A 57,671-nucleotide genomic window follows, 5' to 3' on the forward strand; every position below is an offset into this window, starting at 1 on the left:
GTCTCGGTGGGGCGCTACCACACACGTACCGACATCCGATATCTCTATGGCACCTGCGGCGGGTGTAACCGTCGCGCCGTGGCGAGCCTGGGCCGTGCTCACCAGGTCACAGCAATCGATCCCGTGTGGGGGCGTGAGAGCTATCTGTGGGACGCGCTGGCGGTCGCCGGCCGGGATCCGTCCAGGCGGTGACTGCTGAAGATCGCGCGTCGGGACGGGCGTCGACCGCGGGCTGAGGCGTCGACGGGTGGACATCGGAGACCTCCGTCGACGCCGCGGGGTGCGCCTGCTGTTAGCCGTTGCGTCAGATCTCGATGTGGGCGCCCATGATGACGGTGCGGTCGCGGGGGAGTCCGAAGTGTTCGGCGGCGTCGGCGGTGATGTAGGAGGTCGCGATGAACAACCGCTTGCGCCAGCGTGCCATGGTCGGTGCGTCCCCGACGCGAAGCTCGATCTTGGACAGGAAGTAGGACGCCTGGTCGAGGTTCAGTCGCTGTCCCTCGATGGTGGCCGGATCGAGTTCCCTGAGCGCGCCGAGCACGTCTGGTTGGTCCATGTAGCCGAACCGGGCGGTGATGTGGCTGATGCCGTCGTCGGCGTAGCCGAGGTCGTCCACGGCGATCCGCTCGTTCGCCGGGACGCGAGGCACCGGCAGGGTCTCGACCGACATGATCAGGACGAGGTCGTGGCGTACGTGGTTGTGCTCGACGTTGGCGCGCAGTGCCAGCGGGGCGGTCTGCTTGCCGCGGTTGAGGAACACCGCCGTGCCGGGAACCTGGGCCGTGGCCGCCGTGGCCGCGTGTAGCTGGTCGACGAAGTCGCGTAGTGATCCCTCGCGGGTGTGCCGCTGCGCGGTGACGATCTGTCGTCCTCGCTGCCAGGTCGTCATGACCGTGAACGCGGTCAATGCGATGAGCAGCGGCAGCCAGGCGCCGTGGACGAGCTTGGTCAGGTTGGCCGCGACGAACAGGAGGTCGACCAGCAGCAGCACGCTCGCGCCGAGGCCGAGCAGCCATCGCGGTGTCTGCCACGTGTACCGGGCTATGTAGAAGAACATCAGGGTGGTGATGGTGATCGTCCCGGTGACCGCCATGCCGAACGCGTAGGCGAGGGCCGCCGAGCTGCGGAACGCGAGGACGAGCGTGAGCACCGAGACCATCAGCAGCCAGTTGATCCACGGGACGTAGATCTGGCCGATCGTGGACTCCGAGGTGTGGGCGACCCGCAGCCGAGGCAGGTAGCCGAGCTCGGCGGCCTGGGACGCGACCGAGTACGCCCCGGTGATCACGGCCTGGGAGGCGATGACCGTCGCCGCGGTGGCCAGCAGGACGAGGGGCAGCCGTGCCCAGCCGGGAGCGAGGAGGAAGAACGGGCTGTTGATGCGATCCGGGTGGTTGAGGATCAGGGCTCCCTGGCCGAGGTAGCTGAGCACGCACGCGGGGAACACGAGCAGCAGCCAGGCCCGGGTGATCGCCCTGCGGCCGAAGTGTCCCATGTCGGCGTACAGCGCCTCGGCGCCGGTGACCGCGAGCACGACCGCCGCCAGGGCGAAGAATCCGGTACCGATGTGGTGGATGAGGAAGCTCGCGGCGTAGGTCGGCGACAGTGCCTTGAGGATGGCGGGGTGTTCGGTGATGCCGGCCACCCCGAGCGTGCCGATGGTCACGAACCAGACGATCATCACCGGTCCGAAGACCCGGCCTACCGCTGCGGTGCCGCTGCGCTGGACGAGGAACAGCACCACGATGATCACGGCGGTGATGGGTACGACGAGGTCGCCGAGTGACGGTTGTACGATCTTGAGGCCCTCGACCGCGGACATCACCGAGATCGCCGGGGTGATCATGCTGTCGCCGAAGAAGAGTGCGGCGCCGAAGATGCCGAGCCCTGCCAGCAGGGCGGTGGTTCGTCGCCCCCGTGGCGTGCCCATCCGCCGCAGCAGGGTGATCAGTGCCATGATGCCGCCCTCGCCGTCGTTGTCGGCGCGCATCGCCAGCAGCACGTAGGTGACCGTGACGATGATCATCACGGACCAGAACACCATCGACACCACCCCGAGCACGGCGTGCGTGCTGACCGGGACGGGGTGCGGGTCCTCCGGGTTGAACACCGTCTGCAGGGTGTAGATCGGGCTGGTCCCGATGTCACCGAACACGACCCCGAGCGCACCGACCACCAGTGCGAGTCGCACGGTGTCCCGCGCATGCGCACCGTGGGCGTCCGGCGGCGCCGATGCGGGCCCCGGGGCCGCCTGCTGCTGCCGATCCGTCACGGCCGTCCTTCCTGGGTGCTGGCGGCTGCGTGTGCTGGTGGCCCGGCACGCGCGCCCAGACGGTACCGGCCATGCGCACGCAGCGGGGAGCGTGCGCTGTCCGCCCCGCGGTGGCCTGCGTCGGCCTCGGTACTTCGGTGACCGGTGGAGGCCGTGGTGGTCCGGGACACCGCTCCTGACGAGCGCCATAGGCTTGCCCCGTGGATGGGGAACACCGCGACACACCCGGATCGCGCCCTCCCGAGCCTGCCTCGGCGTCCACGCTCAGGGATGGAGCTGGCCGGCTGGGAAGCGCCCTGCGCGGGCCGGTGTCGCTGGTGCACCCTCGGCGCCGCACCGCCGGCCTCGAAGGCCTGCCCCTGGAGGCGCGTGCCTCGGTCGTGGCATGCGGGGTGTATCGCCATGGTGAGCGTGACTCGCATCCACGTGGTTTCGACGCGGCGCTGCGCGCCGTGCACGCGGGTCGGGACAGGTTCGTCTGGCTCGGCCTGTATGAGCCGTCCGAGGATGACCTGGCGGCGGTCGCGGCCACGTTCGGCCTGCATCCGCTCGCGGTGGAAGATGCCGCCCGGAGCCACGAACGCCCCAAGCTGGACAGCTACGGCGGCACCCTGTTCGCCGTGTTGAAAACCATCCGCTATGTCGAGCACGAGGAGGTCTCCGCCACCTCGGAGATCGTCGAAACCGGGCAGATCATGGTCTTTCTCGGCCGTGATTTCGTGGTCACCGTCCGTCATGGAGCGTATGGCGAGCTGCAGACGCTGCGCGCCCGTCTGGAAGCCCGCCCGCATCTGCTCGCCCGCGGCCCGGCGATCGTGCTGCACGCCATCGCCGACCACATCGTCGGCGGCTATCTGAAGGTCGCCGATCGGATACAGAGAGACATCGATACCCTCGAGAAAGCGGTGTTCGACGACCGGGTCCGCTTTCCCGATGCCGGTGCCGTGTACCAGCTCAAACGGGAAGTGGTGGAGTTCAAGCACGCCGTGCTGCCGCTGGCCGCACCGTTGCGTGCCCTCGCCGACCCGGACGGCGACGTCGGCCCGATCCCGCCCGAGGTACGTAACCGCTTCCGCGGCACCGAGGAGAACGTGCAGCGCGTCTCCGAACGCGTCGCCGGATTCGACGAACTGCTCGGCTCGTTCCTGCAGGCCACCCTCGCCCAGGTCTCCGTCGCACAGAACCAGGACATGCGCAGGATCAGCGCCTGGGCGGCGATCGCCGCTGTCCCCACCGCCACCGCGGGCATCTATGGCATGAACTTCGACCACATGCCCGAACTGCGCCAGGTCTGGGGTTACCCCGCCGTGTTGGCGTTCATCGTCACAGCCTGCCTCCTGCTCCACCGCGCCTTCAGACGCAACGGCTGGTTGTAGAACCGGACGCCGGACACGAGCCCACGCCGCGGAAGGTGTACCGAATCGGCCGTCGTGAAGGTCTTTGACGGGCGCTGCTGCGGGCGTGGTAGTCGAGCCCGGGTACGCCTCTGACCTGGGTCGATGAGCGGCATCGCGGCGAGCCCGAGCAGCACCCGCACGCGGGGAGAACCTGGCGGGAAGCCGGAAATCCATGCTGCGGCGGTTGTGGCGTTCCGCGGCCCGGGCGTGGTGAGTTCTGGGACCTGAACGGGCCTGAGTTCTACGGGTTCGACGGGGCGCTGCTGGCCCGGGTGGCCGTACGGGCCGGGCCTTCTGGCGCCGAGGTCCGCGCGGACGCGTGAGCGGACTGCGCCGACTCCGCTGCCGGCTGCCTCAGTAGTCCGTCGACCAGCGCGTTCAGCATGACGGCGAAGGTGTGGCCGCGGGCCGGTGGGCGGCCGAGTGCGGCGGCCACGGTCGGGTCGAGCGATGGAACGATGGCGTCGGCGACAACGTCGCCGACAGCCTGCTCGGGCCAGTCGCGGGCGACATGGCCGACCGTCACATGATCGCCGACGAGCTGGACGACGGCATTGGTCGCGTCGGCGACCTGAGCCCCGCGCAGGCCCGCCTGGGCGAACTCGCCTGCCAGTGCCAGCCGGGCCGGCCCCATCAGCGCCAGCAGGATTCCCCGCTGATGGGCCAGCTCCACCAGCCCGCGGTGTTCGTTGATGTTCCCCAGCAGGGAGGTGGCGGCCGACACGATGCGTTCCGCGGGCGACGCGCCGACGACGCCTACCGCGCCGATCGTGTCGCCCATCTGGCCGAGGACGGTGTCGAGAAGCTCGTCCCGGTTGCCGACGTGCCAGTAGATCGCGGTCGGCGCCACGCCCAGCTCGGCCGCGAGCCTGCGCATCGAGAACTGCTGGTAGCCGTCCCGCTCCAGCAGCGATCGGGCAGCGGCGATCACCTGGTTCGGGGTGAGGGGATCTCGCACAGTCCGGATGCTACCTACCTGCCGCCCTCATCAATTTGCCGCAATTTGCCGCACGTACCGGGTAAATTCGCCAGCGCCGCGCAGTATTCGTCGTACCGATCAGGTCCTGACCTCGGGTTTGACCGGGACGTCGAGGCAGATCGACATCGCCCGCCGGTATTGCTCGGCCGTGATCTCGGTGGCGTGACCCGTCGCAGGTACGCCCGCCACGTTTCCGCGCACGTCGACGACAGACCACAGCCCTGGTCAGCCGCGGGGCAGGCCGAGGATCCGCTCGGCGATGACGTTGAGCTGGATCTCCATGGTGCCGCCGCCGATCAGCTGTGTCGGCACGCTGAGGTAGCGGTCGACGCGTTCTCCCGCGGGGCCGTCGGCCAGCGCGGCCTTGGCACCGAACCAGCGCATGGACCGCTGGCCGATCTGGGTGACGAGAAGGCCGGAGGCGGCCTTCGACACGCTGGATTCCGCGCCGGGGCGCAGCCCGGACAGGGTGCGCTGGGTGGTGCGCAGGGCCATCGCCGCCAGCGCGTGGGCGGTGGCGAACATGGCGCCGATCTCGCGGGTTGTGTCGTGTGGTGCGCTGGCGAGCTCACCCGAGGCTGCAAGGTCGAGTAGTTGGGTCGGGATGTGCTGCATCCCGCTGATGCTGACGCGTTCGTTACCCAGGGTCGTGCGGGCCAGGGCCCAGCCCCCGTTCACCTCACCGACCAGATGGCGGTCAGGCACGAAGACGTCGTCGAGGAAGACCTCGTTGAACAGGTAGCCGCCGTTCGCCTCGCGCAGCGGTCGGATGTCGAGGCCGGGTGCGGCCATGTCGACGAGGAAGTAGGAGATGCCCTTGTGCTTGGGGGCCGCAGGGTCGGTTCTGGCCAGGCAGATGCCGTAGTCCGCCTCCCGGGTGCCGGTGTTCCAGACCTTCTGCCCGGTCAGTAGCCAGCCGCCGTCGGTTTTCACGGCCCGGGTCGACAGGGCGGCGAGGTCGGAGCCGGCGCCCGGCTCGCTGAACAGCTGGCACCACTGGAGATCGCCGCGCAGCGTCGGTGGGACGAAGTAGTCCTTCTGTTCCTGGGTGCCGTGGGCGAGGATCGTCGGCAGCGCCCAGTCGCCGATGATCAGCCGTGGCTGGGTGACTCCGGACCGTTCGTACTCCTGCTGGATCACCAGCTGTTCGACCGGGGTCGCGGCGAGGCCATAGGGCTTCGGGTAGTGCGGCACGACGAGGCCTTCGTCCGCGAGGCGCTGCCGGCGGGCTGGCCCGTCGGCGGGCAGCGCCGCGACCTCGGCGAGCACGCCGGCGATGCGGGCCCGGAACGTGTCGTCCGCGTGCGACAGGTCGATGCTGAAGTCGCGGGCGGTGTGCTGGACGAGTTCGCCCGTCAGATGTTCCCAGTCGTCGATCGGGCCGAGCAGGTTCTCCAGGACCATCGCTCGACGCCAGTAGAAGTGGGCGTCGTGCTCCCAGGTGTAGCCGATCCCGCCCAGCAGTGTGATCGTCTCCAGGCCGATCTCGGTGGCTCGCGGCAGGCAGGCGACCGCGGCGCCGGCGGCGGCGATGGCGAGCTGCTCGTCGTCCTGCTCCAGCGCGCGGGCGGCGTCCCAGGCTGACGCCGACATTGTCTCGACGTCGATGAACAGTCGGGCGCATTTGTGCTTGATCGCCTGGAACGAGCCGATGGGCCGGCCGAACTGCTCGCGGATCTTCGCGTAGTCGATGCCGGTCGTGACGCACCACCGTGCGAGTCCGACCGCCTCGGCGGCGAACAGCACCGCCGCGACCGCGCGGATCTGCGCGGCGTGCACGTGGAGGACCTGTTCCGGGCCGACGGTGACGTCGGTCAGCGTCACCGTTCCGACGGCGCGGGTGTGGTCGACCGGCGCGCCTGCGGTCGCCTCGACGCCGCCGCCGGGTTCGGCGGTGAACCAGATCTCGTCGCCGTCCGGGGTGGTCGCGCCGAGAAGCAGGATTGCCGCCCCGGGGGCGCCGAGCACCGGCAGGGTGGTGCCGGCGACCCGGTAGGTGCCGTCGGGGCCGGGCGTGGCTGTGACGCCGTTGGCCGCGAGCGCCGTGGCCCCGGTCGTGCCGGCCGCGAGCACTGGCAGCAGCCGTTTGCGCAGGCTGTCGTCGCCATACCGGGCCAGCACGCTGCTGGTCAGCACGCTGGGCAGCAGCGGGCCGGGCAGCAGTCCGCGTGCGCTCTCCTCGACGACGACCGCCAGTGCCACGGCCCCTGCCCCGGCGCCGCCGAGATCCTCCGGGAGGTGCAGCGAGGTCAGGCCCTGCTCGACGATCGCCTGCCAGTAGTCGGGAGCCGCGCCCGCGACCCACCGTTCCAGGCCTGCCCGCACCCGCTCGGAGGCAGCGTGCCGGGAGACGAAGCCGCGCACGGCGTCCGATAGTGCGGCGTGGTCCTCGTCGAGACCAATGGACACGGTGCATCACTCCTCGCGGCTGACGAGCCAGCGGTCGGCCCATCTGGGGCTTTCAGGGCATTGAGCAAAAACTGTGCGAGCGTGACGGGTCGCCCAGGTCCGGCGCGGTGGGCCCGGCTGCCCGTGCCCGTGCCCGTGCCCGTGCCCGTGCCCGTGCCCGTGCCCGCGATCGCGATCGCGATCGCGATCGCGGGCAGCCAGGTCAGAGTCGTGCGGGTCAGTGGGCGGGGTGCAGAGCGACGAGTCGTTCACTTTCGTCCCAGAGCCGCTGGGCGAGGCCGAGGTCGGCGGCCACGGGGGTCAGCGTGGCCGGCTTGGTCCGTTCGAAGTAGACGCCGGTGGTCGTGGCCAGCTCCGGGGACGTGGCCAGGGTGATCGAGGGGACGGCGCCCCGTGCGGCGGTCAGCGGCTCCGGGAGATTCGCCAGCGCGGCGTTTGACGCCGCGTTGTCGCGTGGCACGGTGACCGCGTGCGCGAGGTCGGCTTCGCGGGGCTGGCCCAGCTGGGTGGCGACGTAGCCCGGGTTGAGGGCGTTGACGGTCACGCCGGAGCCGGCGAGCTGGCGGGCCAGGATCTGCATGAAGTAGAGGTTGGCGAGCTTGGACTCCGCGTAGACCTGGAGCGAGTGGAAGCGCTCGCGGTGCTGTAGGTCGTCGAAGCAGAGGCCGTCCGGTGCCGCGCGGTAGGCACCGGACGAGACGATCACGATCCGGGCCGGTGCGCGCGCGATGATCCGCTCCCGCAGCAGGCTGGTCAGCAGGAACGGGCCGAGGTGGTTGACGCCGAACGCCGCCTCGAACCCCTCCTGTGTCTCCCAGCGGTGCCCGCCCGGCGCGAGCCCCGCATTGTGGACGAGGACGTCGATGCGCGGGTAGCGGTCCAGGACGGTCGCGGCGAACTCGCGGATCGAGACGAACGACGCCAGATCGAGCGGCAGGAGGTCGACGGTCTTCCCGGTCCGGCGCTCGATCTCGGCCACCGCCGTGGCACCGCGCTCCGGATCCCGCGCGGTGGCGACGACACGCAGGCCCCGCTCCGCCAGGCCGAGGGCTGTTTCCAGCCCGATGCCGGTGTTCGCACCCGTGACGATCGCGACCGGCTGGGTGACGCCGTTGTTCATAGTCGAGTTCCTTCTGTTGTGGCACGGTGCTCAGGCGCGGCGCGCAGGCACGGTCAGTCGTCGGACCACTCGGTGGCGACGCTGCCCTGCCAGCGCGGCGACCGCCGTTCCAGGAAGGCCAGGACGCCTTCCTTGGCGTCCGGTGCGCCCATGGTGTGGTGGTGGGCAGCCGTCTCCCGGGCCTCCACTCCCGCGGGGTCCAGGCCCCAGGTGTCCCAGAGCAGCCGCTTGCTGTACGCGACGGACAGCGGGGCGGTGTTGACCGCGATGTCCCGGGCGATCTCCAGGGCTGCGGGCAGGACCTCCTCGTTCGGCAGCACCCGGCTGCAGACGCCCAGCTCTCGGGCCTCCTGGCCGTCGAACGTGCGCCCGGTCAGCAGGATCTCCGCCGCGCCGGACATGCCCGCGATCCGGGGCAGCGTCCAGTGTGAGTAGGCATCCCCGAGCACGCCACGACGCGCCTGGACGATGCCGTACTTCGCGTCGGCCGCGAAGATTCGGATGTCGCACTGCAGGGTCAGGGTGAAGCCGATGCCGATCGCGTGGCCGTTGACCGCCGCGATGACAGGCTTACGTACCCGCCACGCCGGCATGCTCAGCCCCGCCGCGCTGAACGCCGCGCTGCCGGGGCGGGCGAACGTGTCCCCGCCGGACGTCATGTCCGCGCCGGCGCAGAACGCCGGCGGCGTTCCCGTCAGCACGACCGCCCGGACCGCGTCGTCGGTGTCGCACCGCTCGTACGCCGCCACGAGGGCGCGGGCCATCGAGCCGCCGAACGCGTTACGCATCTCGGGCCGGTGCAGGGTGAGCGTTGCGACGCCGTCGGCGAGGTCGAACAGGACCGTCACCGTGGCACCGTCGCGGACGCGGACGCGGACGCGGAGGCGGAGGCGGAGGCCTGGCCGTCGGCCTTCGCGGACGCGGCGTGCAACGACCGCGCCACGTCACCGATCAGGTCGTCACCGACCGGGTAACCGGGGAAGTAGGCACAGACCCGGTCACAGTCGCCATAGCGGCGGACGATCTCCTCGGCCACCTGGTCAGGAGTGCCGCAGACGGCGATGGTCTCGAACATCTCGTCCGTGACCAGCTCGGTCATCCCGGCCCAGTCCCCACGCTTGGAGCGTGCGTTGAGCTCGGGCTGCAGGTCGCCCCAGCCCTCCACCTCCAGCACCGGCCGGTAGGACGGGGTCGACCCGTAGAACCCGACCAGGCCGCGCGCCGCCCGCGCCGCGGCCAGCTCCTGCTCCGAACGCCCGACCGCGACGATCACCTCGGCGGTGATCTCCAGGTCGGCGCGGCTACGCCCGGCAGCGGCGAGACCGGCCTCGATCGCCGGCATCGTGCGTTCCCGCATATGCCGGTCGCTGTTGAACGGCATCACCAGGATCCCGTCGGCGACCTCGGCCGCCATCTGGTTCATCTTCGGCCCGAGCGCGCCCACCAGCACCTTCGGCACACCGTACGGGTTCGGACCCGGATTGAACGCCGGGGTCATCAAAGTGTGGGTGGTGTACTCGCCGCGGACGTCCAGCCGGGTGCCGTCCTGCCAGCTGCCCAGGATCGCCTTCGTCGCCTGGACCCACTCACGCATCTGCGTCACCGGCCGACCCCACCGGGCGCCATACCGCTTCTCCACGTGCGCCCGCACCTGCGAGCCGAGCCCGAGCCGGAACCGGCCCTGCGACAGCAACTGCAGATCATAAGCCGCGTGCGCCAGATGTAGCGGGCTGCGCGGAAACGCGATCGCGACGTTCGTCATCAGATCCAGCGAACACACCGGCGCCGCTGCGACCAACGGAAAGAACAAATCGTGCGAGTTCTCGAAGCTGAACACCCCGTCCACCCCGGCACGCTCCAGCGCCCGGGCACGCTCGGCCGCGTCCACGACCGAATTCGACAACATCACGTCCAGCTTCAGCGCCATCGTCGGCTTCCGCTCCTCGTCTCCCGATCAAAATGCGCACAGCGGTATGGCCTCTGCCGCCTCCGTCGAACGAGGCCGGGCGCGATTCTGGCGGCGGCGCCAGGCTCCGCCCGTCGATTCGGCGGATACCTGGGCGTCCGTCAGGCGGCCTCGTCGGGATCGAGACCGAGCTGGGCAGGCGTCGGTCCGAGCTCGGCGGCTGCCGAGGTCAGGAGCTCGGCGTCGAAACGGTAGAAGTCGATCGCGTTGAGGCCGAGGATGCGCCGCGCCTCCGCCGGCGGCACTCCGGCGACGGCGGCTGCGATGGAACCTCGGCTGTCGGGCCATGTGCCCTCGGTGTGCGGGTAGTCGCTGCCCCACATCATGCGTTCGACGCCGGCCTCGTGCCGGCGGCCGGCATCAGCGGCCCGCATGAAGCTCACTCCGAACCAGATGTTCTCCCGCAGGAACCCGCTCGGCGCCTGCCCCAGGCTTTCGATGAACTTCGGACCCACCAGCTCGCGCATGGCGTCGCCGGTGTCGTACTCCACCTTGCCGGTGAGGACGGAGTGCAGGCCGTCGTGCGTCATTGCGTCGTTGAGTACGCCTTCGAAGCTCTGCTCGGTGACCACGTAGCGCAGAGTCGGATGCCGCTCGAAAAGGCCGGACCAGATCAGCAGCCACAGGTTGCGGTGCGAGTAGAAGGTGAACTCCTGGAGGTACACGAGCCGGGCCATGCCCGGTTTGCCGCCGTAGTCCGGCGACCCGCTGCCGCCGTGGTGGTTGATCGGGATGTCGAGGTCGGCGCACGCCGCCCAGATCGGTTCGTAGCTCTCGTCCCAGATCGGCGGGATCGGCGCGCCCGGCGGGATCGGCGGCAGCAGGATGCCTCCGGTCAGCCCGTTCTCGCGGGCCCAGGTGATCTCTCTGACCGCCTCGTCCGGCTCGTTGAACAGCACCTGCGCGATTCCGGCCCGCCGGCCGGGAACCTCGCGGCAGAAGTCGGCGAGCCAGCGGTTGTGTGCTTTCAACCCGGCCCAGCGGCGCGGGTAGTCCGCCGCGGTCGGGGGACCGGCGACGAGCGCGGTCTGCGGGCAGAACGGCGGATTCGTGTTCGGGAAGATCACCTCGGCGACGATGCCGTCCTCGTCGAGGTGGCCCAGGCGTTTCGCGCTGTTCCAGTTCCGGTCCGCACGCACCTCGTCGAGATCGCTCCAGGGATTCACGAAATCGCGCGACCAGCTGTCGAAATCGTCGTGCCATGTTCGCGGAAGATAGTCGCGATAACCGAGTAACGGCGCACCGGCATGGCAGTCTGCCGACACTATGACCACCGGCTCTTCGGTGGTCGCGGATTCGGCCTCCATGTACCCTCCAGAGCAATAGTGGCTGCTACCGACCAGGGCACTGTAACACCCGTAACATTGGACGTAAAGTCGAAAAGTCGATCGTAGTCGGATCGACGCAGTGGGCGCCGGTCGAGGCGTGGGAGCGGCAGTGGAAGATCACGGGGTGTGGCGGGCTGGCGGACGGCCCGGAGGGTGCCGTTGCCTTCGCGGAAGCGCCCGCTGCTCTGGCGCGGTAAGCAGGCGGCCCGGGGCCCGGGCCGCCGCCCGTCGAGGCGCCGACGGACTGACGGAGGTTGGCCGTGAGTCCGGCGTCGACCTTCACCGCGGCCGGTCGACGACCCGTGAGGTGACCCTGCACGATCTGCCGGGTGGTCGGTCCGCCGAGCGTCAGGTGCCGGATACCAAGCAGAAGGCCAGTTACCGATAGATCTACCGCGGGTGCGACCGGCGGTGCGCGGAACGTAATCTTGAGATGGCCGTCTGGATGGAACGGCCACCCCGCCTCATCAGGTCGTCGCTGAGCGCAGGATCCGCCGTGACGCGAGGGCGAGCTGCAGCCTTAACCGGCCCGCCGGTTCCTTCAGCGGCCATCCAAGGACAACCTCGGCGTGCGCGAGCCGGCCCTGAAGCGTGGAGTGGTGCACGTTCAGCGTTCTCGCCGCGTCACGAAGGCTGCCAGTACTCGCGACCGCGTCGAGCGTGGCGAGCATCCAGGGAGCTGTCGCCGCGGTCCGGTGGAGCGCCTGGATGTCCGGCACCGTCCGCGGGCACGAGTCGACCGCCGGGATCAGAAGAGCGAGGACGCCGAGCTCATCGGCGTGCACGACCCGAGGGCCCGGGTCGGCATCGGTGCCGTCAGCGGTGAGCCGCAGTGCCAGTCGGGCCGCGTCCCACGAGGCCGGTAGGTCGGCGGGCGCGACCGCCGGACCGATCCCGGCGCGCTGCTTCTGGGTCCGCCTGGCGTCATGGGCCAGCACGAGCGCGGTTCCGTCCTCCAGCGCGATGGCCCGGACGCGTGCGGGTAGCCGCAGCCGACGTACCGCCGCGAGCCGGTCGCTTTTGGAGACCCGGGCATCGAGGACCAGTTCGAGCGAGGCGGACTCGTCGAGGTGAGCCTGGCCGGCGGTCCTCTCCAAGGCCGCTCGGACCGCGGCCGCCGCACGTTCGAGCACGACGGCCTGGAGGGTTGGAACCGGCCGGGGCGCTTCCAACCACAGCGCCGCGCCGACCGCGTTGACCGCGGCTGTGGGCCAGGTCGGATCAGGGGCGGATGACGGCGACTGCGGGGTGCCGTCGGGCAGCATGCGCACGGCGTGCCGCCCGGTCGGGTCAGCCAGCCGCACCGGGCAGGCGGCAAGTTCCGCGGCACTTGCCACGATCGCCGGCAGACCAGCCCGGCTCGCCACCAGCAGATCGAAATGGGCGATCACACGAATCGCGACGGCCGCCTCCACGTCCAGGTCCGCCAGCCGCACCGCGAGCTCCCTCATCGGCTCATAATCGCCCCCTGCCGCGCACGCCGGCCAGCGGCCGTAGATCTCGGACGTGCGACCTGCCGCGGGACTCACGCACCTGGCCGAGCCGGTGACGGTGATCCACACGCCATTCGGCGGGCCGCGCCCGTCGGTTGGCGGCTATCGGCGGCCCCGGAGAGCGGCCAGAATCGCGGGGACTCGTCACATGCCGAGGCACTCCGCCACCTCGGCTGCCTGAGGAAGAGACGGAGCACCATGAGCGACCAGCCAGGCGCGCACGTTCCGACGAGTGTCAGTGAGGTCGCACGCCAGTTCCTGGCAGCTCCCGCGTCTGACCGGGCCACCTATCCGGCGCTGACCGACGCCCCGGCGTGGTCGCGACTCATCGACATCACCAATTCAGCCCTCCGGGAGCGTTTTTCCGGCTTCGATTTCCCGGTGGAGGTGCAGGACACGAAGATCGCGGGGGTGCGCACCTTTGTCCTGAATTTGCGGGGTATGTCAACCGAGAAGACTCCGATCTACCTTGACCTCCACGGCGGGGCACTGATCGCGGGCGGTGGAGAGCTGTGCCGTCTGATCAGTTCGGCCACCGCGATGATCAACGGAATGATCACTTGGGGTGTGGACTACCGGATGCCGCCGTCCCATCCCTATCCGGCTGCTCTCGATGACTGTGTCGCGGTCTACCGGGCACTTCTCGAGGAACGGGAGCCGTCGGACATCTTCGTCGGCGGAGGCTCCGCGGGTGGGAACCTCGCGGCGGCACTGCTCGTGCGAGCGAAGGAGGAAGGTCTGCCGATGCCCGCCGCTCTGGTGCTGCTCAGCCCCGAGGCCGATCTCACCGAGTCGGGTGACTCCTTCTTCACCAACAGGCTGTTCGACAACGTCCTCGGAAGCCTCCACGACGTGAACCTGCTCTACGCCGACGGCCATGACCTGTCCGATCCACACCTGTCCCCGCTGTTCGCCGATCTCGTCGGATTCCCGCCGACCTTCCTGCAGTCCGGCACCCGGGATCTGTTCCTGTCCAACACGGTCCGCATGCACCGCCGCCTGCGATCCGCCGGCGTCGAGGCGGAACTACACGTCTTCGAGGCGATGCCCCATGGCGGATTCGGCGGCACCAGCCCGGAGGATCTTGAGATGTGCGCCGAAATGCGTAGGTTTCTCGACCGCCACCGCCGTAAGGGCTGAGACCGGTCCGGTTCAGCGGCTGCGGAGCCGGCCGATTTCTAACAGAGTTTCACCGCCTGGATCAGCCCTCGCAAGTAGGACATGACCGCGTGGTGCCTATCGGTACCAGTATCGTCACATGCGACGCGCTCCCGCCGACTACGGTGATCTCGGCCATTGTGGTCACCTCGTCGGTCGACCATGAATAATATTGCTCGTTTTATATGCAGGTGTGATGATGCAGGCCCGTAGGTGAGGCCGCAACCCGCGGCGGCGAGAATCCCCACGACGTTCACCCGGCGGATCCCTGTCCAGTTGTTCGCCTTCTGGTAGGTCAGATCCGTCTGCCCTCGCGATCTTTCACAGAAGGAGCTCTCGCAATGCGACATCATGGTCGGGCCGCCCTGGTCTTATCCGTGGCCTGCGCAGTCGGCGTCGCCGGCTGCTCGGCCGGCTCGAATGGGAGTAGTGCCGGGACGGTCACCGTGAACCCGGCGCTCAGCAAGCTCGGCCCGGACCACGGGTGGAGCCAGACGAACGTCACCGTTGATCCGAACAGTCTGGCGTGCAGCGCGCCAGCGTCGAACCCGAACCGTGGTGTCACCGCGACGTCGGTCAAGATCGGGATGCTCGCGACGGCGACCAGCCCGGGAGGTGTCGCCTTCGGGGACTTTCCCACCGGCGCGAAGGTCCGCATCGACGCGGCGAACGCCGCGGGCGGTGTCAACGGCCGGACGATCGACCTTCTCGGTACCCGCGATGACGCAGGAGACGCCGGCCGGGACGGCGCCCAGGCCAAGGCCCTTGTCGAGAAGGACCAGCCCTTCGCCGCGTTCGTCCAGACAATCGACGGCAACTACATCGACGCGTTCTGCTCTGCGGAGATGCCGTTCTTCGGCTGGGGCGGCAACTCGGGCTTCTGCGGCAACGCCATCGGCTTCGGGATCACCGGATGCGCGACCCCGAAGACCGGCGACCCACGCGCCTACGACACGGGCGGCGCGCTGACCATGGCCAACGCGCTGCCCGCGGGCACCGCCAGGACGGCGGCGCTGATCGGTCTCGACAACGATTCGGCCCGGCAGGGCATCATCACCGTCGGCCAGGGCATGCAGGCAGGCGGCTTCAAGATCGTCTACGAGGAGTCGCCCATCCCGATCTCCGGGCTGAAGGACGCCACCTCGATCGTCAACGACATCATGCGGGCCGACTCGGGCAAGCCCCCGGCCGTCGTCTTCTTCGTCGCCCAGTTCGGTGACGCGGTGAAGCTCTCCGGTTCTCTGAAAGCAGCCGGCTACAAGGGCATGATCGTCTCACCGCTCTACGACCCCCGGGTCTCGACCGTGCCCGAGCTCGAAGGCACCTACGCCCTGCTGGGGTGGCAGGGCGGCTTCGCCACCGACGTTCCGGCCGTCGCGCAGATGGTCGCGGACTTCAGGAAGTACTCTCCCGGCACCGCCCTGAGCCTCACGGCGACAGCTGGCTACTGGGCTGCGGACATGCTGGTCAAGGCCCTCCAGAAGACCGGCGAGAACCTCACCGTCGACAGCTTCCTGAAGACCCTCAACACCAGCTACACCAACTACGTCCCTGGCACGGTCCCGGAGACCCGCTGGCCCCTCAACCACGTCGCACCCTCGCCCTGCGGGACACTGGCACATCTCACCAATGGAGCCTGGAGCGCGCCCGGACTGCAGTGCGGAGCCATCGCCAAGGCATCCTGAACGGGGGTCCGGCATCGGGGCGTCGTCCTGCCCGTGGCGATCGCGTAGGTGAGCAAGCGGCCTGTATTCGGCCTCCCAGCGTGAGCAGCTCGGCTTCGGTGCGGGCCGGCAATCCGCTGTGGCCGGTGTCAGGAGTAGGCACAGCACGAGAACAACCTTGCCCTCGGCGTCGAACACCGGGGCGTTGACCGCGAAGGCGCGGTGACGGGCGGCCGGGTCGGCAGCCGCGGGCGCAGTTGCCGAGGGATCCGGTCAAGGCCGGGTCAAGGCGGCATGTCTGCCCTCCAGAACATGTCGGCGTGAGGGAGTAGCCGGGCCTGTCGCGTCCGGCCGCGCGCGATCACGCCCGCGGCGGCTTGCATGCAAGGATCATTGAGTGCATAATGTATCCATTATCTGATCGTGGTGGCGAGGTGGCCGGTGCCGGGGCTACCATCTCCCGCCAGACAACCCATCGGTCTCGACACCCTGACCCGAACCGGACGTGCGCGAGCGGCGGAGGATCTTCGACCTTGTCAGGCTCCTGGTCGCCCGCTCGGGAGACCGGCTACGCCGAGCGCCCCTGGCGGCGGGCGGGCGCATGATGTCCCGGACTTCAGCCGACCCAGTCCTCATCGTCTGCATAATGCGACCATTGATTTGGCGATTGCATCCCTGTAAGACTAGGCGCGCCAGCTTCGGCCCATGTCCGCAGGAAGCTTGCTGAGCTGCCGGTGCCGCCCGAGGAGACGCCTGTGCCAGAAACGACCTGACACCTCGGACCGAGATCACTTTGCCTCGCCTCGCACCAGCGGAGGTGCCCACTGCCTCTCCGAGGGTGCTCTGACTACCGATCCCGCGTGACGCCGATGATCGATCGCAAAGCCGATCTCGCGCACATTTGCCGGCGCCGATGTGCCTACCAGCCCCAGAGTCCCGCAGCCGACGAATTCCGCGCGCTGGCGCCGCCGATTCACCGAGCGACGCCTACCGGCAGTGCAAGGACCCCTTCGTGATATCTGGCCGGCATGCGCGGGATTTGCGCCCCGACACAAAGGAGACATCCGATGACTCAGGACGCCAGGTCCGCCAAGATGGTGTTCTTTCGATCCGAGGACGCCACGCCGATCGACGATGACGGCATCATGTCGGCTCCCACAATCGACGAGGCCGTGCATGAGCAGCTCGATCTCACCCCCATCGTGCACGGCCAGCGCGTCAGGGTTCTTTTCAAGGGAGAGGGGCCAGATGGCTTCAGCCTCGTCTACTCGTGGTTCGGCGCAGGCTTCCGGCTACCCCGGCACAGCCACTCCGCGGACTGCCTCTACTACGTCCTCTCCGGCGAGATCCTGATGGGCAGCAGGGTGCTGAAGGCCGGAGACGGGTTCTTCATCAAGGCTGACGCCCCGTACGCGTACACCGCGGGTGACGAGGGTGTTGAGGTACTGGAATTCCGCACGTCAACGAGCTTCGACAACAGAATTCTTGACCAGACCGCTGAACGCTGGAAGCCTGTCATCGCGGCCGCGGTCGCCAACCAGGACCGTTGGCTCGCTGCCACCGCCGGCGCCTGACCGTCGAGCCGCGTCGGGTCGACGCGGCAAACTCCTTTCCGCAGGCTCGGTAGCAGACAGCTTGAGATCGTGGTCCCCAAGTACCTGAATGGATTTCTGAGCCAGTCTGCATCCACCATGGCACGCTTCTGAAGGCCGTAGTGGCGCGGTCCCGGTCAACCGTTGGAAGGAACGCCACGGCCTTGCTCTGCGCCATGCGGCGGCGAAACCCGACTCGCTGGGGGGAGAAGCCACGGTGGTGGCGTTCGTGGCCAGCGCAGTGTTCATCCGCCGCCTCACCGGGGCCGTCTGGCACATTCCGGCGCGGACGGCTCGGCCCCTGGCGACCTGCATGTCCTGGAACTCGTGCGCTGGGGTCAGGCGCCCTCCGGATCGCGGTGCATCCCAGTGCCTGAGTTCGACACCTCGGTATCAACTGCTTCTGGAGGTTTCTGGCGTGTTCACCCTGCGCTTCGACATGCGGGCTCCGGAGACCGGCGCCCCTGCCACCGAGTTATACGCCGCCGCCCTGGAGATGGCCTCCTGGGCGGAGTCCCGTGGCTGCCTGTCGGCACTCCTCTGTGAGCACCACATGGCCAGTGACGGCTACCTGCCTGCTCCCCTGACACTGGCCAGCGCGATGGCCGCCCGCACCAGCACACTGACGATCATGATCGCGATCGTCATCCTCCCGTTGCACGACCCGGTCCAGCTCGCCGAGGAGCTGGCGGTCCTCGACATCATCAGCAAGGGCCGTGTCATGCACGTCATGGCCATCGGGTACCGCCCTGCCGAATACGAGATGTACGGCGTCGACTACCACCGCCGCGGCAGGATCGCCGATGAGAAGATCGAGGTGCTTCTGCGGGCCAAGACCGGCGAGGCCTTCGAGTACCAGGGCCGCCGGATCCAGGTCACTCCCGCGCCGGTGACGCCAGGCGGGCCGATGGTTTCCTGGGGCGGCGGCAGCATCGCCGCGGCCCGGCGGGCCGGCCGCAACGGCATCGGGTTCTTCGCGCAGAAAGGCGACCCCGAGCTTCGGGTCGCCTACGAGGAGGCCGCCCGCGCCGCCGGTCACGAGCCCGGCATGTGCGTTCTGACGCCGGACGACGCCACGACGACGATGTTCGTCGCAGAGGACGTCGACGCCGCCTGGGAGGAGCTCGGCCCATACCTCATGCACGACGTGCGCAGCTACGCCGCGTGGAACGAGGGCAACACCGGCACCGCCAGCCTGTCGTTCGTCGAGACGGCCGAGGAACTCCGCAGGGAGAACCGCAGCCACCGGATCCTGTCGGTGCCCGAGGCCATCGAGCATGTCCGGGCCGGCGCGCCGCTCGGGCTGCACCCGCTCATCGGAGGCCTTCCACCGGAGATCGCGTGGCGGTACCTGAAGGTCGTCGACGAGCAGGTCATGCCCGCCCTCGCCCGGTGAGGCGATTCGACCAGTAGGGCGAAACATCCCAGAACAACCCTCCGATGAAAGGAAAGATGTTGCCGTTACGAGTCGTTCAGTGGACCACGGGCATCGTCGGCCGCAGCGCGGTGCGCACGGTCCTGGCCCACCCGGACCTCGAGCTCGTCGGGTGCTTCTCCTGGAGCGCGGACAAGGCCGGTAAGGACGTCGGTGAGCTGTGCGGTATCGACCCGGTCGGGGTGGTGGCCACCGACAGCGTCGAGGAGATCCTCGGCCTACGGCCGGACGTCGTGCTCTACATGCCGCTGCACTGGCGGGTCGACGAGATGGTCCGGCTGCTGGAGGCCGGTATCAACGTCGTCTCGACCGCGAACTTCATCACCGGCCGTTCCTACGGCGACGAGGCCATGCGTCGCCTCGACGACGCCGCGAAACGCGGCGGGGTGTCGCTGTACGGCACCGGCATCAACCCCGGCTACGCCAACGCCCTCGGCCTGATGGCCACCGCGGTGTGCCGCCGGGTGGACCGGGTGTCCGTCCTGGAGTCCGTCGACTGCACTGCTTACGCCTCGCCGCAGACCTGGCTGGAGACCGGTTTCGCCGTCCCGCCCGACACGCCCGGCCTCGCCGAGCTCGCGAAGAACCGGCAGCTTGTCTTCGTCGACGCTGTCGAGATGATGGCCGAGGCGCTGCGCGTCGAGCTGGACGAGATCGTCTACACACCCGAGTTCGGGGTCGCTACCGAGGACCTCGACCTCGGCTACATGAAGATCTCCAAGGGCCACGTGTGCGGGCTGAAGGGCCTGTGGTCCGGGCGGGCCGGCGGACGGTCGGTCATCGAGCTCGGCCTCGTCTGGCGGCTCGGCCATGCCATGGAGCCGGACTGGCCCACCGAGGAGGGCTACGTGATCGAGGTCGACGGTGAGCCGTCGGTCCGCTCCAGGTTCACGGTCCGCTACGACACCGCCGGCGTCGACTTCGGCATGCCCACCGCCAACCCCGCCGTCAATGCCATCCCCCACGTTGTCGCCGCGGCACCTGGCCTGGTGACCGTCGACGAACTATCGATGATCACCGCCGCCGGCCTCGTCGCGACGGGGACCTGAGCCGCACCGCGTCGCGTGCCCGAACCACCGTCTGGCCCAATCACAACGCGTTCGTCCACACGAGGAGAGGTGGAGGTCCGGTGAGCTCGACACAGGAAGATCACACGCTGATGAGTCTGGCGGAACTGCAGGCCCGAGAGGACATCAGAAGGCTCGTTTCACTCTACGGGCAACTGTTAGATGATCTTCGCTTCGAGGAGTGGGGGCACCTCTTCGCCGAGGATGCGATCTGGCGGATTCCGTCGGTCACCTTCGAGGGCAGGGCGGCCATCGTCGAGGGCGTCGGGGCGATGGAGCCGACCGAGCCCGGGCGGGCCAGGCATCTCAGTCTCGATCCCGTGATCGATTTCGAGTCGGCGACGCGGGCACGAGTGTGGACCGACCAGATCGCGCTTCAATGTCCGGAGGAGAACTGGGTCGTCGCGGCCGCCGGGCGTTACTACGACGTCGTCGAGTTCGACGGGACCGCCTGGCGGTTCGTCAGCCGGGAGGCCGACGTGCGATGGCCACCAGGAAGTGCGGGACTGACGGGCCTCGTTCCGGTTCCCGCTCGCTGAGTCCCCTCCGTGGGTGTGGTGTGCACGCTGTCAGACCCGCGCACTGTGCGGGTCTGACAGCGTGCTCGGCCACGGCCGTCGGCGCGCGGCGCTCGACGGCGCTCGACGGGGGAGGACGTCAGCCCGGTCGGGGGTCGCGGTGCGCGTGGAAGACGCGCAGCGCATGCGCGCCAGCGGGGGTCCGCCGAGACTCGTCGATCATCGCGCGCAGTGGCGGCGGGGTGTCCCGCAGCGGCGGTATCGCGCCGCCGAACTCGTCCGGCCAGACCACTGGCGCGGCTGCCACCGCGAAGGCCAGGTCCGACAGCGTGAAGCGGTCGCCGGACAGGTACGGCCGGCCGTCGGCGAGCCGCTCGCCGACCGCCCCGAGCACCGTCCCGATGGTCGCGGCGGCCGCCCGCTCCCTGGTCGCCGTCAGCCGGAGCAGCCCGCGCAGCAGGCCGGCGAAGAGCGGGTAGCCCACCCGGACGGCGGCGCGTTCGCCCGCCGACGTGCCGTCGCCGAGGGCGTGCACCATCACCGGCCGCAGAGGCAGCAGGTGGTAGTAGGCGAAGACCGTGGTCGCGCTGGCGAGGGTGCGGTGGAAGAGCCTCCAGTCGGCCGCCAGGTCGGCCGGGTCGGCGTCGTCCGGCCGCAGCCGGCGTTCCGGCACGGTTCGCGCCTCCAGGTGGTCGACCATCTCGGCGACCGTGGCGAGCTCGGCGCCGTCGTCCGACAGCAGCGGGAAGCGCACCGTATGGCCGCGCCGCAGTGTGACGAGCGAGGAGAAGACGAGCGTGTGCCGCTCTTCCCGGTGCGGGAGGCCGTAGTAGGCGAGCAGGAACCGGCTGAACTCGCTGTCCAGGCTTGGTGGGAACGTGACCAGCGTCGCCTCGGTCACGACCGGCCCGCCCGCCGGATCCGCAGGCTGGCCGGGTACGGCCCATCCCAGCGCAGGTCGCCGGCGCGGACGAGGTCGCCGCCCTCCAGCAGCGCCATGGCGAGCGCCGGTAGCTGCACCCGGTTGATCTGCAGGCCGAAGCAGGTGTGCAGCCCGTGCCCGAAGTGCAGGTAGTCGCCCCACGCCCGGCCCGGTCGGAAGCGCCCGGCGTCGGGCACCACCGAGCCGTCGAACATCGCCGATCGGGTGGCGACGAGCACCCGTGTGCCCGCCCGGACGACCGTCTCCCGGCCGGTCCCGGCCGCGAGCACCCGGTCGGCCGCGCAGACCCGCAGCAGCGCCCACGTCTGCGGGCGGAAGCGCAGCGCCTCGAAGACGTACGAGGCGACCAGCTGCTGGTCGCCCGCGCGGGCCGCCCGCTGCGCGGCGGCGAGTTCTTCGGGCCGCCGCAGCAGCTCCTCCACCACCATCGCGAACGCCTTCGACACCGTCGGGATCCAGCCGGTGATGAGGCCGATGAGGTTGTGCCGGATGGCGAGGTCGTGCAGGCCGCCGTCCTGCTCCTTCGCCTGCAGCAGCCGGGTGAGGACGTCGTCCGGCACCGGGGCGTCGGTCGCGAGCCGCGCCTTCCTCGCCGCGATCAGCCCGTCGATGTGCGGCCGCATCTCGGCGGCGTCGGCGAGCGCCCGCGCGCGGATGGCGGCGTCGTTCGACGCGTTCAGGAAGATGTGCTCGAACAGGTCGCGTGCCCACCGCAGCTGGGTGGCGGTGTCCGGGCCGGGCGCGCCCAGGTAGCTCGCGACGATCCCGTCGAGTACCGGGTCGGCGAGGTCGCGGACGACGTCGAGCTCACCGGCGCCGGCGGCGGCGACCCGGGTGCGGGCGGCCGCGAGCACCTCGTGGCCGATGGCGGGCACGTCGTCCCGGCGCATCACGGCCCGCAGTGCCGCGTGGTCGTACCGGTAGAGCGCGGTGTCGTCCAACCCGAGGATGAACGGGCCGGTGATCTCGGCCATCTTCGGCGTGTAGTGCGCGACCGTGAAGTGCTCGTGGTCGCCGAGCACCTCACGCACGTCGTCGGACCTGGTGACGACCGTGAACGGTCCGGCGGACAGGATCGGGCGGAACCGCCGCAGCAGGGCGAACACCCAGCCGGAACGGTCCCCGAGCAGGTCGCCGAGCCCGCGGCGGCGAGGGGAGACGGCGCCCATGTCAGCCCGCCGTCCCGGCCGCCACGGCACCGAGCCCCGTGATGCCGGGCACGAAGAGGTACTGGCCGCCGCGGGTCGTCACGAACGTCGGCTGCGGGCCGAGGAAGAACGGCGGCTGGCCCGGCACGGTCATCTTCCCGCTGCCGTCCGCCGGCCCGCGGATCAGGAAGTCCTTGTCATGGCCGAGCCCGAAGACGTTCCCGTCCTCCAGCCACTGCACCTGCACACTCTCGAACTGCCGGGAGATGCTCGCGACGTAGCAGACGAAGATCAGGCCGCGTTCCTGGCCGTCCGGCCCGGTCGCCTCCGGTGGGAGGGGCGGCCCGTACGGCACCCCGCGGCGCAGCATCCGGTGCCGGAAGCTCAGCAGCTCACCGAACCCGATCGAGTCCCGCGGGTTGCAGCGGCGGATGTGGGCGCCGAGCGGGCAGCGTCGGCCGTCCGCGTCCACGTCGTGGTAGAGGAAGTCGTTGGCACCCGGATCGTTGCCGCGGAAGTCGGCCGCCGGGCCTTCGGGGGAGAGCACGATCGGCGTGCCGTTGCGCCAACGCCCGACGATCTTGGCGGCGAGCTTCTCCTCGTCGCCGCCGGGAAAGGCCGCCGCGGACGTGCGCAGCATCTTCCGGAAGAGCGCGACATCCTGCTCCAGCTTGCGCCACACGCCGTAGGTACTGTTGCGCCCGAGCGGGCCGGCGGGGGCGCTCGGGAGATCCTGACCGTCGCCGTCCCGGCCGGACTCGTCGGGATATCCGAGAACGAACTCGCCGAGGGCGAGGCCGCGCCAGCCGTCCTTGTCCCGCACGCCGCCGCCGGGTGCCTTATCGTCGGTGACGCCCTCCACCGCGGGCTGGGCGAAGCCGTCCGCGAAACCGAAGTGCTCGCGCACTCCGGGCAGCAGGCTCGCGTGTTCCTCGCGCACCAGGGAAAGGCCCTCGTACCGGCCGAGATCGGCCCGCAGGTCGGCGAGCCGGCCGGTCAGGTCGCCCTCGCTCAGCGCGTTGACGATGAGGATCACATGCGCCCTGTCGTGGGTGTCCCAGTGCTCGGGCGCGGACGTGCCGACGTCGCCGAGCTGGGCCGCACGCGCCGCCATCCCGGCGCGGAACTCGTCCGAGAACGTCGCGAGCAGCTCGGCGGAAAGGCCGAGGGCGCGCAGCCCGTCATAGGTGAGGGCGACATTCAGTGTGGTCGCGGGCTTGCCCTCGGTCCACGGCCGGGCGCTGGTGACGTCGTCCACAAGACGGCCGAGCCACCGCTGCCCGGCCCGCCTCTCATCCACGTTCACGAAGAGGTAGGTCGTGCGCGAGTAGTCGTTCCCGTAGGCACGCAGGATCCCGCCCTGGATGTCGGCGAGATCGGGCACCGGCGGCGTCCGCCGGATCCGGGGGGTGGCGATCGTCATGGCCGGAACTCCTTCAGGAAGGCCGCGCGGATCGCTGCCGGGCCGGCGAGCTGGGTGTCGACGAGCAGGCGGACGAGGCGGTCGTGCACGTCCAGCGCCGCCGTCACCGCCTGCACCGTCGCGCGCGGGTAGGCGGCGAAGAACAGCCCGGTGCCGATGGCGTTGTGCCGCAGGTAGCGCGCGAGCCCCGCACCGGTGGCCGGCCGCGGGCAGCCGACACACCGGCCCCAGATCTCGGGCGCCTCGGCGGTCAGCGTGTCCGCGACGGCGGCGAGGTAGTCGTCCGCGGACCCGTCGACGTTGCTGGTGAACAGCAGGTGAGGAGAGCCGAGCGGGTCGGGAGCGGGCTGCTTCGGGTCTGTCACGAAGTCGGGGACGATCACCCAGCGGGCGAAGTGTGTGCCCGGCACCCGCGCCAGCGGGCTCCCGCCAGGAGCGTTGCTCAGCCCCGTCAGGTAGCTCTCCAGCGCGTCCCGCTCGCCCGGCACGATCGGCGTGAGGACGGTGACCGGGCTCGCCTGCGCCGGCCGCGCCCTCACAGCAGGTCCTGGGCGTCGGTGAGGAACGCCGACCAGGCGCCCTCGAACTCCGCCGGCGACAGCCGCCCGGCCCGCTCGGCGAAGTCGGCGACCGCGGGCGCCAACGCCAGGGCTTTCTGCACCATTGTCGCCGTCGCCTCCGGATAGGCCGAGTAGTAGTGGGCGGCTTCGAGCTCGTTGCGGTGGATGTAGTCCTTGAACGGGCCGGTCGGGAGCGCACCGGGGAAGCCGTACGAACTGGCCCAGAAGAGGCTCATGCCGCGTGTCAGCACATAGGAGAAGGCGTCGATGTACTCCTCCCACCCGTCATTGAAGTTGCTCTCGAAGAACAGGTGCGGGTAGCGGAGCCGGGTCCGCGGCGCGGTGTCGCCGTTCGCGGGCAGCTCGCGGATCAGCGTCCACCTGGCGAAGTGGATGAACGACAGCTTCCGCAGATCTCGGGTCAGCGGCGGGATCAGCCGCAGGGTGGCGAAAAGAATAGGAAGCCAAAGCTTTCCCCACCATTTCACCGTGCTGAAGACGGTGATGGCGATGGCCTGCCCGTCGATGTTGCCGGCGCCGGTGCCGGTGGCGGTCCCGACGGCTGTTCCAGGCTCGGAGACGGTCACCTCGGGTACCCTTTTCTGTCGGCGGAATCGCAAGACGAGAAGGTACGCGGTACGGTCCTTGAATGCCACTTGGATGTCGGGTGCTGGACAGTTCGACGGGCTGGATGCCGGATTTCGCCAGACCTTTCGAAAAAAACGATTCCGAGTTAGGTGGGAACGAATGAACCGTATACGGGTCGAACAGCTCGCACTCGGCGGATCGGCATTTTTCGCCGTCGCGTCGAGCGTCATCGGATTCCGCTGGGTGGCGTCGCCCTACTTCCGCGGCTACGCCTCCGCCGCCGCGGTCTGCTACCTGCTGAGCCGGCTCGCCGCCGCGCAGGCGGAGCGGCAGGGGGAGCCGTCGGGGAAGCGGCGGTGAGCGCGGCCGCCGGCGTCTGGGCCCACGCGCAGCTCCGCCTCGTCCAGCCCGGCTGGCCGGGCGGGAAGGGGGCGCGCTGGGTGGCCACGACCGCGGCTGGCGAGCAGTTCCGCTGCGTGGACCTCATCCACGGTCTGGACCGGCTCGGCGCGGACGGCTGGGAGCTGGTCGCATTCGCGCCGGAGCAGGGCGACCGGGCCACCAGCTTCATCTTCAGGAGGCGTTGCGACGCCGCGACCGCACGCCCGACCTGACCGGCCGGCGCACGACCCACGGGGAGTTCCAGGGTTCGGTCACCGGTGTTGAGCCGGCCCTCTTCGAGATCCATGCTGTGCGGGTCCCGCGCGTATCAGCGCAGCCGTCCGTTCGCGCGCAGCGTCTGCACGGTTCTCAGGGGCACCGGGCCGCTCTCAGGGACACCGGGCCGCGCCGAGCCCAGACTCCAGACCGGGCAGCGGACCTTCAGATCGCGCCGGCGTTGTGTACCAGAATCGCGATCTGGACTCGGTTCGCCGCGCCGAGCCTGGTCAGCAGCCGCGACACGTGCGCCTTCACGGTCGCTTCGCTCATGTACAGCTTGGCGGCGATCTCCGCGTTCGACAGCCCGTAGGCGACCTCGGCGGCCACCTCGCGCTCCCGCTCGCTCAGGCCTTCGAGCTGGCGCATCGCATCGGCTCGGCGGGTGTCGACCGGGTTGCCCGCGAACCGCTCGATCAGCATGCGGGTCACGGCCGGCGACAGCATCGCCGCGCCGTTCGCGACGGTGCGCACCGCCTGCAGGATCTCGGTCGGTGGGCTGTCCTTGAGGAGAAAACCGCTGGCACCGGCACGCAGCGCTCCGAACACGTAGTCGTCGAGGTGGAAGGTGGTAAGGACGATGACCTGCGGCGGCCGGGCCAGTGCGCGCACCCGCTCGGTCGCGGCGATTCCGTCCACGCCCGGCATCCGCACGTCCATCAGGACGACGTCCGGATGGTGGGCGTTCGCGGCTGCGACAACTTCGCCACCGTCCGCCGCCTCGCCCACCACGACGAGGTCGGCGGCGGTAGCGAGGATCATGCGCAGCGCGGCGCGAACCAGCGGGTCGTCATCCACCAGCAGGACCCGGACGGGCCCGCGGGCTTCGGGAGGTGCCGAGCCGGCGACGAGGTTGGGCTCGGGCGGCGCGCCGCTCACCGAGGCCACCGCAGCCGCGCGTCAACGACGAAGGTTCCCTCGGCGGTGGGGCCGCAGGTGAGCGTCCCGCCGGACAGCGACACGCGTTCCGCCAGACCGGTCAGACCCGCTCCGGCGCCGGGCAGAGCTGGGGTGACCGTGGGGTCGACGGCCTCCGTTGCCGACGCCGACGTCGAAGACGCCGGACTCGTGCCCGGCCCGGACGCGGACAGCCTGGACGGGGACAGCCCGGACGCGGACAGCCCGGACGCGGACGGCTCGGACGGGGCCAACGCCGAGGGTGACGGCGCCGTGAAAGCCAGCGGAGTCCGGAGCGCTGGCGCGGGCAGCTCGTTGCTGACCAGCACGCGCAGGCCCTCGCCCGGCCGCCCGACGAGGCTGACGGTCGCCACCACCCGGGGAGCGTGTTTGCCGACGTTGGTCAGCGCCTCCTGCACGATGCGGTAGGCGTCTCGTCCGAGCGAACCAGGCGCCGTGTCTGGTGACTTCACGTCGATCGACGTCTCGACTCGCAAACCGGCGTGTCGTGCCTCGGCAACCAGGCGCGACACGTCCGCGAGGGTCGGCTGCGGAACGCGCGGCGCGGTCTCCGGCCCGCCGCGGTTATCGGACCGCAGCACCCCGATGACCTCTCTGAGCTCCTCAAGCGCCTGGCGGGCGGCGCCGCGAATCACCCCGGCCGTCGCCCCGACCTGCTCGGACGGCAGGTCGCTGCTGATCTCGAGGGCACCGGCATGCAGCGCGACCATGGTTATCCGGTGGGCGAGGACGTCGTGCATCTCCCGCGCGATCCGAGCGCGCTCGGCGCTTCGGGCCTGCTCGGCACGCAGGCGCTGAGTGGCCTCGGCCCGTTCGGCGCGCTCGCGCAGCGACAGTACGAGCTGGCGACGGGCACGGACCAGCATCCCCCAGGCCGCGACCACCGAAAGGATCAGGGTGGTGAAGAAGAGGTCGACCCACACGGGGGAGTCGGCGGACGGCCGGTAGAGGCCGTAGCCGACACTGGCGCACAGGTGCAGCGTGATGACGCCCGCGAGCACCTTCGCCCGGCGGTGGACCGCGACGGTGAACACCGCGACCACCGACGCCATCACAGCGGACGCGGAGACCACGACGACCAGCCCGATGGCGACGGTGATCCCCACCGGCCATCGTCGGCGCAGCCAGAGCGCACAGCACGACAGGCCGCCCAAAGCCAGGTCGACGACCAGCTCAAGTGTTGTCGCCGACTCCTCTTCGGACTGCAGCGCCGAGTACACGAAAAGCCCACCGAGCCCGGCAGCGAGCACGAACACCAGGACGTCGACCAGCCAGTCGCGACCCGAGCGGTGCACCGTCCGCCGGCGTGACCAGCGGCCTGACCGCACGGCCGCCCGGCCGGGCAGCAGCGACGCGGGAACCAGCGCCGGAAAGTCGACATCGTCGACCGAGTCCGCGACCACGTCTTCCGCGCCTGCTGCTGACCGCTCCGCCATCGGCCAAGCGTAGGAGGTTCCCGCACCACGCTGACAGCCAACTAAGGGCGAAGGGTGGCTACGACTATCGTCGGCGGCACCGCGCCGATCGTCTATTCGACGGTCCCAACCCATGTTCTGGCAGGTCACGGCGCCATTCCCGGCGCGCCGGGAATGCGCTGGCAGGCAGTTCGACCTCGGCCCGCGGGTTTTCGGTGACCTCGTTCCGGGTCAGAGGGACCGTAGGAACCAGCGAAAGCGCTGCCGCGGATGTCCTTTCGTCGCCGAACCGTAGCGGTTCGGCCGATGTGGCGAGGGCCGCCTCACCACCAACATCGGGTCATGATCTCAGTCCAGTCACTGTCCAAGCGTTACGGCAGCCAGACCGCCGTCGCGGACGTGTCATTCAGTTGCGAGCCGGGCACCATAACCGGCTTCCTCGGCCCGAACGGTGCGGGGAAGTCGACGACAGTACGCATGATCACGGGCCTGACGCGCCCCGACTCCGGTTACGCCACTGTCGCCGGCCTTCCGTTCACCCAGCTGCGGAACCCCGCCCGCAGGGTCGGCACGCTGCTCGACGCGGCAGCCGTCCACCCCGGCCGCACCGGACGTGCCACGCTGCGCCTGACCGCCGACCTCATCGGCATGCCTCCCTCCCGCGCCGACGACCTGCTCGAGGATGTCGGTCTGCCGCGCGGCGCCGCCGACCGTCGGGTCGGGACCTACTCACTCGGCATGCGCCAGCGCCTCGGGATCGCCCAGGCCATGATCGGCGAACCCGAGGTGCTGATCCTGGACGAACCGGCGAACGGGCTCGACCCGGAGGGCATCGCGTGGATGCGGACCCTGCTGCGGTCGTTCGCGGCCGACGGCGGAACGGTGCTGCTTTCCAGCCATCTGCTCGGCGAGGTCCAGGCGACGGTCGACCGCCTGGTCGTCGTCGGGGGTGGGCGGGTCGTGGCCGCCGGCTCGCTCGACGAGCTGCTCTCCTCGGCGGGGCTCGTGCTGCGAGCCACCGACCCGCGGGCGCTCGCGCGGGTCCTGTTCGAAGCCGGCCTGCCGCACGTCGTCCACGAGGACGGCAGCACCGTCGTCGACACGAGTGCCCCGGCGGCGAGCGGCGTTGATGCCGAGTCGATCGCCCGGCTCGCCGCGTCCCACGGGCTCGTCCTGCTTGAGCTGCGCCAGGCTGACCGGACCGGCATCGAGGACCTGTTCTTCTCCGTGACCCGTGCCGGAGGCGCGCCCGCCGGCGCGGGCCGCCCGGCCGGCGACATGCCGGCGTCGCCGGCGGAGGTGACCCGATGACCAGCGTGACTGTCACCGGCGGCCGGTCAAGGCAGGCCACACCACCCAGCCCGGCAGATGGCATTCCGTTCGCTCGCCTGCTGCGCGTCGAGTGGGCCAAGACCGTCAACACCCGCTCCGGGCGCTGGCTGATCGCCGCCTCCGCGCTGCTCGCGGTCGCGGTGACGACCATTCCGCTCGGCTTCCCCGACGACATCGACCAGACCCAGGCGAGCTACCTGTCCTTCCCGGCGCTCGCGACGGCGCTGCTGCTGCCGGTGACGTCCGTCCTCGCGCTGACCACCGAGTGGACGCAGCGGACGGTGCTGGTCACCTACACCCTCGAACCGAGGCGCGGCCGAGTGCTGCGGGCGAAGATCGCTGCGGGGCTCCTGCTCGGCCTGCTCGCCGGGCTGTTCGCGCTGCTGGTCGGCTTCGCGTCGATCGCACTGGCCGAGGGCATCGGCCGCGACGTCGCGAACCCCGACGGGACCGGGCCGCTGCTCGGCCTCTTTCCGTTCGTGCTGCTGAACATGCTTTCGGGGATGGCCTTCGGCGCGGTGCTGCACAACACGGCGGCGGCGATCGTCCTGCTCTATGTTCTGCCGACGGTCTGGAACATCATCGCGGTCGGTGCGCTGGCCGAGATCGGCGAGTGGCTCGACCCGACGCAGAGCATGGCCTGGCTGCTCGACGGAACGCTCGGCGACAACGGAGCCAAATTCGTGACGTCGATGCTGATCTGGATCGCGCTGCCGCTCGGTCTCGGCCTGCTGCGCACCGCCCGGCGCGAGGTGTCCTGAACCAGGCCGTTGGACGTCCCCCACCGATCTCCAGAGCGTGTCCACCGCCACGCCTGTCTGGCTCTCCGGACGGGCGTGGCGGGCGTGGTGGCGGGTCTTGGTGAAAGCAGGCCTCGGTGAAAGCAGGTACTGGACGCGGTCCGCGCCCAGTACCTGGGATACACGGTGGCGCGGGCTGGCTACCGCCGGCTGACGGCGTCAGCGGGCGGCGGGCGGTGGGTCGTCGCGGAGCAGAGGGTGGGCGGTGTAGGCCAGCGGGATGTCGGCGATCGGCTCGTCGGGGGTCGCGTCGGGGCGGCGGTGCGCGACGGCGCGGACGTAGCCGAGGTGGCGGCCCTGATCGGCGGTGAGTGCGTCGATCTCCACCGTGTTGTCGGGGTTGATGGTGTGGTGCCAGTCGAGCCAGCGCAGCCAGCCGTCCGGCATGGTGTCGGCGACGGTGACGTGAGCGACGCCGCTGCGTTCCCAGTGGCGTCGCCACCAGGCCGCGGAGTGCAGGCAGGCCATGCTCGGCTCCCACCAGGCGCGCAGATGGCCCGGTACCGGACCGTCGAACTCGTCGACGAGCCCGGCACCGGCGATACCGATCACGCCGCCCGGCCGGACGAACCGGGAAAGGTAGTTCAGGTACAAATCGTCCGTGCCGTAGTAGACGAACGAGTCGATGCTGACCACGGCGTCGAAGAAGTCAGTGGCGAACGGCAGTGAACGGGCGTCGGCGCGCAGTGGGAACACGGCGTCCTCGACACCGGCGTCACGGATGCGGGCCAGGCGTTCGTCCGGGCCGAACCACAGGTCGGTGGCCCAGACCTGCACCCCGAACTCCCGGGCCAGGAAGACGGACGACGCCCCACGGCCGCAGCCGAGGTCGAGAACCCGCAGACCGGGCCGCAGGTCGAGGGCCTCAGTGAGCCATTCGGTCAGCCACAGCGAGTTCGCGCCGCCGCTGACCGCGCCGGCAATCCAGTCCGGGTGATAGCGGGAGCTGCGGGGGAACCGCGCCGAGCGCAGCCGTTCGCCGGCCGTTCCCTCACTCCGGTCGCCTGTCCCACCGGGGCCGCGTGTCCCACCGGCGTTTCCTGCCTCGTCCTCGTCGGCCATCTCGGCTGTGTTCGTCCTTTCGTGGCTGGGGTTGCCTGGGGGATTCTGCCTGCGCGGTTCTGGTCTGTCATCCTCCTTTTCCGCCGGGTTGATCGGTCGTGTCGACGGCCGCCCGCGACGGCCGCGGCGGGCAACCGCGGCGTCCGGCGGCCTGCCGGTGCCCGCGGCGGGCCGTGCGGGTCAGGCGCCGATCGACGATCTGCGGGCCCGGTGGGTGGCCAGGGCAGACCGGAGCAGGTAGCGCGGCGTCGGCGGGATCCAGCCGAGCTGGGCGGCGGTGCCCAGGTCGTCGCGGTTCGCCCAGTGCTCGATGACCTTGCCGTCGCGCAGGCGCAGCCAGTGGGTCTGGGTGGTGGCGAAGGTCCGTCCGGTCGGCGGGAAGACCCGCTCGATCCGCGCGTTGGCGTCGTAGGCGACGAACGGTCCGGCGTGGCGGCCGCTCATGGTGCAGTGCACCACCACGAGGTCGCCCCGCTCCACCGTGTCGTGGATCTGCCAGTGCAGGTCGGCGTAGGCCGCACGCAGCCACAGGGCGGTCGCGTGGAAGGCCCGCGGGCCCTGGCCGCGGGCGTCCGGCGGCTCGTCCACACTCTCCCGGTTGGTGGCGAGCGGGTGCACGACCTCGGTGAAGTCGTCGAAGTCGCCGCCAGCCATGATCTCGATCGAGCGGAGCGCGAGTGCCGTCCCGGAGGAGACTGCGGTGTCCATGGGTCACCTCGTATCTGGGTACCTGAGAGGGAATGTGCTGGCTGGGTTGGTGCCGCGAGCGGGGCGTCCCGTCGGGTCGGTACTCGGGTCGGTCCGAGGGGACGCCCCGCTGGCGGTTGTCAGCAGGTGACGGTGAGATGGAAGGGCAGGACGGCCTTGGACTGGTCGGGGTTGCGCATCGCCACGAACACGCCGTTGGCCTTCCCGGCCCGCTGCGACACGGTGATGAACCCGGGTGGCGGCACGTCGTTCGCCCGTCCGCCGATGGACGCCGTGTAGGCGCAGCCGCGGATGTCGCGGTCGAAGAGCACCTCGACGTTCTGCGCGGCGGTGAGCCCGGAGGTGACACCGGCACTGCTCCGGACGACAGCGCCGCCCGAGTCGATCACCGCGAAACGGTGCGCATCGATCGGCAGCGCGTCCGCGGTCGGCGCGCTCACGGCGGCCCGCGACGGGTCCGCGACGTTGTCCGCCGCGCCGTCGGCGGCGGCGGCGAGCGCGGTTCCGCCGAGCGCGCCGGTGACGGCCAGGGCGGACGCGGCGATGACGAGACGGGAACGGGTAACCAGGGAACGAGACATCTTGGTCGACCTCTTTCTCAAAAGCGCCACACCGTGTTCTCCCGGAATCTTCTGGAGGTTCCGGATGTGGCGGCTGATTGCGTCGACGTCAGATAACCAGTTCGGCGGGCGGCTCGAAAATACGCACTTGTGCGTAGCGGGAGGCCGGGGGAGGGGCGGGCGGAAGAAAGCAGAAAAATCTCTCCGGTGCTGTCGGCGGCACGACTGGAAAGCATTATGTCGGCTGCCGGACAATCATGGCACACGAAAAAGGAGCGCGCGCGATGCTGGCCGCGGGGAACCCGCCTCGGCCTTCGGTTCGGGGTCGGCCGAGGCGAGGAGCGGGCATGCCGGCGGAAGCCACCAGGAAAGACCTGTTGGAGTTGCTCGACATGGTTCGTCTGCTGCACGGAAGCGAGGCCGGAGCGGAGCTGCCGAGCCCGGTGCTGTCCCGGATGGCCGACATGATCGGCTGCGACTCGGCGTCCTACTGTCGGGTCGATCACCGCACCCGGCAGCTGGTGGCGACGGTCGTCGAGCCGGCGAACACCGACCTCAGCGAGTCGCCCGACTTCGCCGCGGTGCTCGGGCAGCATCCGGCGTTCGTCGCCCACCGGCAGCGGCGGCTGCGAACGGCCAGCTCGGTGGCCCTCACCGACCTCGCCGACCTGCGGTCCCTGCGCAACCTGCCGATCTACACCGATTTCTACCGCCCTCGCGAGACCCACGACCAGCTGCTGAACATCGTCGCTGTCGGACGTCACCAGGGCACCCTGCTGGTGTTCAACCGGTCCCGGCGGGGCTTCTCCGGGCGGGCCCGGGAGCTGCTCGACCTGGCCTCGCCGCTGGTCTGCCAGGCCGTCGCGCAACGCGAGCGGCTCTCCCGCCTGACCGTCGCACTGCGCGACGCCCGGCACCACGCGGCGGTGGCCGACCGGGCCGCCGACCGACTCGCGGCGCTGACGCCCCGGGAGCGCGAGGTGGTGGACCAGCTCGCCGAGGGGATCGGTGACCGCGAGATCGCCCGTGTGCTGGGCATCAGCCCGCGCACCGTCCACAAGCACCTGGAGCAGATCTACCGCAAGCTCGGCCTGCAGAGCCGGGCCGCCGTTGTCGCGGTGGTGCGTGGGACGATCTCGGCGCCCCCCGCGGCCGCCCGGTCGTCTGCCACTCCTGCCGCTCCTGCCGCTTCTGCGGCCTCCGCCGTTTCGGCCTCCACCGCTTCGGTCTCCGCGGCTCCCTGAGCGACGTCGGGTTCCCGGGGCGGGCCAGCCGTCGCGGCTCAGCGGCACTTCGAGCGTCAGGTCGAGCTGGTGCCCGCCCGACCCGCGGGAAGGGCTACGGCGCGGTCGCCCAGCGCACGGGGCCGCTGGCGAGCCTGCCGTCGAGCTGGCGGTCGCCGGTCCCGTCCGGGTTCATCATCCGCATGGTGCCGTTCGCGCCGAAGAACCTGGCGGCACCGTCGTCCTGGACGTAGACGAGGGAGCCCTGCGGTGACCAGCTCGGATGCCAGGAGCCGGGCCCGGCCGCCTGCCGCAGCCCGGAACCATCCGCGTTCACCAGGTAGATGCCGCCGCCGGTGGACACCCCGAACGCGACCGTGCCGCCGTCCGGCGACCACGCCGGCTCCACGGCACCCGCGCCCGGCACCGGTGAGCCGGCCAGCCTCCGCAGGTTGCCGTCGCCCACCGACAGGACGTAGATCGACTGGTCGTCGCCGCGGCGCAGCACGATCTGGTTCGACGTCGACCAGGCCAGCTCGTAGGCGTCGGACACGGTGGCCAGCCGGCGGCGGTTGCCACTGCCGTCCGCGTTCACCGCGTACACGCCGCCGATGTTGCGGGCGTAGGCGATGGTGGCGCCGTCCGGGGAGAAGGCCGGGCTGTCGGACGAACCGTCCGGCTCGTCGCTGACCTGCCGGGAGTCGGTGCCGTCGGTACGTACGCTGGTGATCTCGCCGTCGGCGTTGGTGTAGGCGACCCGGCTCGCGTCCGGTGACAGCACGGGGTTGTCCCCGAGACCCAGCAGCCGCTCGTTGCCGGTCGGGTCCACGACGACGATCGGGCTGACGTTGGTGGAGCTGTCGGCCGCGTACCGCTTGAACACCCGCCAGCCCGCCGCCTCGGGCAGCGACCCGTCGCCCACCGACAGTGTGACGGTGCCGCCGGGTGACACCTCGTGGCCGGCGGCGGGCTCGGTGCCCAGCACCAGTCCCCGCCTGGTCGTACCGCTCTCCTGCGTCGTCGTCCGCACCTCCAGCCCGCGGCGGCGCAGCTCGTCGGTGATCTCGACGGCGACCCGGCCCCGGTAGTCGGCGAGCGTCACCGGCCCACCGGCCGGCGTGGCGGTGGACGCCCCCGACGGGGTGGCGGTCAGCGTGCCGCCGTCCCCGCCGCCGGCGCCGGGATCGTCCTCGCCGCTGCCCGGACGAAGCGGGCCGAGCAGCAGCGACGTCGTCACGACGGCGGCGAGCAGCACCAGCGAGCCGAGCGCGGTCAGCAGCACCGCCACCGGACGGTGCGTCCCCCGCGCCGGCCCTGCGGTCGGTGCGGGCGACGGCCCCGACGGATTCCAGGTTCCGGGCGGACGACCGGGCGTCTCCGCGGGGCCCGACCAGGCCCCGGGCGGGAGATCGGACGTCCTCGCGGGGTCCCGGTCCTCGGGTGGGGGACTGGACGTCCCCGAGGGCTCCGATGGTCCGGCGGGAGTCTGCGGGGTGCGGCCGGGCGGGGGCTGGGACAGCGGGGGGACGCTCGGTGGAGCCGGTGTTCTCGGAGCGGGTGCGGCCGGGACCAGGGTCGCCGCGCCCAGCGGCGACATCCCCCGACCGGGCCCCGGATCGGGCCGCGGATCGGACGGGGAGACCCCCTCGGCGAGACGCAGCAGCAGCGCCCCGGCGGTGGGCCGGGCAGCGGGATCCTTGCTCATCGCCCGGCGGACCAGCGCCAGCATCGCGGAGTCCATCCCGCTGAAGTCGGGCTCGTCGTGCACCACCCGGTACAGGACCACCGGGGTGGCGGCCTCGCCGTACGGCATTCGGCCTGTCGCCGCGTAGAGGACCACGCCTCCCCAGGCGTAGATGTCGGCGGCGGGGGTCAGCGGATGCCCCAGGGCCTGTTCGGGGGACATGAACGCCGGGGTACCCACGATGCCGCCCTCGCGGGTGTGCATCGTGGTGGTCTCCAACGCCCGGGCGATCCCGAAGTCGATGACCCGGGCGCCGGAGGGGGACAGCAGGATGTTGCCGGGCTTGAGGTCCCGGTGGATCAGGTTCGCGCTGTGGATCGCGGTCAGCGCGCTCGCGACCGCGACCGCGAGCCGTTCCAGCTCCGCCGGCGGCAACGGTCCGTGCTCACGCACGTGCGCTGACAGGCTCGGGCCGTCGATGAACTCGGTGACCAGGTACGGCTCGGAGCCCTCGGTGTTGACGTCGAGCACCTCGGCGGTGCAGAACCGTGCCACCCGCCGCGCAGCCTGCGCCTCGCGCAGGAACCGGGCCCGGAACGCCGGCTCCTGGGCGAACTCGCGCCGGATCGCCTTCACCGCCACCGGCCGGCCGTCCTCGGTGTGGCCCAGATAGACGGTGCCCATTCCACCGGTGCCCAGCCGCCCGGTGAGCGGGTAACGGCCGATCCGCTCCGGGTCGGTGGCTTCCAGCGGCGTCACGTGGGACGGGACGTCCGCCATCAGCGCTTCGCACCTCCACCAGCCGCTGCTCCGCCACCCGGATCTGACTCGAATGTGACGGTCAGGATGCTGCTCCCAGTATGCCTCCCGGCCTTTCCCCGCCCGGTGGGAAGCACTGGGCCGGTCGACAGACCCAACCCCGCCCGATCTACCTCGGGCGGCCGCGGCGCGGCCAGGGTGCTCGCGGGCGGTGGCCCCCGCCGGACCGCGGTGGCCCGGCGGACATCGTGACGGTCGCCGTCGTCCCGGCTCCCGGCGCGCTTGTCACTGTCAGCCGCCCGTCGTGGTCGGTGAGGAGACGATGGACGAGACGCAGACCGATGTGGTCGGGCGGGGCGGCGACGGCAGGATCGAAACCGGCGCCGTCGTCGGTGACGTGGAGCTCGACCGTCCTGGCCTGGTCGCCGGGTGGCGTGCTGACGCGGACCTGGACCGTGCGCGCCGCCGCGTGCCGCGCGATGTTGCGCAGCAGCTCGGTGGCCACCTGGCAGAGGATCGAAGCGGTCTGGCTGTCGACCTCGCAGGGGTCCTCGACGATGACCGTCACGACGGGTTCCGGCTCCAGCCCGGTGGTGAGGATCTCGGCGGCGAGCAGGTGGAGGGCGGCCCGGATGTCCGTGTCGGGCGGAGCGGACGTGAGCAGCTCGGTGAGCATCGCGCGCAGCTCCTGCGCTTCCCGGGCGAGCAGGCCCTGGACATGTGCGAGAACCAGATCGCTCCCGGCCCCGCCAGCCCCGGCTGTTCCGCCAGCTCCGGTGGCGCCGGCGGCGGGCGGGGCGGGACCCGCGGCCGAGGGAGGGCGCGAAGGTGCGATCGGGGCGCGGTCGATCCGGGCGCGGTCGAGGAGGAGGCCGGCCGCTGCCAGGCTGGGAATGACATGGTCGTGCAGACGTCGCGCCAGCCGTTCCCGGGTGAGCTGCGCGGCGGCGAGCCCGTAGCGTCGCGCGGCGCGGGTCTCCGCCCGGTCGCGCTCGACCCGCCGGGCCATGGCGATCGACAGCGGCATCATCGCCGCGGTGAGGAGGACGGTGCCCGCCAGGAGGACCGGTAGCAGCACCCCGGTGGCCTGCCGGGCGATCCAGGCCGGCCGTACCGGTATGTAGAGCTCCAGGTGGGTCGGGCTGCCCGCGGCGTCGAGGAAGCCGAAGAAGACCTCCAGCCGGCTACCCGGCAGTGACGTCTCGTACTGGTGAGCGGTGTCCCGCGGCACCTGTTTGACCACGACACCGCCGGCCTGGAGCCGGTCGGTCATGCTCGGCGCGCGATACCCGGTGCGGCCCTCCAGCTGGGGGTCGTCGGAGAACACGATGGTGGCGCGGTCGCCCCGGACGGTGAACAGCTTGACGCGGTCGATCATGCCGGCCGACAGGAACGGGGTCATCCTGTCGCGCAGATCGGCCCGGTCGAAGCCGTCGGGCCGGGAGTAGTCGTGCCGGGCCATGGGGCCGAGCACCGTCGCGGCCACCTGCGCGGCCACCTGCTCGGCGTTCTCCCGGGACTGGTCCTGCGCGAACCGCCAGAGCCCGGCGACGACCAGCGCCGACAGGAACACGGACATCACGGCCGCGACGACGACGTGCCGCAGGACGACGCGGCGGACAACCGGACGCTCGCGCGGTCGGCCCCGGGAGGGCGCCGGTGTCACCGACGCGGCCGCGTCGGCACCGGCCGCGTCGGCGGTGTCGTCGCCTGCGGTCGGCGGTGTCGACGGGCGCTGGGTAGCGGTCAACGGATGGCTCAGTACCGTGAACCGACGGTGACGAGGCCGAGACTGGTCGCGGACACCACCGCCTCCAGCTGGCTGCGCGCCCCGAGCTTCGCCATGAGCGCCTTGATGTGGTCGCGCGCGGTGTACAGCGAGATGCCCAGGGTCGCAGCGGTCTGCTGGGCGTCCCGTCCCTGCGCGAGTTGGCGCAGCACATCCAGCTCGCGAGGGGTCAGCCCGACGTGGCCGACCGACGCGGGCCGAGCGGCTCCGAGGTCGACGACCGGTTCGTCGCCGCCCTGGCCGCGCAGCGCCGCGGTGATGCGCACCAGCGGGGCCTCCTTGGGCAGGAACGCGGCGGCGCCGGCGGCCACCGCGCGCTGGGCGAGGTCGGGCCGGGCATGGGCGGTGAGGACGACGATCCGCGCCGCCGGCCGCAGCACGCCCAGCCGGGTGACGACCTCGATGCCGTCGAGGTCGGGCAGGTCGAGGTCGACGACGGCGGCGGTGATGTCGAGGGCCGCGGCCATCGCGAGGCCGTCCCGGCCGGTGTGCGCCTTTGCCACGCTGCGCACATCGGGTTCGAGGCCAAGGGCCAGGCAGAGTGCCTCGGCGAATATCCGATGATCGTCAATCACCAGGAGTGACAACGATGATGCCATCGGTTCACGGCCCTCCGCGTGCGCACGTTCGACCCCCGAATTTTAGGGGGATTCGATCGATATTAACTGAGCCTAACCTCCTTTCGTCAGGTGTCATCTGTCAAAGGAGCCCTCCGTGCCGACCGCCCGACGTCTGCTTCTTACGGCCGTGGCTGCCTGGACCGGCCTCGCCCTCGCTGCCTGCGGGTCCGACAGCTCGCCCGCGTCCTCGGACCCGGACGGCGCCCTGGTGCTCTACAACGCGCAGCACGACGAGGTCGGCAAGGCGTGGGCGGACGGATTCACCGCGAAGACCGGCATCAAAGTGGATATCCGCAACGGCAGCGATTTCGAACTGGCGAACCAGATCGTCGCCGAGGGTGAATCCTCACCCGCGGATGTCTTCATCACCGAGAACTCGCCGGCGATGTCCCTCGTCTCGGCCAAGGGCCTGTTCGCCCCGGTCGACGCCGCCACCAGGGCCCAGGTGCCGGCACGGTACTCGTCGGGCAAGGGCGACTGGGTCGGTGTCGCCGCGAGGTCGACGGTGTTCATCTACAACCCCGGTAAGATCCCGGCCGCCGACCTGCCCGAGTCGATCATTGATCTGGCGAGGCCGGAGTGGAAAGGCCGGTTCGCCGTGTCCCCGAGCGGCGCCGATTTCCAGGCGGTCGTCAGCGCCGTCTACGCGCTGCGTGGCCAGGACGAGGGCCGGGCCTGGCTGCGGGGCATCAAGGACAACGCCAGGATCCTGCGCGGCAACAACACCATCCTGCGCGCCGTCAACGCCGGCGAGGTCTCCGGCGGCGTGAGCTACCACTACTACTGGTACCGCGACCAGGCCGACGGCGGCGCGAACAGCAGCAAGGTCAAGCTGGAGTTCTTCGGTGAGCAGGACCCGGGCGCGTTCGTCAGCGTCTCCGGCGGCGGTGTGCTCCGGTCCAGCAGCCACCCGACCGAGGCCCAGCGGTTCCTCGCCTACATGACCGGCCCCGAGGGCCAGCAGCTGCTCGCCGACGGCGACGCACTGGAGTACACCGTCGGCTCCGGCATCCCGGCGAACGCCGCGCTCACGCCGTTGGACCAGCTCGACGCGCCGACCGTCGACCCCAACACCCTCAACGGCCCGACGATCGTCACGGAGATGCAGGAGGTGGGGCTCCTGTGACCGCGAGCCTCGCGGCGGGTCCGCGGGGCTGGCTGCGCCACCCGCCACTTCGCCTCACCTGCGCGCTCGCCGTCGCCGCGCTGACCCTCGTCCCGCTCGGTTATGTGGCGGTGGAGATCGCCGCCACCGGCGGCGATCTCGGCGACCTGCTGTGGCGGCCACGGGTCGGCGAGCTGCTGCGGCACACCGTCCTGCTCGTCGCGCTCGGGACGACGGCGTGCATGGTGCTGGGCACGGCGGCGGCGCTGATCGTCGAACGCACCGACCTGCCTGGACGTCCCCTGTGGACGGGGCTGATGGCGGCGCCGCTCGCCGTCCCGGCCTATGTGAACAGCTTCGGCTGGTATTCGCTGTCCCCGTCGTTCGGCGGCCTCGGCCCGGCGGTGCTCGTCACGACGCTCTCCTACTACCCGCTGGTGTACCTGCCGGTCGCCGCGGCGCTGCGCGGCGCCGACCCCAGCCTCGCGGAGGTGTCCCGGTCGCTCGGCCGGGGCCGGTGGGTGACGTTCGCGCGGGTCGAGCTGCCGCTGCTGCGGCCGGCCGTCCTGGGCGGCGGGCTGCTCGTCGGCCTGCACCTGCTGGCCGAGTTCGGCGCGCTGCAGAACCTGCGGTACGACACATTCACCACCGCCATCTACGACCAGTACCAGTCCACCTTCGACGGGTCGGGCGCCACGGCGCTCGCCGGCGTCCTCGTCCTGCTCTGCCTCGTCCTGCTCGGCGGCGACCTGTGGCTGACAGGCCGCACTCGGTACGCGCGGACGGGCGCCGGTGCCTCCCGCCGGGCGCCGCGCCACCGCCTCGGGCACGCCGCCCCGCTCGCGGCCGTCGCGCTGGCAGCCCTGGCCGCCGCGGCCGTCGGCCTGCCGCTGGGCTGCATCTCCTACTGGCTGGCGACCAGCCGCTCGAGCGCGTTCCCCGCCGGTGACCTGCTGGGCGCGGCGACCAGCACCGCCACCCTCGCCCTGCTCGGTGCCGTGGTCACCACGGTGCTCGCGCTGCCGGTCGCCTGGCTCGCCGAGCGCCGGCGCAGCGCGCTCACCCGGCTCGTCGAGCGCAGCACCTACATCGGCAACTCGCTGCCCGGTATCGTCGTCGCGCTTGCGCTGGTCACCGTCGCGATCAGGTACACGCCCGGGCTCTACCAGACCACGGTGATGCTGCTCGCCGCATACGCGGTGCTGTTCATGCCGCGGGCGACGGTCAGCCTGCGCTCGGCGTTGAGCCAGACGCCGCCGGCACTCGACGACGTCGCGCGATCCCTGGGCGTCGGGCCCGCCGGCGTGCTCGCCCGGGTCACCGTGCCGCTGATGGCGCGCGGGATCGGCGCGGGCGCGGCGCTGGTCTTCCTCGCAGTGACCACCGAGCTCACGGCGACCCTGCTGCTGGCGCCGATCGGCACCCGCACGCTGGCCACCGAGTTCTGGAGCGAGTCGACGGCGGTCCAGTACGGCGCCGCGGCGCCCTACGCCCTACTGATGATCGCGATCTCCGCGCCGGCCGCTTTCCTGCTGACCCGCCGCAGCCGACACTCCGAGGGGGGCCAGTGACACCGGGGCCAGTGACGCCACCGATGCAGACGCCAGGGCTTGAGACGCCGGGCCTGGAGACGGCCGGGCCGGAAACGGGGCCGGCCGTACCCGGCACGGCACCCGCCGTACCCGGCACGGCACCGGCCGGCCACGTGCTGCGCGCCGCCGCCATACGCAAGGCGTACGGTGCCCAGACGGTGCTCGACGGCGTCGATCTGACCGTCCCCGCCGGCTGCCTCACCGCCCTGGTCGGGCGCTCGGGTTCGGGCAAGACCACCCTGCTGCGGCTGCTCGCCGGCTTCGACCGCCCCGACGCCGGCACGATCACGATCGGCGACCGTCTCGTCGCCGGCCCCGGCCGCCAGGTCCCACCGGAACGGCGTCGCATCGGCTACGTCACCCAGGAAGGCAGCCTCTTCCCGCATCTCACCGTGGCCGGCAACATCGCCTTCGGCTGGCCCTGGCGGGCGCGCTGGTCGCGCCGGAACCGTCGCGATGTCGGCGAGCTCCTGGATCTCGTCGGCCTCCCCGAACGTTACCTGCGGCGGTTCCCGCACGAGCTTTCCGGCGGCGAGCAGCAGCGGGTGGCGCTCGCCCGCGCCCTCGCCCCCCGGCCGGACGCCATCCTGCTCGACGAGCCGTTCTCCGCGCTGGACCCGGAGCTGCGCGCCACCACCCGGCAGGCCGTGACCGCCGCCCTCGCCGCGACCGGCACCACCACGGTCCTCGTCACGCACGACCGCGTCGAGGCGCTGTCCATCGCCTCCCGGGTGGCCCTGCTCCGCGACGGCGCGATCCTGCAGGAGGACACCCCGACCGGCCTCTACCACCGCCCCGTGGACCACCAGGTCGCGGCCTTCGTCGGTGACCTGACGGTGGTCCCCGCGGCGCTGCGCGGCAGCGTCGCCGACACCCCTCTGGGTGCCGTCCCACTGCGGCACGACCAGCACGGGACCGGGCGGGTCTTTCTCCGCCCCGAGCAGGTCGAGATCACCGAGCCTGGCGCGGGGCACACCGACGCGACGGTCCTGACCGCCGACTTCCGCGGCGCCGACGGTCTGCTCGCCCTGCGGGTCGGCACCCCGTCCGGCGACGTCGACGTCACCGCCCGCTGCGCCGCGCACCACCTCCCGGCCGCGGGCCAGCGGGTCGGGGTGCGTGTCAGCGGTCCCGCGACGGCGACCGCTCCCGCGGATTCGGATGCGACTTGACGGACGTCAGCATCGCTGCCGGGGCCGGCGCTGGCGTCGGCGTTGGGATCGGCCGCGGCGTCAGCGTCAGCGTCGCGGCTGGCGTCGACGCTGACGCTGATGCCCTGCGCGGGGTGCCGTTCGCCCGTGACCTGCGCCGCCACGGCTCCGCGCTCGCCGTGGTCAGCGCCGACGGGCAGGCGCTCACCTATGACCAGCTGGCGGACCGCGTCGACGAGGTCGGCGCGCGGCTGGGGCCGGCACGCCGACTCGTCATGATCGCCGCCTCGGATGGGCTGGAGCCGCTGGTCACCTACCTGGCAGCGCTGGCCGGCGGGCACCCCGTGCTGTTCAGCGGCCCCGACGACCGGTCCGTCGAGCCGCTGGTGTCGGTCTACGACCCGGACGTCCTGCTGCGCCAGGGCCCTCCCGGGTGGCGGCTGGCGCACCGGCGGCCGGGCTCGGCCCATGATCCGCACCCGGCGCTAGCGCTGCTGCTGTCCACCTCCGGGTCGACCGGGTCACCGAAGCTGGTGCGGCTGTCGGCGACGGGCGTGCAGGCCAACGCCGAGTCGATCGCCACGGTTCTCGACATCCGGGCGTCGGACCGGGCACCCGTCAGTCTGCCGTTCCACTACTGCTACGGCCTGTCCGTCATCAACAGCAACCTGCTGCGCGGCGCCACCCTGCTGCTGCCCGGGACGTCGGTCGTCGACAGGGCGTTCTGGGCGATGTTCCGGGATCACGGCGCGACAAGCCTGCACGGCGTGCCGTACACCTTCGACCTACTCGCACGGGCCGGCTTCGCGGCGATGGACCTGCCCAGCCTGCGCTACGTCACGCAGGCCGGCGGCGCGTTGCCGCCGCGCCGAGTGCGGGAGCTGGCCGAGCTCGGGCAGCGCCGCGGCTGGCGGTTCTTCGTCATGTACGGCCAGACCGAAGCGACGGCCCGGATGGCGTACCTGCCGCCGGAGCTGGCCGCCAGCAACCCGGGTGCGATCGGCCGGCCCATCCCCGGTGGCTCGTTCGAGATCGTGCGTCCCCGCCCGAGTGCTCCAGGCATCACCGTCCCGGCCGGCGGCGACCCCGCGGATGGGCCGGGCGAGCTGGTGTACCGCGGGCCGAACGTGATGATGGGCTACGCCGAACACGCCCGTGACCTCGCGGCGGGCCAGGTCGTCGACGCCCTCGCGACCGGCGACCTGGCCCGGCGAGGCCCGGGAGGGCTCTACGAGCTGGTCGGTCGCGGCTCACGCTTCGTGAAACCGTTCGGCCTGCGGATCGACCTCGACGGCGTGGAACGGCTCCTCTCCGAGCTGGGATACCCCGCGGCCTGCGTCGGCGTGGACGAGGTCCTAGTCGCCGTCGTCGACCCCGCCGAAGCCGCCGACCCCGCCGTGGGCGCCGACCCTGTCGACCCCGCCGGGCCGGCGGCCACCGCGACCCACACCGAGCCGGTCGGCACCGGGCAGGCCCGCACCGAGAGGATCCGGGTCGAGGTGGCTGCGGCGATCCAGGCCCAGACCGGGCTCCCGGCCGGCCAGGCCCGGGTGGTGGTCGTCCCAGAGCTGCCCAGGCGTCCGAACGGGAAGGTCGACTATCCCGCGGTCGCCGCGGTCGCCGCGGTCGCCGCGGTCGCCGCGGTCGCCGCGGTCACCGTGCCGCAGGACCCGGTGACCACAGACAAACCACCGACGCGACTGCGCATCCGGTTCGGCGAGGTCCTGAACCGGCCGGAGGTTCCCGACACGGCGACGTTCGTCGACCTCGGCGGCGACTCACTCACCTATGTCCAGCTGTCGCTGGAGATCGAGCGCGCCCTCGGCTGGCTCCCGTCGGGCTGGCCGACCATTCCCGTCGGCGAGCTGGAACGGATGGCGGTCGAGCCCGCCACCGACGTCGGCCCGGCCGAGGCTCGCGCGCCGCGCGGCCTGCGCGCCGTCGAGGTGGACGTCGTGCTGCGCGCGGCGGCGATCGTCCTCGTCGTCTCGAACCACATCGGGTTGTTCAGCCTGCTCGGTGGCGCGCACCTGCTGCTTGTCGCCGCAGGGTGGAACTTCGCCCGGTTCGGTCTCGCCCCGGGGCAACGCGGCGTCAGCCGGCGGCTCCTGCGTAGCGCGGCGCGGATAGCCGTCCCGTCGATGCTCTGGCTCGCCGGGCGAATCGCCACCAGCGGCGAGGGCTCGGTGACCAACGTGCTGCTCGTCGACAACTACGTGCGCGACGGGGTGCCCGGGTACTGGTTCGTCGAGGTCCTCGTCCAGACGGTGCTGGTACTCGCCGCGCTCTTCGCGATCCCGGCCGTGCGCCGCCTGGAACGGCGGCACGACTTCGCCATGGCCATGGCCGTGCTCGGTGCGGCGCTGGTCGCGAGCCTGGCCGCGGACCCGGATGTGAGCGGCGGGTTTCCGACCCGGCTCTACGTCACCCATGGGGCGTTCTGGTTCTTCGTGCTCGGTTGGGCCGCGCAGCGGGCGACGACCGCGCGGCGCAAGGCGTTCGTCATCGCGGTGGCGGCGGGGATGCTGCCGGGCTACTTCGACGACGCGACCCGCGAGACGATCGTCGGCGCCGGTCTGCTGGCGATGATGTTCCTGCCACGCCTGCTGCTGCCGAGGGCGGCCGTTGCCGTCGCCGCGGCGGTGTCGAACGCGTCGCTGTACATCTACCTGACGCATTTCGCAGTGTACGAATGGGCGCTGCCCCATGCGGCTCCGCTCGTGGTCCTGTTCGGTTGCCTTGGGGTCGGTATCGGCACCTGGATGATCACAGTACGGCTGTGCCGCATGGGCTGGCCGCCGCGTGCACTGTCCGCGGCAAGGCCCAGAACGTCGGACGTAACAGTCGAAGGCGTACAGGAGGGCAGGCGCGGCCTGCGGAGCTCTCGGCAGGTCGCGCCGGTCAACTTCCACGTGGGATGCTGATCGCAGTCGGTGACGGCTGCGCCGTGGTGTGTACGTGTCGGCTTCGCGGGGTGGTGAGTGGCGGACGACCTGTCGCCTGAGCAGATCCGGGCACTCGGTGAGGTGTTCGCCGATCCGGTGTCTGCTGGCCAGTTGCTGGAAAGGGCGGGTCTGGGGCGGGGCGACGATCACCCGTACACCCACATGGCCGCGGCCTCGCTGGCGGCGACGCGACGACAGATAGCCGACCAGACCCCGCCCCCTTCGTAGGCGGGGCCGAGCGGCACCCGCCGCGCTGGTATGGGGATCAGAAAGTCCGCCATTGATCGTGGCGAGCTTCGTGATCAGTCCTGTCTCGTTGGTACCTGCCGAGCCGTGATGCTCGGCCGCCGGGGGAGGTGCTCGCTGGGTGGGACATCCGCCCGAGAAGACCGCTTGACGCCGTGAAACTAGTTTCTGAAACTAGTTACATCCGATGCGCTTCGCCTGTGCGGGACCGCGCGTCGGCATGACGTCAAGGAAGGACGGGACGGGTATGGCAGCGAACGTGATCGTGATCGGTGCTGGTGTGTACGGGGCTGCGGTGGCCGCCTCGCTGGCACGGCGGGGGGCACGCGTGGTCGTGGTGGAGGCGGGTCTGCCCGCGCACGGCACCTCGGGGGCGACCTTCTCCTGGACGAACGCCTCGGCCAAGCCTGCCGGGCCCTACCGGGACCTCAACGTCGCCGGCCTGGCGGCACACCGGCGCCTGGCGGCCGAGGCGGCCGGTGCGACCAGGGCCGGCTGGTACCACGAGAGCGGCAACCTGCAGTGGGCCGAGGCCGGTGACGACGAGGCGCGCCAAAAGCTGCGGGCGAAGGTGACCGGGCTCCTCGACGACGGCTACCAGGCCCGATGGTTGAGCAGGTCCGAGGCGGCGGACATCGAACCGGGGATCGATCCCGCCGGGCTGCCGGCGGACGAGATCGCCTTCTTTCCCCGCGAGGGGTGGGTCGCGCCGGAAAGGTTGATCAGTTACCTGCTTTCTGTGGCAGCCGCCCATGGCGCCGAGTTGCTGACCGGCGACGGCGTGGTCGCCCTGGAGACATCCGCCGGCCAGGTGAGCGCCGTCCGGATGGCATCGGGCCGAGCCCTGGCGGCCGCGGCGCTCGTGAACTGCGCCGGGCCCCGTGCCGGCGTGATCGCCGAACTCGTCGGTCTCGACCTGCCGATGCGCAACACCTGCGGCCTGCTCGTCCGCGTGTCGGCCGCGGCGCTGCCGGTTTCCCGGGTCGTACACGCGCCGCGCGTCCACCTGCGGCCGGACGGCGCCGCGGGGCTGCTGATGCACTCACCCGCGCTGGACGAGGCAGTGCGAACCTCCGACACCGGGCCGGTCGTCGCCGACGACACAGCCGTAGGGCGTCTGCTCGAGGCCGGACGAGCGCTGTGTCCGGCGGCTCGTGACGCTGCCGTGGACGGCATCCGCATCGGCGAGCGGCCCATTCCCGGAGACGGCCTGCCGGTGTTGGGGCGAGCGGCGGACCTGCCGAACTTCCACTTCGCCGTCTCGCACAGCGGGGTGACTCTGTGCCTGCACGCGGGTGGTCTGGTGGCGGACGAGGTGCTCGGCCTCGACCGGGACGAGGCCCTGGCACCCTTCCGGTTCGAGCGTTTCCGGGCGGCGCCTGGCCCGGCGGCCGGCGCGATACCGTCGTAGCGGCGTCGGGACCGTCGCCGAGCGGCGTGCGGTCGCGGCGCGCGCCACCGCCCGTGGGAGGGAGACTCGCGGCGACCATGGCGAAGCGAGTGACCATCGGCGAGGTGGCCGCCGATGCTGGGGTCTCGGCGGCCACCGTCTCCCGGGTCCTCAACGGCGGTGCCGTCACCGAGGAGACGGCCAGCAGGGTCTGGGCGGCGGTGAGCCGGCTCGATTACACCCCCAACGCGCTCACCAGGAGCGTGTTCGCCGGCCGGTCCAGCACGATCGGCGTGGTGATGCGGGACCTGAGCAGCCCCTTCTTCCTCGATCTGATCCGCGGGATCGACGATGTCGCGGCCGCCAACGGCAGCCTCGTCATGTTCGCCAACACGTTCCGTCAGCGCGACCACGAGACCGCTCTGATCCAGATGATGGACGAGCACCGGGTGCGCGGCCTGATCGTCACGACCGGGGATCAGACAGACGCCCGCATCCGCCGGATGGCGGAGGGCGGCACGCCCTGTGTGGTCGTCGCGCGCAGGTTCGTGGACCCACCGGCCGGCCTGCACACGATCCGGCTGGATGACGCGGCCGCCGGAGCCCTGATGGCCGGGCATCTCGCCGGGCGCGGGCGGACATCCATCGGTGTGGTCACCTCCGGGGACCGCCCGGCGCAGCGGGAACGGGTGGCGGGCCTGCGCCGGGGCCTCGCCGAGCACGGCCTGGCGCTGCCCGGGGAGGCGGAGGCCTCCGCCGAGACCGAGCGGGAGGCCGAACGGGCGGTGGTCGCCCTGCTCGACGGAGCCCGGGGCCGGGGCATGCCACTGGACGCGATCGTCTGCACCACCGGCCGCCTGACCGTCGCCGTGCACACGGCGCTGACCGGCCGCGGCCTCACCATCCCCGACGACATCGCCTTTCTGACGACGGACGACTTCCCCTGGGCGGCCGCGCTCGGGCTCACGGTGATCACGCAGCCTTCGTACGAGATGGGCCGCCGCGCCGCCGAGCTCGTCGTTGACAACCCTGGCGGGTCGGCCGATGTGGTCTTCGAACCAGATCTGGTGCCGCGCGGCTCCACCGACCGGGGCGGGCGTCCCGGTAGCAGGTGACCAGCCCGGCCTCCAGATCGGCGGTGACGGAGGCAGCTCCCGCGTCCGCGGATCGCGTACGACGACGTCCGTACCGGCAACTGGCCAGGTCCTGGCGTCGGATCAGCCGTCTCGCGGACCTTGGTCGGTCGCCCTGGCGGGGCCCTCTGCCTGACGAGCGACCCGGAGGCGAGCTTCATCGCGGACGTTGCGGTCTCATGGCAATGCGCGTTCGCCCTCGATAATAGATAATATATCCAGTTTCGAGGAGACTGGATATATGACCGACACGACCGATCTTCTGGCCGGCGCCCCGCCGCGCCCGCCGCTGCCCTTCGACGTGACCGGGAAGGTGGCGCTCGTGACGGGCGGCGCCCGTGGGATCGGCTACGCGACCGCCCACCGGTTCCTGGAGGCAGGCGCGGCGGTGGCCGTGAACGACATCGACGAGGCCGCACTGGAGGCGGCCGTCGCCGAGTTACGGACAGTCGGCCCGCCGGTGCTCGCACTCCCCGCGGACGTCGGCGACGTCGAGCGGCATCGCCCGATGATCGAGCGAACCGTCGCGGAGCTCGGCCGGCTCGACGTTCTCGTGAACAACGCCGGAACCTTCCAGCCGACGCCGCTGGACGCGCTCGACCCCGCGCTGGTCGACCAGTTGTTCGCGGTCAACGTCAAGGGACTGCTGTTCCTCTCCGCCGCGGCGGCCGAGGTGATGAGCCCCGGAGGCTCGATCGTCAACGTCTCGTCGCTCGGCGGGGTCCGGCCGCCCTTCGGTGGGCTCGCGGTCTACCACGCGACGAAAGGCGCGGTCGACAGCCTGACCCGCGACATGGCGATCACCTGGGGTCCCAGGGGGATCCGGGTCAACGGCGCGGGACCCGGGGGCATCCTCACCGAGGGCCGGGACCAGGTCACCGCCCACCCGTTGTTCCCGCCCGAGATGATGGCCGAGATCATGGGACGGGCAACCGGCCGGCCGCTGGGCCGGATGGGTTATGCCGACGACCTGGCCATGGTGATCCTCTTCCTGACCACCCCGGCCGCCGGCTTCATCACCGGCCAACAGATCCTCGTCGACGGCGGCTACTACTACGCCTGACGGCTCGGAACTCCCGGGCGGACCTTACGCCTGGCGGGAGACCCACTGGGTGATCGCGGCCGCGCCGGCCGACGGGTCCTCGACCATCCAGAAGTGGTTGAGGCCTTCCAGGCGCCGGATGTCTGCGCCGAGCGCCTGCGCCACCTGGGCGGAGAGGTCGGCGTCGTCGGTGGGATCCGCGGTCGGCTGCAGGATCAGCCCGGGCCGGGTGGACCGGCCGGCGGACGCCGCCTCCCAGCCGGTGTGCACATTCGGCATCGCGGAGCGATAAAGGTCGAGAATGGCCGCGGCCATCGTGGCGTCGAAATGGGTGGCCATCCTGCGGCACTCCGCGGGCGGTACGCCGACATACGCGAGCAGGGCGAAAAAGTTGGCCGGGTCGTCGATGGGGACCGCGAGCAACCTCTCCATCCACTCCTCACCGTCACCGGGGGTCTGCCACACCTGCGCATAGTCCTGCCACACGTAGTCACGGTGGGAGACGGCGGCGACGTCGATGGCCCAGCTGCGCACCCGCTCCGGGTACGCCGTGGCGATCCGCAGGGTCAGCAGTGATCCCCAGTCGTGCCCGATGATGTCGATCGGACCTGGGACCGCGTCGAGCTGCTGGAGGATCCAGGCCACCTGCGCGTCTCGGCCACCGGCGAAACCCGGCGGCGTCGCCGTCCCGAAGCCGGCCAGCTCCACGGCCACCGACGGGACGTCGAGGCACTCCCGGACGCCGTCCCAGATCTCCGCTGTCTCCGGGACGCCGTGAACGAGAACAATGGTCACGTCCTCATATTCCGGCATAACGTCCCCTGGCGCCCGGTTCCCACCACGCCCAAGCAACCGGACGGCACGGACCCGCCTGATCAACGCCTACGTGCGCCGGGCGCGCGACTGCGGCCAGCCGGAGCCGGAGCCGGGGAGGGGGGCGGGGGGCGGATCGGCACGGCGGAAGCGGTAGCGCTCGCTCCCGCCGGTGGCCGGTGTTCGCCTGGCGCCAGCTGTCGCGGGTTCGTCGTACCTCGACGATGTTGGAGCGCGGCCAAGGCGGCGCAGACGCTGAGCCGAGTTCTGGCACGTCGGGAAGCCTGCGGCGTACAACCGGTCGATGAGGCGCCGGAAGATAATTGGATATATTATCCACCATGCGGTCGACGACCTCGGCCCATCGGCGAGAGGGGATCTGGCATGGGAAAGCTTGACGGCAAGGTCGCGTTCGTGACCGGCGCCGGCCGCGGACAGGGACGCAGCCACGCGCTGCGGTTAGCCCAGGAGGGTGCGGACATCATCGCGATCGATCTGTGCGAGCAGATCGCAAGCGTCCCGTATCCGCTGGCCACACCGGAGGACCTCGCTCACACGGCCAAGGAGGTCGAGGCGCTCGGCCGTGGCGTCGTCGCCGTGAAGGCCGACGTACGGGAGCGCGCGCAGCTGCGTGCCGCGGTCGACGAGGGGCTCGCCCGCTTCGGCCGGCTCGACATCGTCGTCGGCAACGCCGGCGTCTGCCCCTGGGACGACCTGTCGCTGTGCGGGGGCTTCGTCGACGGCACCGACGTCGACCTCATCGGCGTGATGAACACCGTCGCGGTCAGCCTGCCGCATCTGAAGGCAGGCGCGTCGATCATCCTCACCGGCTCGACCGCGGGGATGATGAAGGGCACCACGGAGATGCTTGGCAACACCGGCGGTGTCGGCTACTCGTGGGCCAAGCAGACCGTCGCCCGCTACACCGAGGTCCTCGCGCTGCAGCTCGCGCCGCACAACGTCCGGCTGAACGCGATCCACCCGACCAACGTCAACACGCCGCTGATCCACAACGACCGGATCTACAGGACGTTCCGGCCGGACCTGGAGAACCCGACCCGGCAGGACGCGGAGCTCGCCCTGCCCGTCCTGCAGGCCATGCCCATTCCGTACATCGAGCCGGAGGACGTCAGCGCGCTCGTGCTGTTCCTCGCCTCCGACGACGCGAGGTACATCACCGGTCTGAACCTGCGTATCGACGCGGGCGGAATGCTGAAGGGCCAACCCGCTCTCTGAGCTCGCCGGAACCGCATCCCTGCCCGACCATCGACAGCCCCGCCGGCCCGCGGATGTGAGCCGGGCCGGCGGGCCACACGCCTCGAACGCACCCGCACCGGGACACCGGCGGCCGCTCTCGCCGTGCGCACCATCGCCGGCAGCGCTGTCGGCGCCATACTCGCCACGCTGCCCGCCCTGGCCGACGACCCGCACGCGGACCTGCCCGGCCTCATCGACGAGGCCCTGGGCTACCTGGAGACCGGACTACCTGTGTGAGGCGGCGATCTGCCGCCGGAAAAGCGGAAGTCGGCGGTTCGGCCCCACCTCTGCCCGCCACCTCTGCCCGCCACGTCTGACCCGGTGTTTCGACGCTCCGTCGAGCACCTTGGAGATCGTTGTCTGGCAACAGGTGTGGCAACGCGGAACCGCGGACGATGATCATGTCGCGTTTGATCTGGGCGAACATCGCCAGTATCTGGAGGAGCATGCGGCCGATGGGAACGGCAGCTCACATCCATGGTGTTGATCAGGCGGTGCCGATCTCGCGCTCCTGGTATTCGCGCGGTGAGAGTCCGTGGAAGCGTGTGAAGGCGGCGCTGAAGGTCGGCAGGTGAGCGTAGCCGACGCGGTGGGCGACGGAGCTGGGCTTGGCGCCGCCGACGAGCAGGTCGCGAGCCATGCGCATGCGGGCCGCGTAGCGCCAGCGGGCGAAGGTCATTCCAGTCTGCTCGTGGAACAGTCGGTGGACGTCGGCGGGCAGGTCGAAGTCGGTCGCTCCAGCAGAGACCCCGATGCGGCGCAGGTAGTCCATGGCAGCTTCGCGCCCACGAGGGTCGGTGGGCATCGGCACCGATAGTGCCCGCTGCGCGGCGACCTGCTCGGCGAACAGGTCGATGATGCGGGTCGGGTCATAGTCGACCGGGCGCAGCGAGGTTCGGGCGCTGATGGAGGAGAACATCAGGTAGTCGTCCCACGCCCGCGGGAACTGCACCTGAATCGGTTCGATCAGTTGGAGATCGGCGGTGCTGGCGTTTCCGAGCGGCAGCGAGATGGAATCCTGGCGAAGCCCAGTAATGTGCTCGACTCCCGCCGGTATCCAGGTCGCGACGCCACGCGGTCGCTCGTAGCGCCTAAGACCGATGTCGAGGTAACCGCTGCCGCGATACATCCAACTGAGCACGTGACTGTCCATGGTGTGCAGGGGTGTGCGGGCTGCGGGCAGCAGATCGGGTGCATGGGCGGCAGCACCGCCTCTCCGCATCAGGCGCACGAAGTTGTCAGCCTGGCGTGCTGTGCCGGCTCGCCCGGTCAGGCCACCGGTGAGCGCGTGGGCGGCGAGCTCCCTGGCGAACTCGTGAGGGGTCGGCCCGAACTGCTGCTGGAACGCGCGCCGGAAACCGCCGCGGCTGGCGAAGCCCACTCTCGCTGCCACCTGATCAACGTCGTACCCGGCGGCCAGAAACTCGACGGCGGCGGTCAGCCGGCAGCGCAGTCGCCACTGCTCGAAAGTGAGCCCGGTATCGGCGAGGAACTCGCGTAGCAGGGTGCGTGGACTAGAGGGCACCCGGGTTGCCCATTCCTTGAGGGTGAGGTCGAGCGCGGGGTCGCGGATCAGTTCCTCGGCCACTGCTCTCGCCCCGGCGGCCTTCGGCATGGTCGGGGGATCAAACAGTGCCGAAGGAGTGGTGGCCCCGCCGCGCAGAGATGAGGTTGGGCGTGGGTCGAAACCACGAAGAAGATCGGCTACCCCGTCAGGCGAGTACCCGTGACCGGTGAACGGTGTGACCTGAAGGTTGAAGTACTGGATCAGCCAGTCCTGCCAGTCATCGGGGACGTCGAACCGTGTCGGTTTGGTCGGCGCCCAGGCCCCGACGCCGGCGTCGAGCCAGTACGGGAAAGCGACCGTGCCGGGCTCGGTGATCGTCAGAGCGCGGTTTCGGTAACTCTGAGGCGTCCAGATGCCTTCGCCGCCAGCGAGAGAGAACTCCGTTCCGCCGTCCAGAAGCACCCGCGCGCGACCGGCACGGACCCAGATCAGCATGTGACTGGGGCGCTCCGCCGGAACCATCCGTGCTCTCGGTATCGGCGGCGGAGACGAGCCAATCATGTCCTAACTATATGGCGACCTGTGTACCCAAGTGTGGTGAGGTTTACCGTACCTTACCAGTGGCCCCCTGCTGTTGGCGGCGCGCGGCCTCCTCACCCTGGACTTGATCGGAAGGGGCTTCCCTCAGCATGCCGAAGACCTCACGTGGGCTCACCGTGCACCCGCTGACCCTGCGAGAGGTCGAGGTGGTTCGGGTGGTGGACCTGACGCCGGGGATGCGACGGGTCACGTTGGGTGGCAGGCAACTTCGTGCGTTCACCTCGGCGAACGGATTCCCGCAGCCGGCGTTCGACTCGACGGGCTTCGACGACGACCTTCGGTTGGTGTTCTGCTACCCCGATCAGGCCGAGCCGGTGCTGCCAGTGCAGAAGGAGAAGGGCCTCGAGCTGCCGAGGGACCCCCGGCCGTTGTCAAGGAGCTACACAGTCCGTCGCTGGAACCCCGCGACCGGAGAACTGGACGTGGACATCGTCAAGCACGGTATCGGTGTCGGCAGCACCTGGGCGTACCGCACCCAACCCGGCGACCGCATCCACTTCCACGGCCCGAACGCATCGCGGGCGCTGCCGCAGGACGCGGACTGGCTTCTTGTCGCCGGCGACGACACAGCGATCCCCGCGATCGCCCGCCTGCTTGACGAGTTGCCCGATGACGCGCGGGCGCAGGTGTTCGTCGAGGTCGCCGAAGACGCTCATCGGCTGGAGCTGAGGGCTCTGCCGCGGGTTGAGGTGACCTGGTTGGTGCGCGGCGACGCCGAGGCGGGCACGACCACGCTTCTGGTGGACGCGGTCAGGAACAGTGGCTGGTGGGACGGTCGACCGTTCGCGTGGTTCGCGGGAGAGCGCTCGACGGTGCGGGATCTGCGTCGCCATCTGGTCGAGGACCGGGGTGTGCCCAAGGAGGACATCGAGTTCACCGGGTACTGGCGTCGTGGCGAGGTCACTGCCCTGGAGGCCGACGGGGCGGTGCCCGACCCCGAGAAGTCGATCACGCCCTTCGAGAAGCTCCATCAATTGACTGAACTGGTCCCACCGATCGCGATACGCACCGCCGTCGAGCTGGGCATTCCCGAGCTGATCTCGCGTGGTGTCAGCAGCGTGGCGGACCTGGCAGTCAGAGCGGACGCCGACGAGCGGGCGTTGGGCAAGCTGCTGCGCTACCTGCATGCCCTGGACGTGCTGACCGAGACCGAACCGGGCCGCTACGAACTTACGCCGGTGGGTGAAGTCCTGACCGTCGAGTTCGTCGCGGACTCCTTGCACCCGTCCGGGGTGGGAGGCCGGGAGATGCTCGGCGTCTACGGGCTCACCGAGTCGATCCGCACTGGCCGGTCGTCCTACGCCTCCGTCACGGGCCAGACCTTTGCCGAGGTGCGGGCCGAGCAGGACTACGAGGACCGCTACCTGGAACGGCTGGCCGAGTTCCAGCACGCGCTGGCTATGTCGATCGCCAAATCCGGCCTGCTTACCGGTGTCCGGCATCTGGTGATCCACTCCGGTGGCGCGGGGGTGCAGGCCCGCGAGTTCGTCGCCGCACATCCCGATCTGCGGGTGACGATCTGCGCGCTGCCCGCCCAGGCCGACTGGCTCAGCCGCGACCTGCCCGCCACGATCCCCGACGAGCAGCAGCGGGCGCGGGTCAGCGTGGTCGAGCAGTCGGTATTCGAGCCCAGCCCCGAATCGGACGTCGTATTCATCAGCCGCGCCTTCAAGGCGCTACCCGACGCCGACGCCGCCCACGCTCTCCGCCGAGCGTCCGAGAACCTCCTCCCGGGTGGGCGGGTGCTGCTGGTCGAGGAGGTCTTCGACACCGACGACCTCGATGAGCATGACGGCGAGGCCGACCTGGTCGGACTCGCGGTACATGGCTCCGGTCTACGCACCGCCGAGGAACTGGACACCGTGATCACCCGGTCTGGGCTCACCCGCACAGAGACGCACATCGTCGGCTGGGGCACCACCGTCCACGAACTCGTCCGCAACGGCACCGACTGGTCCTGAGGTGCTCCTTTCCTTCCGGGTAGCTGCCCCTACCAAATTTAGGGGCAGCACGGAAGATAGCGCCACCACGAACGCCGCCGCACCCGCACCGTCCATCACCCTGGAACACCCTAATAGTGACTGTCCGGATTTATAGCGGGGCACACCACCCCCGCCCGAATGAAGAACAGAAGGAAGAACGCGTCCATGACCTTTATCAGACCACGACGCCGCAGTGCGGCCCTTGTCGCCGCGTTGCTGGGCACCGTGATCCTCCTCGCGGGGTGCGGCAGCGACGACAAAAACGATCAAGGTGACGCGGTCGGAGCGACCCGCACGGTGGAGGCCGACAACGGCACGGTCGAGATCCCGGCGCACCCGAAGCGAATTGCAACGCTCGGGAGACTGACCGTGTCGTTCCTCGACCTCGGCGGCGAGCCGGTGGGCGTCACGGAGGTGGACGCTTCCGTGCTCGATCTACTGCCCAAGGAGCAGCAGGCCGCGTACAAAGCGGCCAAGCTCCTCGGCTCCGGCGCCAGCGAAGCCGACCTCGAGCTGCTGGCCACCCTCAAGCCCGACCTCATCTTGTTCTCCGCACCTGAGTCCGACTTCGAGCAGATGAAGTCGCAACTGGAATCGATCGCCCCGACGATCTTCTTCGGATTCAGCTCGGACTGGAAGACCCGTCTGTCCGTGACCGCGGATGCCACCGAGCTGACGGACGCTCTCAACGAGCAGAAGACCGAGTACGAAGAGAAACTCGCCGGGTTCCAGGGCAAGTACTCGAAGATCATCCAGGACACCACGTTCGGCGAGGTCAACAGAGGTTCCTGGCAGGACGCGGGAATGTTCAGCCTCAACGGCTCGCAGTGCTCGGAGATAGCTCGCGCGGACATTCCGCTCGACATCCCCGATCTGGGTGAAGGGGGCGAGGAGCGGTCGTTCGAGAAGATCGGCGACCTGTCCGAGTTCGATGTGCTCATTTACCCCGTGGACGCTGAGGGGAAGGTCGCGGAAGGTTTCGTCCCCGTGGCGGACTCGAACGCGTGGAAGGCCCTTCCCGCTGTGACATCCGGGAAGGCTCTGGGTGTCTACTGCTTCGGCGATGTCAGCTTCACCAGAAGCTATCGAACCTACTCTCAGTACCTGGATTCACTCGACAAGGCTCTGGCGACGCTCGCGACGGCGGGATGACAGCGCAGACCAGTGACGTCGAGGTCCGGATGCCCGCCGTGGCGGCATCCGGACCTCGGCCGCGCGCCGTCGGTCTGCTCGCGGTGCTGGCGACACTGTTCGTACTGCTGGTGCTGAGCCTGTTGGTTGGCTCGAAGGCGATTGCGCTGTCGGTGATATGGGATGCGCTGTTTCATCCGTCGTCCGACATCGATCAGTTCTCGATCCGTGACTACCGTCTGCCGCGCACGATCGTCGGGCTCGTCGTAGGCATGGCGTTGGGAGTCGGGGGGGCGTTGATCCAGGCATTGACGCGCAATCCGCTGGCTGACACCGGTATCCTCGGCGTGGGCGCGGGTTCCTCCTTCGCGGTGACCATTGCCGTCGGCGTGCTCGGAATCCGCGATATCAGTGGCTACATGTGGTTCGCGTTCGCCGGAGCGCTGATCGTCACGGTCATGGTCCTGCTCCTGGGATCGACCCGACACGGCCAGTCGCCGGGAGTCATGGTGCTCGCCGGGGTCTGCGTCGGCGCGGTGCTCGACGGCGCCGGGTCGGCACTTCAGCTGACCAACCCGGATGCGTTCGATGCGATGCGGTCGTGGGCTGCCGGTTCGATCCTGGGACGCCCCCTCGACGTGGTGTGGCCGGTCCTGCCGTTCTTCGCCGTGGCACTCGTTCTGGCCCTTGCGGTGTCGGGGCCACTCAACGCGATGGCTCTCGGCGACGAGATCGCCGCCGCCCAGGGCGTCCGTCTGGCCCGCACCCGCGTCCTCGCGATCATCGCGCTGACACTGCTCGCTGGAGGCGCGACCGCCATCGCGGGCCCCATCGGATTCGTCGGGCTCATGGTGCCGCATGTGGCCCGCTGGTTCGTCGGCCCGCACCAGCGCTGGATCTTCGCCTACAGCATTCTCCTCGCCCCGTGCCTGCTGCTGACCTCCGACATCCTCGGGCGAGTCGTCATGCGGCCCAGCGAGATCCCCGTGGGCATCGTCACCGCCTTCATCGGCGCACCCGTGCTCATCGCACTGGTGCGGCGGAAGAAGGCGAGCGGACTATGAGCAGCGGCATTACCTCCCGGTCTGGATCAACGCACCTTCGCCCAACTGGTGGGGCTGCCCGGGGGCGGCTGGACTTCGGGCGGCGGGTGCTGGTGCTGCGGCGGGGGAGGATCGCGGTCCGGCTTG

General features: G+C 70.6%; 50 protein-coding genes (2 of these 50 running past the window's edge). 27 read left to right on the forward strand and 23 right to left on the reverse strand.

The window, feature by feature from the left end:
- On the forward strand, positions 1-192 hold the 3' end of the coding sequence (locus AWX74_RS29270; protein ID WP_091283437.1) for a DUF6919 domain-containing protein. The gene continues 411 nt to the left of window position 1, outside the view; only the last 192 of its 603 coding nucleotides appear in the window; the start codon falls outside the window, past its left edge; it ends in the stop codon at positions 190-192.
- A gap of 112 nt (positions 193-304) precedes the next feature.
- Here AWX74_RS29270 and AWX74_RS29275 read toward each other — a convergent pair whose 3' ends face one another.
- Positions 305-2,272, reverse strand: coding sequence for a potassium transporter Kup (locus tag AWX74_RS29275; protein ID WP_114476432.1), 1,968 nt, complete (start codon positions 2,270-2,272; stop codon positions 305-307).
- A 392-nt stretch (positions 2,273-2,664) separates the two neighbouring features.
- Between AWX74_RS29275 and AWX74_RS29280 the strand changes: the two genes are divergently transcribed.
- On the forward strand, positions 2,665-3,648 hold the full coding sequence (locus tag AWX74_RS29280; RefSeq protein ID WP_242666473.1) for a magnesium and cobalt transport protein CorA: 984 nt from the start codon (positions 2,665-2,667) through the stop codon (positions 3,646-3,648).
- A gap of 262 nt (positions 3,649-3,910) precedes the next feature.
- On the opposite strand, the gene AWX74_RS29285 is transcribed toward AWX74_RS29280, so the two are convergent.
- The 7 genes from AWX74_RS29285 to AWX74_RS29315 all read right to left on the reverse strand — a co-directional run bounded on the left by AWX74_RS29285 (position 3,911) and on the right by AWX74_RS29315 (position 12,922).
- Positions 3,911-4,627: a TetR/AcrR family transcriptional regulator gene (locus AWX74_RS29285; protein WP_165615819.1), complete on the reverse strand. Its 717-nt coding sequence runs from the start codon at positions 4,625-4,627 to the stop codon at positions 3,911-3,913.
- 246 nt (positions 4,628-4,873) lie between these two features.
- The gene (locus AWX74_RS29290) at positions 4,874-7,057 is read right to left on the reverse strand and encodes an acyl-CoA dehydrogenase family protein (RefSeq protein WP_091283441.1); all 2,184 of its coding nucleotides are present in this window, start codon (positions 7,055-7,057) and stop codon (positions 4,874-4,876) included.
- 217 nt (positions 7,058-7,274) lie between these two features.
- Positions 7,275-8,177 (reverse strand): SDR family oxidoreductase, encoded by a 903-nt coding sequence (locus AWX74_RS29295; RefSeq protein ID WP_091283443.1) that lies wholly within the window; start codon positions 8,175-8,177, stop codon positions 7,275-7,277.
- A 53-nt stretch (positions 8,178-8,230) separates the two neighbouring features.
- The gene (locus AWX74_RS29300; protein WP_091283445.1) at positions 8,231-9,025 is read right to left on the reverse strand and encodes an enoyl-CoA hydratase-related protein; all 795 of its coding nucleotides are present in this window, start codon (positions 9,023-9,025) and stop codon (positions 8,231-8,233) included.
- Complete coding sequence (locus tag AWX74_RS29305; protein ID WP_091283447.1) at positions 9,022-10,104, reverse strand: TIGR03617 family F420-dependent LLM class oxidoreductase; 1,083 nt, start codon at positions 10,102-10,104, stop codon at positions 9,022-9,024. Before AWX74_RS29305 ends, AWX74_RS29300 begins: the two co-directional genes overlap by 4 nt.
- A 140-nt stretch (positions 10,105-10,244) precedes the next feature.
- Positions 10,245-11,450: an amidohydrolase family protein gene (locus AWX74_RS29310; protein ID WP_091283450.1), complete on the reverse strand. Its 1,206-nt coding sequence runs from the start codon at positions 11,448-11,450 to the stop codon at positions 10,245-10,247.
- Positions 11,451-11,938: 488 nt separating this feature from the next.
- Positions 11,939-12,922 carry a helix-turn-helix domain-containing protein gene (locus tag AWX74_RS29315; protein ID WP_091283534.1) on the reverse strand — a complete coding sequence of 328 codons (984 nt, stop codon included), beginning with the start codon at positions 12,920-12,922 and terminating at the stop codon, positions 11,939-11,941.
- 240 nt (positions 12,923-13,162) lie between these two features.
- Here AWX74_RS29315 and AWX74_RS29320 point away from each other — a divergent pair, with 240 nt between their 5' ends.
- The 6 genes from AWX74_RS29320 to AWX74_RS29345 all read left to right on the forward strand — a co-directional run bounded on the left by AWX74_RS29320 (position 13,163) and on the right by AWX74_RS29345 (position 20,419).
- Entirely contained in the window at positions 13,163-14,104 is a 942-nt protein-coding gene (locus AWX74_RS29320) for an alpha/beta hydrolase (RefSeq protein WP_091283452.1), read from the forward strand.
- Between the two features lie 359 nt (positions 14,105-14,463).
- Positions 14,464-15,807 (forward strand): ABC transporter substrate-binding protein, encoded by a 1,344-nt coding sequence (locus AWX74_RS29325; protein WP_091283454.1) that lies wholly within the window; start codon positions 14,464-14,466, stop codon positions 15,805-15,807.
- 1,046 nt (positions 15,808-16,853) lie between these two features.
- Entirely contained in the window at positions 16,854-17,360 is a 507-nt protein-coding gene (locus AWX74_RS29330; protein WP_091283455.1) for a cupin domain-containing protein, read from the forward strand.
- A gap of 436 nt (positions 17,361-17,796) precedes the next feature.
- Positions 17,797-18,774 carry an LLM class flavin-dependent oxidoreductase gene (locus AWX74_RS29335; protein ID WP_091283456.1) on the forward strand — a complete coding sequence of 326 codons (978 nt, stop codon included), beginning with the start codon at positions 17,797-17,799 and terminating at the stop codon, positions 18,772-18,774.
- A 56-nt stretch (positions 18,775-18,830) separates the two neighbouring features.
- Positions 18,831-19,862, forward strand: a complete 1,032-nt coding sequence (locus AWX74_RS29340; protein WP_091283457.1) for an NAD(P)H-dependent amine dehydrogenase family protein — start codon at positions 18,831-18,833, stop codon at positions 19,860-19,862.
- Positions 19,863-19,942: 80 nt separating this feature from the next.
- Positions 19,943-20,419: a nuclear transport factor 2 family protein gene (locus AWX74_RS29345; RefSeq protein ID WP_131799563.1), complete on the forward strand. Its 477-nt coding sequence runs from the start codon at positions 19,943-19,945 to the stop codon at positions 20,417-20,419.
- A 118-nt stretch (positions 20,420-20,537) separates the two neighbouring features.
- On the opposite strand, the gene AWX74_RS29350 is transcribed toward AWX74_RS29345, so the two are convergent.
- The 5 genes from AWX74_RS29350 to AWX74_RS29370 are packed head-to-tail and all read right to left on the reverse strand — an operon-like array spanning position 20,538 to position 25,059.
- Positions 20,538-21,299 (reverse strand): hypothetical protein, encoded by a 762-nt coding sequence (locus tag AWX74_RS29350; RefSeq protein WP_091283462.1) that lies wholly within the window; start codon positions 21,297-21,299, stop codon positions 20,538-20,540.
- On the reverse strand, positions 21,296-22,510 hold the full coding sequence (locus tag AWX74_RS29355) for a cytochrome P450 (protein ID WP_091283465.1): 1,215 nt from the start codon (positions 22,508-22,510) through the stop codon (positions 21,296-21,298). Before AWX74_RS29355 ends, AWX74_RS29350 begins: the two co-directional genes overlap by 4 nt.
- 1 nt (position 22,511) lies before the next feature.
- Positions 22,512-23,912, reverse strand: a complete 1,401-nt coding sequence (locus AWX74_RS29360; RefSeq protein ID WP_091283467.1) for a Dyp-type peroxidase — start codon at positions 23,910-23,912, stop codon at positions 22,512-22,514.
- Positions 23,909-24,451: a hypothetical protein gene (locus AWX74_RS29365; RefSeq protein WP_091283468.1), complete on the reverse strand. Its 543-nt coding sequence runs from the start codon at positions 24,449-24,451 to the stop codon at positions 23,909-23,911. Before AWX74_RS29365 ends, AWX74_RS29360 begins: the two co-directional genes overlap by 4 nt.
- Positions 24,448-25,059: a hypothetical protein gene (locus AWX74_RS29370; RefSeq protein ID WP_091283470.1), complete on the reverse strand. Its 612-nt coding sequence runs from the start codon at positions 25,057-25,059 to the stop codon at positions 24,448-24,450. The genes AWX74_RS29365 and AWX74_RS29370 overlap by 4 nt, the downstream gene beginning before the upstream one ends.
- A gap of 160 nt (positions 25,060-25,219) precedes the next feature.
- On the opposite strand from AWX74_RS29370, the gene AWX74_RS29375 reads away from it, so the two are divergent.
- Together AWX74_RS29375 and AWX74_RS29380 are read left to right on the forward strand one after the other, a co-directional pair.
- A complete protein-coding gene (locus tag AWX74_RS29375; protein WP_091283472.1) occupies positions 25,220-25,420 on the forward strand; it encodes a hypothetical protein in 201 nt (66 codons plus the stop codon).
- Complete coding sequence (locus AWX74_RS29380) at positions 25,417-25,674, forward strand: hypothetical protein (protein WP_091283474.1); 258 nt, start codon at positions 25,417-25,419, stop codon at positions 25,672-25,674. The genes AWX74_RS29375 and AWX74_RS29380 overlap by 4 nt, the downstream gene beginning before the upstream one ends.
- 208 nt (positions 25,675-25,882) lie before the next feature.
- On the opposite strand, the gene AWX74_RS29385 is transcribed toward AWX74_RS29380, so the two are convergent.
- Positions 25,883-26,596: a response regulator gene (locus AWX74_RS29385; protein WP_242666469.1), complete on the reverse strand. Its 714-nt coding sequence runs from the start codon at positions 26,594-26,596 to the stop codon at positions 25,883-25,885.
- A complete protein-coding gene (locus AWX74_RS29390; protein WP_165615820.1) occupies positions 26,593-28,038 on the reverse strand; it encodes a sensor histidine kinase in 1,446 nt (481 codons plus the stop codon). Before AWX74_RS29390 ends, AWX74_RS29385 begins: the two co-directional genes overlap by 4 nt.
- Positions 28,039-28,392: 354 nt before the next feature.
- Between AWX74_RS29390 and AWX74_RS29395 the strand changes: the two genes are divergently transcribed.
- Positions 28,393-29,361 carry an ATP-binding cassette domain-containing protein gene (locus tag AWX74_RS29395; RefSeq protein ID WP_091283478.1) on the forward strand — a complete coding sequence of 323 codons (969 nt, stop codon included), beginning with the start codon at positions 28,393-28,395 and terminating at the stop codon, positions 29,359-29,361.
- Positions 29,358-30,143, forward strand: a complete 786-nt coding sequence (locus AWX74_RS29400; protein ID WP_091283480.1) for an ABC transporter permease subunit — start codon at positions 29,358-29,360, stop codon at positions 30,141-30,143. Before AWX74_RS29395 ends, AWX74_RS29400 begins: the two co-directional genes overlap by 4 nt.
- Positions 30,144-30,341: 198 nt before the next feature.
- Here the strand turns inward: AWX74_RS29400 and AWX74_RS29405 are convergent, their stop codons facing one another.
- The 3 genes from AWX74_RS29405 to AWX74_RS29415 form a co-directional block, all read right to left on the reverse strand.
- Complete coding sequence (locus tag AWX74_RS29405; RefSeq protein WP_091283481.1) at positions 30,342-31,244, reverse strand: SAM-dependent methyltransferase; 903 nt, start codon at positions 31,242-31,244, stop codon at positions 30,342-30,344.
- A 180-nt stretch (positions 31,245-31,424) separates the two neighbouring features.
- On the reverse strand, positions 31,425-31,952 hold the full coding sequence (locus AWX74_RS29410; protein WP_091283483.1) for an ester cyclase: 528 nt from the start codon (positions 31,950-31,952) through the stop codon (positions 31,425-31,427).
- A 119-nt stretch (positions 31,953-32,071) separates the two neighbouring features.
- Complete coding sequence (locus AWX74_RS29415) at positions 32,072-32,533, reverse strand: hypothetical protein (RefSeq protein WP_091283484.1); 462 nt, start codon at positions 32,531-32,533, stop codon at positions 32,072-32,074.
- A 326-nt stretch (positions 32,534-32,859) separates the two neighbouring features.
- Here AWX74_RS29415 and AWX74_RS29420 point away from each other — a divergent pair, with 326 nt between their 5' ends.
- Positions 32,860-33,756: a helix-turn-helix transcriptional regulator gene (locus tag AWX74_RS29420; RefSeq protein ID WP_091283485.1), complete on the forward strand. Its 897-nt coding sequence runs from the start codon at positions 32,860-32,862 to the stop codon at positions 33,754-33,756.
- A 94-nt stretch (positions 33,757-33,850) separates the two neighbouring features.
- Here AWX74_RS29420 and AWX74_RS29425 read toward each other — a convergent pair whose 3' ends face one another.
- The 3 genes from AWX74_RS29425 to AWX74_RS29435 form a co-directional block, all read right to left on the reverse strand.
- A complete protein-coding gene (locus tag AWX74_RS29425) occupies positions 33,851-36,199 on the reverse strand; it encodes a protein kinase domain-containing protein (protein WP_091283487.1) in 2,349 nt (782 codons plus the stop codon).
- Between the two features lie 148 nt (positions 36,200-36,347).
- Positions 36,348-37,928: a sensor histidine kinase gene (locus AWX74_RS29430; RefSeq protein ID WP_091283489.1), complete on the reverse strand. Its 1,581-nt coding sequence runs from the start codon at positions 37,926-37,928 to the stop codon at positions 36,348-36,350.
- 8 nt (positions 37,929-37,936) lie between these two features.
- Positions 37,937-38,566, reverse strand: coding sequence for a response regulator (locus AWX74_RS29435; protein WP_091283491.1), 630 nt, complete (start codon positions 38,564-38,566; stop codon positions 37,937-37,939).
- A gap of 115 nt (positions 38,567-38,681) precedes the next feature.
- Here AWX74_RS29435 and AWX74_RS29440 point away from each other — a divergent pair, with 115 nt between their 5' ends.
- The 8 genes from AWX74_RS29440 to AWX74_RS29475 all read left to right on the forward strand — a co-directional run bounded on the left by AWX74_RS29440 (position 38,682) and on the right by AWX74_RS29475 (position 49,212).
- Complete coding sequence (locus tag AWX74_RS29440) at positions 38,682-39,713, forward strand: iron ABC transporter substrate-binding protein (RefSeq protein ID WP_091283493.1); 1,032 nt, start codon at positions 38,682-38,684, stop codon at positions 39,711-39,713.
- A complete protein-coding gene (locus AWX74_RS29445; protein ID WP_091283495.1) occupies positions 39,710-41,263 on the forward strand; it encodes an ABC transporter permease in 1,554 nt (517 codons plus the stop codon). The genes AWX74_RS29440 and AWX74_RS29445 overlap by 4 nt, the downstream gene beginning before the upstream one ends.
- Positions 41,264-41,286: 23 nt before the next feature.
- Complete coding sequence (locus AWX74_RS29450; protein ID WP_091283497.1) at positions 41,287-42,456, forward strand: ABC transporter ATP-binding protein; 1,170 nt, start codon at positions 41,287-41,289, stop codon at positions 42,454-42,456.
- A complete protein-coding gene (locus tag AWX74_RS29455; protein ID WP_226930925.1) occupies positions 42,453-45,359 on the forward strand; it encodes an AMP-binding protein in 2,907 nt (968 codons plus the stop codon). The genes AWX74_RS29450 and AWX74_RS29455 overlap by 4 nt, the downstream gene beginning before the upstream one ends.
- 57 nt (positions 45,360-45,416) lie before the next feature.
- Entirely contained in the window at positions 45,417-45,608 is a 192-nt protein-coding gene (locus tag AWX74_RS29460) for an effector-associated domain EAD1-containing protein (RefSeq protein ID WP_091283499.1), read from the forward strand.
- Positions 45,609-45,873: 265 nt separating this feature from the next.
- On the forward strand, positions 45,874-47,037 hold the full coding sequence (locus tag AWX74_RS29465; RefSeq protein WP_091283501.1) for an NAD(P)/FAD-dependent oxidoreductase: 1,164 nt from the start codon (positions 45,874-45,876) through the stop codon (positions 47,035-47,037).
- Positions 47,038-47,114: 77 nt separating this feature from the next.
- Positions 47,115-48,131, forward strand: coding sequence for a LacI family DNA-binding transcriptional regulator (locus tag AWX74_RS29470; protein ID WP_091283503.1), 1,017 nt, complete (start codon positions 47,115-47,117; stop codon positions 48,129-48,131).
- 259 nt (positions 48,132-48,390) lie between these two features.
- On the forward strand, positions 48,391-49,212 hold the full coding sequence (locus AWX74_RS29475) for an SDR family NAD(P)-dependent oxidoreductase (RefSeq protein WP_091283506.1): 822 nt from the start codon (positions 48,391-48,393) through the stop codon (positions 49,210-49,212).
- Positions 49,213-49,236: 24 nt separating this feature from the next.
- On the opposite strand, the gene AWX74_RS29480 is transcribed toward AWX74_RS29475, so the two are convergent.
- Positions 49,237-50,004, reverse strand: a complete 768-nt coding sequence (locus tag AWX74_RS29480; RefSeq protein ID WP_091283508.1) for an alpha/beta fold hydrolase — start codon at positions 50,002-50,004, stop codon at positions 49,237-49,239.
- Positions 50,005-50,388: 384 nt separating this feature from the next.
- Between AWX74_RS29480 and AWX74_RS29485 the strand changes: the two genes are divergently transcribed.
- On the forward strand, positions 50,389-51,240 hold the full coding sequence (locus AWX74_RS29485) for a mycofactocin-coupled SDR family oxidoreductase (protein WP_091283511.1): 852 nt from the start codon (positions 50,389-50,391) through the stop codon (positions 51,238-51,240).
- A 15-nt stretch (positions 51,241-51,255) separates the two neighbouring features.
- A complete protein-coding gene (locus tag AWX74_RS42155; RefSeq protein ID WP_278184664.1) occupies positions 51,256-51,498 on the forward strand; it encodes an acyl-CoA-like ligand-binding transcription factor in 243 nt (80 codons plus the stop codon).
- Between the two features lie 250 nt (positions 51,499-51,748).
- Here the strand turns inward: AWX74_RS42155 and AWX74_RS29495 are convergent, their stop codons facing one another.
- A complete protein-coding gene (locus AWX74_RS29495) occupies positions 51,749-53,263 on the reverse strand; it encodes a helix-turn-helix domain-containing protein (protein WP_226930924.1) in 1,515 nt (504 codons plus the stop codon).
- 194 nt (positions 53,264-53,457) lie between these two features.
- Between AWX74_RS29495 and AWX74_RS29500 the strand changes: the two genes are divergently transcribed.
- The 4 genes from AWX74_RS29500 to AWX74_RS29515 all read left to right on the forward strand — a co-directional run.
- Entirely contained in the window at positions 53,458-55,329 is a 1,872-nt protein-coding gene (locus AWX74_RS29500) for a siderophore-interacting protein (protein WP_091283515.1), read from the forward strand.
- Between the two features lie 159 nt (positions 55,330-55,488).
- Complete coding sequence (locus tag AWX74_RS29505) at positions 55,489-56,502, forward strand: ABC transporter substrate-binding protein (protein ID WP_226930923.1); 1,014 nt, start codon at positions 55,489-55,491, stop codon at positions 56,500-56,502.
- Positions 56,499-57,545 carry a FecCD family ABC transporter permease gene (locus AWX74_RS29510; protein ID WP_193209689.1) on the forward strand — a complete coding sequence of 349 codons (1,047 nt, stop codon included), beginning with the start codon at positions 56,499-56,501 and terminating at the stop codon, positions 57,543-57,545. The genes AWX74_RS29505 and AWX74_RS29510 overlap by 4 nt, the downstream gene beginning before the upstream one ends.
- Positions 57,542-57,671 carry the beginning of a FecCD family ABC transporter permease gene (locus AWX74_RS29515; RefSeq protein ID WP_091283518.1) on the forward strand. Its footprint extends 980 nt past the window's final position, so 130 of the gene's 1,110 nt are visible here — the first part of the coding sequence; it begins with the start codon at positions 57,542-57,544; its stop codon lies off the right edge, out of view. Before AWX74_RS29510 ends, AWX74_RS29515 begins: the two co-directional genes overlap by 4 nt.

Source organism: Parafrankia irregularis (assembly GCF_001536285.1).
GTDB lineage: Bacteria > Actinomycetota > Actinomycetes > Frankiales > Frankiaceae > Parafrankia > Parafrankia irregularis.

Coding starts and splice junctions, on each gene's coding strand:
- AWX74_RS29425 (WP_091283487.1), bottom strand. CDS start 36,199: ATGGCGGACGTCCCGTCCCACGTGACGCCGCTGGAAGCCACCGACCCG.
- AWX74_RS29500 (WP_091283515.1), top strand. CDS start 53,458: ATGCCGAAGACCTCACGTGGGCTCACCGTGCACCCGCTGACCCTGCGA.
- AWX74_RS29450 (WP_091283497.1), top strand. CDS start 41,287: ATGCAGACGCCAGGGCTTGAGACGCCGGGCCTGGAGACGGCCGGGCCG.
- AWX74_RS29310 (WP_091283450.1), bottom strand. CDS start 11,450: ATGGAGGCCGAATCCGCGACCACCGAAGAGCCGGTGGTCATAGTGTCG.
- AWX74_RS29465 (WP_091283501.1), top strand. CDS start 45,874: ATGGCAGCGAACGTGATCGTGATCGGTGCTGGTGTGTACGGGGCTGCG.
- AWX74_RS29295 (WP_091283443.1), bottom strand. CDS start 8,177: ATGAACAACGGCGTCACCCAGCCGGTCGCGATCGTCACGGGTGCGAAC.
- AWX74_RS29470 (WP_091283503.1), top strand. CDS start 47,115: ATGGCGAAGCGAGTGACCATCGGCGAGGTGGCCGCCGATGCTGGGGTC.
- AWX74_RS29420 (WP_091283485.1), top strand. CDS start 32,860: ATGCCGGCGGAAGCCACCAGGAAAGACCTGTTGGAGTTGCTCGACATG.
- AWX74_RS29375 (WP_091283472.1), top strand. CDS start 25,220: ATGAACCGTATACGGGTCGAACAGCTCGCACTCGGCGGATCGGCATTT.
- AWX74_RS29355 (WP_091283465.1), bottom strand. CDS start 22,510: ATGGGCGCCGTCTCCCCTCGCCGCCGCGGGCTCGGCGACCTGCTCGGG.
- AWX74_RS29325 (WP_091283454.1), top strand. CDS start 14,464: ATGCGACATCATGGTCGGGCCGCCCTGGTCTTATCCGTGGCCTGCGCA.
- AWX74_RS29305 (WP_091283447.1), bottom strand. CDS start 10,104: ATGGCGCTGAAGCTGGACGTGATGTTGTCGAATTCGGTCGTGGACGCG.
- AWX74_RS29315 (WP_091283534.1), bottom strand. CDS start 12,922: ATGAGGGAGCTCGCGGTGCGGCTGGCGGACCTGGACGTGGAGGCGGCC.
- AWX74_RS29395 (WP_091283478.1), top strand. CDS start 28,393: ATGATCTCAGTCCAGTCACTGTCCAAGCGTTACGGCAGCCAGACCGCC.
- AWX74_RS29360 (WP_091283467.1), bottom strand. CDS start 23,912: ATGACGATCGCCACCCCCCGGATCCGGCGGACGCCGCCGGTGCCCGAT.
- AWX74_RS29400 (WP_091283480.1), top strand. CDS start 29,358: ATGACCAGCGTGACTGTCACCGGCGGCCGGTCAAGGCAGGCCACACCA.
- AWX74_RS29405 (WP_091283481.1), bottom strand. CDS start 31,244: ATGGCCGACGAGGACGAGGCAGGAAACGCCGGTGGGACACGCGGCCCC.
- AWX74_RS29480 (WP_091283508.1), bottom strand. CDS start 50,004: ATGCCGGAATATGAGGACGTGACCATTGTTCTCGTTCACGGCGTCCCG.
- AWX74_RS29475 (WP_091283506.1), top strand. CDS start 48,391: ATGACCGACACGACCGATCTTCTGGCCGGCGCCCCGCCGCGCCCGCCG.
- AWX74_RS29415 (WP_091283484.1), bottom strand. CDS start 32,533: ATGTCTCGTTCCCTGGTTACCCGTTCCCGTCTCGTCATCGCCGCGTCC.
- AWX74_RS29485 (WP_091283511.1), top strand. CDS start 50,389: ATGGGAAAGCTTGACGGCAAGGTCGCGTTCGTGACCGGCGCCGGCCGC.
- AWX74_RS29410 (WP_091283483.1), bottom strand. CDS start 31,952: ATGGACACCGCAGTCTCCTCCGGGACGGCACTCGCGCTCCGCTCGATC.
- AWX74_RS29510 (WP_193209689.1), top strand. CDS start 56,499: ATGACAGCGCAGACCAGTGACGTCGAGGTCCGGATGCCCGCCGTGGCG.
- AWX74_RS29505 (WP_226930923.1), top strand. CDS start 55,489: ATGAAGAACAGAAGGAAGAACGCGTCCATGACCTTTATCAGACCACGA.
- AWX74_RS29320 (WP_091283452.1), top strand. CDS start 13,163: ATGAGCGACCAGCCAGGCGCGCACGTTCCGACGAGTGTCAGTGAGGTC.
- AWX74_RS29340 (WP_091283457.1), top strand. CDS start 18,831: ATGTTGCCGTTACGAGTCGTTCAGTGGACCACGGGCATCGTCGGCCGC.
- AWX74_RS29495 (WP_226930924.1), bottom strand. CDS start 53,263: ATGCTGATCTGGGTCCGTGCCGGTCGCGCGCGGGTGCTTCTGGACGGC.
- AWX74_RS29435 (WP_091283491.1), bottom strand. CDS start 38,566: ATGGCATCATCGTTGTCACTCCTGGTGATTGACGATCATCGGATATTC.
- AWX74_RS29330 (WP_091283455.1), top strand. CDS start 16,854: ATGACTCAGGACGCCAGGTCCGCCAAGATGGTGTTCTTTCGATCCGAG.